This is a genomic window from Flavobacteriales bacterium, from assembly GCA_021296215.1.
Taxonomy (GTDB): Bacteria; Bacteroidota; Bacteroidia; order Flavobacteriales; family ECT2AJA-044; genus ECT2AJA-044.
The window spans coordinates 1-49,072 of record JAGWBA010000009.1; the positions used below are offsets into that span (position 1 = coordinate 1).

General features: G+C 50.0%; 42 protein-coding genes and 3 pseudogenes. 23 read left to right on the top strand and 22 right to left on the bottom strand.

Annotation, left to right across the window (positions count from 1 at the left end; all coding sequences use genetic code 11):
- Positions 1-92: 92 nt before the first annotated feature.
- On the bottom strand, positions 93-323 hold the full coding sequence (locus J4F31_02760; protein MCE2495491.1) for a hypothetical protein: 231 nt from the start codon (positions 321-323) through the stop codon (positions 93-95).
- Between the two features lie 113 nt (positions 324-436).
- On the opposite strand from J4F31_02760, the gene J4F31_02765 reads away from it, so the two are divergent.
- Together J4F31_02765 and J4F31_02770 are read left to right on the top strand one after the other, a co-directional pair.
- A complete protein-coding gene (locus J4F31_02765; protein ID MCE2495492.1) occupies positions 437-940 on the top strand; it encodes a DUF4870 domain-containing protein in 504 nt (167 codons plus the stop codon).
- Entirely contained in the window at positions 937-1,692 is a 756-nt protein-coding gene (locus J4F31_02770; protein MCE2495493.1) for a M48 family metallopeptidase, read from the top strand. Before J4F31_02765 ends, J4F31_02770 begins: the two co-directional genes overlap by 4 nt.
- 26 nt (positions 1,693-1,718) lie before the next feature.
- Here J4F31_02770 and J4F31_02775 read toward each other — a convergent pair whose 3' ends face one another.
- The 4 genes from J4F31_02775 to J4F31_02790 form a co-directional block, all read right to left on the bottom strand.
- On the bottom strand, positions 1,719-2,471 hold the full coding sequence (locus tag J4F31_02775) for a T9SS type A sorting domain-containing protein (GenBank protein ID MCE2495494.1): 753 nt from the start codon (positions 2,469-2,471) through the stop codon (positions 1,719-1,721).
- A 54-nt stretch (positions 2,472-2,525) separates the two neighbouring features.
- Positions 2,526-2,816 carry a hypothetical protein gene (locus J4F31_02780; protein MCE2495495.1) on the bottom strand — a complete coding sequence of 97 codons (291 nt, stop codon included), beginning with the start codon at positions 2,814-2,816 and terminating at the stop codon, positions 2,526-2,528.
- A gap of 75 nt (positions 2,817-2,891) precedes the next feature.
- Positions 2,892-4,763 carry a hypothetical protein gene (locus J4F31_02785; GenBank protein MCE2495496.1) on the bottom strand — a complete coding sequence of 624 codons (1,872 nt, stop codon included), beginning with the start codon at positions 4,761-4,763 and terminating at the stop codon, positions 2,892-2,894.
- A 141-nt stretch (positions 4,764-4,904) separates the two neighbouring features.
- Positions 4,905-5,426, bottom strand: a complete 522-nt coding sequence (locus tag J4F31_02790; GenBank protein ID MCE2495497.1) for a hypothetical protein — start codon at positions 5,424-5,426, stop codon at positions 4,905-4,907.
- A gap of 153 nt (positions 5,427-5,579) precedes the next feature.
- On the opposite strand from J4F31_02790, the gene J4F31_02795 reads away from it, so the two are divergent.
- Positions 5,580-7,208, top strand: coding sequence for an endonuclease/exonuclease/phosphatase family protein (locus J4F31_02795; GenBank protein ID MCE2495498.1), 1,629 nt, complete (start codon positions 5,580-5,582; stop codon positions 7,206-7,208).
- On the opposite strand, the gene J4F31_02800 is transcribed toward J4F31_02795, so the two are convergent.
- On the bottom strand, positions 7,198-7,791 hold the full coding sequence (locus J4F31_02800; GenBank protein MCE2495499.1) for a CPBP family intramembrane metalloprotease: 594 nt from the start codon (positions 7,789-7,791) through the stop codon (positions 7,198-7,200). The two genes, J4F31_02795 and J4F31_02800, sit on opposite strands and share 11 nt — an antisense overlap.
- 40 nt (positions 7,792-7,831) lie before the next feature.
- Entirely contained in the window at positions 7,832-8,044 is a 213-nt protein-coding gene (locus J4F31_02805; protein ID MCE2495500.1) for a hypothetical protein, read from the bottom strand.
- Between the two features lie 90 nt (positions 8,045-8,134).
- On the opposite strand from J4F31_02805, the gene J4F31_02810 reads away from it, so the two are divergent.
- On the top strand, positions 8,135-9,775 hold the full coding sequence (locus J4F31_02810; GenBank protein ID MCE2495501.1) for a gliding motility-associated C-terminal domain-containing protein: 1,641 nt from the start codon (positions 8,135-8,137) through the stop codon (positions 9,773-9,775).
- Here the strand turns inward: J4F31_02810 and J4F31_02815 are convergent.
- Positions 9,747-10,976: pseudogene (locus J4F31_02815) on the bottom strand (sodium:proton antiporter). The gene J4F31_02810 and the pseudogene J4F31_02815 overlap by 29 nt on opposite strands.
- Positions 10,955-11,326 (bottom strand): Rieske (2Fe-2S) protein, encoded by a 372-nt coding sequence (locus tag J4F31_02820; protein MCE2495502.1) that lies wholly within the window; start codon positions 11,324-11,326, stop codon positions 10,955-10,957. Before J4F31_02820 ends, J4F31_02815 begins: the two are co-directional and overlap by 22 nt.
- 27 nt (positions 11,327-11,353) lie before the next feature.
- Here J4F31_02820 and J4F31_02825 point away from each other — a divergent pair.
- The 4 genes and pseudogenes from J4F31_02825 to infB all read left to right on the top strand — a co-directional run bounded on the left by J4F31_02825 (position 11,354) and on the right by infB (position 16,691).
- Positions 11,354-11,916: pseudogene (locus tag J4F31_02825) on the top strand (NAD-dependent deacylase).
- Between the two features lie 231 nt (positions 11,917-12,147).
- Positions 12,148-12,612, top strand: coding sequence for a ribosome assembly cofactor RimP (rimP, locus tag J4F31_02830; protein ID MCE2495503.1), 465 nt, complete (start codon positions 12,148-12,150; stop codon positions 12,610-12,612).
- Between the two features lie 11 nt (positions 12,613-12,623).
- The gene (gene nusA, locus J4F31_02835; GenBank protein ID MCE2495504.1) at positions 12,624-13,856 is read left to right on the top strand and encodes a transcription termination/antitermination protein NusA; all 1,233 of its coding nucleotides are present in this window, start codon (positions 12,624-12,626) and stop codon (positions 13,854-13,856) included.
- Positions 13,857-13,877: 21 nt separating this feature from the next.
- Positions 13,878-16,691 carry a translation initiation factor IF-2 gene (infB, locus tag J4F31_02840; GenBank protein ID MCE2495505.1) on the top strand — a complete coding sequence of 938 codons (2,814 nt, stop codon included), beginning with the start codon at positions 13,878-13,880 and terminating at the stop codon, positions 16,689-16,691.
- Here the strand turns inward: infB and J4F31_02845 are convergent.
- Positions 16,645-17,124, bottom strand: coding sequence for an SPOR domain-containing protein (locus J4F31_02845; GenBank protein MCE2495506.1), 480 nt, complete (start codon positions 17,122-17,124; stop codon positions 16,645-16,647). The genes infB and J4F31_02845 overlap by 47 nt on opposite strands.
- Positions 17,125-17,301: 177 nt before the next feature.
- Here J4F31_02845 and J4F31_02850 point away from each other — a divergent pair, with 177 nt between their 5' ends.
- The 10 genes from J4F31_02850 to queG all read left to right on the top strand — a co-directional run bounded on the left by J4F31_02850 (position 17,302) and on the right by queG (position 30,679).
- Positions 17,302-18,600, top strand: a complete 1,299-nt coding sequence (locus J4F31_02850; protein MCE2495507.1) for a c-type cytochrome — start codon at positions 17,302-17,304, stop codon at positions 18,598-18,600.
- A gap of 22 nt (positions 18,601-18,622) precedes the next feature.
- Positions 18,623-21,697, top strand: coding sequence for a TAT-variant-translocated molybdopterin oxidoreductase (locus J4F31_02855; GenBank protein ID MCE2495508.1), 3,075 nt, complete (start codon positions 18,623-18,625; stop codon positions 21,695-21,697).
- Between the two features lie 25 nt (positions 21,698-21,722).
- Positions 21,723-23,099 carry a polysulfide reductase NrfD gene (gene nrfD, locus J4F31_02860; protein ID MCE2495509.1) on the top strand — a complete coding sequence of 459 codons (1,377 nt, stop codon included), beginning with the start codon at positions 21,723-21,725 and terminating at the stop codon, positions 23,097-23,099.
- Positions 23,092-23,613 (top strand): DUF3341 domain-containing protein, encoded by a 522-nt coding sequence (locus J4F31_02865; protein MCE2495510.1) that lies wholly within the window; start codon positions 23,092-23,094, stop codon positions 23,611-23,613. Before nrfD ends, J4F31_02865 begins: the two co-directional genes overlap by 8 nt.
- 108 nt (positions 23,614-23,721) lie before the next feature.
- A complete protein-coding gene (locus J4F31_02870) occupies positions 23,722-24,210 on the top strand; it encodes a cytochrome c (protein MCE2495511.1) in 489 nt (162 codons plus the stop codon).
- Between the two features lie 8 nt (positions 24,211-24,218).
- Positions 24,219-25,634 (top strand): quinol:cytochrome C oxidoreductase, encoded by a 1,416-nt coding sequence (locus J4F31_02875; protein ID MCE2495512.1) that lies wholly within the window; start codon positions 24,219-24,221, stop codon positions 25,632-25,634.
- Between the two features lie 15 nt (positions 25,635-25,649).
- Positions 25,650-26,618 (top strand): cytochrome c oxidase subunit II, encoded by a 969-nt coding sequence (locus J4F31_02880; GenBank protein ID MCE2495513.1) that lies wholly within the window; start codon positions 25,650-25,652, stop codon positions 26,616-26,618.
- A 16-nt stretch (positions 26,619-26,634) separates the two neighbouring features.
- The gene (locus J4F31_02885) at positions 26,635-28,392 is read left to right on the top strand and encodes a cbb3-type cytochrome c oxidase subunit I (protein ID MCE2495514.1); all 1,758 of its coding nucleotides are present in this window, start codon (positions 26,635-26,637) and stop codon (positions 28,390-28,392) included.
- 317 nt (positions 28,393-28,709) lie between these two features.
- Complete coding sequence (gene ruvB, locus J4F31_02890; GenBank protein ID MCE2495515.1) at positions 28,710-29,732, top strand: Holliday junction branch migration DNA helicase RuvB; 1,023 nt, start codon at positions 28,710-28,712, stop codon at positions 29,730-29,732.
- Positions 29,732-30,679: a tRNA epoxyqueuosine(34) reductase QueG gene (gene queG / locus J4F31_02895; protein ID MCE2495516.1), complete on the top strand. Its 948-nt coding sequence runs from the start codon at positions 29,732-29,734 to the stop codon at positions 30,677-30,679. Before ruvB ends, queG begins: the two co-directional genes overlap by 1 nt.
- On the opposite strand, the gene J4F31_02900 is transcribed toward queG, so the two are convergent.
- From J4F31_02900 to J4F31_02940, 9 genes are all read right to left on the bottom strand, one after another.
- Positions 30,653-31,492 carry a glycerophosphodiester phosphodiesterase gene (locus J4F31_02900; GenBank protein ID MCE2495517.1) on the bottom strand — a complete coding sequence of 280 codons (840 nt, stop codon included), beginning with the start codon at positions 31,490-31,492 and terminating at the stop codon, positions 30,653-30,655. The genes queG and J4F31_02900 overlap by 27 nt on opposite strands.
- Positions 31,493-31,527: 35 nt before the next feature.
- Complete coding sequence (locus J4F31_02905; GenBank protein ID MCE2495518.1) at positions 31,528-32,316, bottom strand: DUF4412 domain-containing protein; 789 nt, start codon at positions 32,314-32,316, stop codon at positions 31,528-31,530.
- A gap of 2 nt (positions 32,317-32,318) precedes the next feature.
- Positions 32,319-33,557, bottom strand: coding sequence for an aspartyl protease family protein (locus J4F31_02910; GenBank protein MCE2495519.1), 1,239 nt, complete (start codon positions 33,555-33,557; stop codon positions 32,319-32,321).
- On the bottom strand, positions 33,554-34,495 hold the full coding sequence (locus J4F31_02915) for a DUF2141 domain-containing protein (protein ID MCE2495520.1): 942 nt from the start codon (positions 34,493-34,495) through the stop codon (positions 33,554-33,556). The genes J4F31_02910 and J4F31_02915 overlap by 4 nt, the downstream gene beginning before the upstream one ends.
- 141 nt (positions 34,496-34,636) lie before the next feature.
- The gene (locus J4F31_02920; protein ID MCE2495521.1) at positions 34,637-35,503 is read right to left on the bottom strand and encodes a LytTR family transcriptional regulator DNA-binding domain-containing protein; all 867 of its coding nucleotides are present in this window, start codon (positions 35,501-35,503) and stop codon (positions 34,637-34,639) included.
- An 18-nt stretch (positions 35,504-35,521) separates the two neighbouring features.
- Positions 35,522-37,702 carry a T9SS type A sorting domain-containing protein gene (locus J4F31_02925; protein ID MCE2495522.1) on the bottom strand — a complete coding sequence of 727 codons (2,181 nt, stop codon included), beginning with the start codon at positions 37,700-37,702 and terminating at the stop codon, positions 35,522-35,524.
- Positions 37,692-40,574, bottom strand: coding sequence for a TonB-dependent receptor (locus J4F31_02930; protein ID MCE2495523.1), 2,883 nt, complete (start codon positions 40,572-40,574; stop codon positions 37,692-37,694). Before J4F31_02930 ends, J4F31_02925 begins: the two co-directional genes overlap by 11 nt.
- Positions 40,575-40,640: 66 nt before the next feature.
- Complete coding sequence (locus J4F31_02935; GenBank protein ID MCE2495524.1) at positions 40,641-41,570, bottom strand: lamin tail domain-containing protein; 930 nt, start codon at positions 41,568-41,570, stop codon at positions 40,641-40,643.
- An 80-nt stretch (positions 41,571-41,650) separates the two neighbouring features.
- The gene (locus J4F31_02940; protein ID MCE2495525.1) at positions 41,651-42,754 is read right to left on the bottom strand and encodes a hypothetical protein; all 1,104 of its coding nucleotides are present in this window, start codon (positions 42,752-42,754) and stop codon (positions 41,651-41,653) included.
- A gap of 165 nt (positions 42,755-42,919) precedes the next feature.
- On the opposite strand from J4F31_02940, the gene J4F31_02945 reads away from it, so the two are divergent.
- The 3 genes from J4F31_02945 to J4F31_02955 are packed head-to-tail and all read left to right on the top strand — an operon-like array spanning position 42,920 to position 45,376.
- Complete coding sequence (locus tag J4F31_02945) at positions 42,920-43,657, top strand: polyprenol monophosphomannose synthase (GenBank protein ID MCE2495526.1); 738 nt, start codon at positions 42,920-42,922, stop codon at positions 43,655-43,657.
- Positions 43,658-43,659: 2 nt separating this feature from the next.
- Positions 43,660-45,000, top strand: coding sequence for a dihydroorotase (locus tag J4F31_02950; protein MCE2495527.1), 1,341 nt, complete (start codon positions 43,660-43,662; stop codon positions 44,998-45,000).
- Positions 44,993-45,376, top strand: a complete 384-nt coding sequence (locus J4F31_02955) for a DUF4296 domain-containing protein (protein MCE2495528.1) — start codon at positions 44,993-44,995, stop codon at positions 45,374-45,376. The genes J4F31_02950 and J4F31_02955 overlap by 8 nt, the downstream gene beginning before the upstream one ends.
- A 3-nt stretch (positions 45,377-45,379) precedes the next feature.
- Here J4F31_02955 and J4F31_02960 read toward each other — a convergent pair whose 3' ends face one another.
- Positions 45,380-46,384, bottom strand: a complete 1,005-nt coding sequence (locus J4F31_02960; protein MCE2495529.1) for an NAD-dependent epimerase/dehydratase family protein — start codon at positions 46,382-46,384, stop codon at positions 45,380-45,382.
- Between the two features lie 42 nt (positions 46,385-46,426).
- Between J4F31_02960 and J4F31_02965 the strand changes: the two genes are divergently transcribed.
- Positions 46,427-47,698, top strand: a complete 1,272-nt coding sequence (locus J4F31_02965; GenBank protein MCE2495530.1) for a tyrosine--tRNA ligase — start codon at positions 46,427-46,429, stop codon at positions 47,696-47,698.
- Positions 47,699-47,756: 58 nt separating this feature from the next.
- Positions 47,757-48,043, top strand: a pseudogene (locus tag J4F31_02970) (GNAT family N-acetyltransferase).
- Positions 48,044-48,159: 116 nt separating this feature from the next.
- Here the strand turns inward: J4F31_02970 and J4F31_02975 are convergent.
- Together J4F31_02975 and J4F31_02980 are read right to left on the bottom strand one after the other, a co-directional pair.
- Positions 48,160-48,306, bottom strand: coding sequence for a T9SS type A sorting domain-containing protein (locus J4F31_02975; protein ID MCE2495531.1), 147 nt, complete (start codon positions 48,304-48,306; stop codon positions 48,160-48,162).
- Positions 48,269-49,072 (bottom strand): hypothetical protein (locus J4F31_02980; protein MCE2495532.1); only part of this gene is annotated, 804 nt, incomplete at its 5' end. The genes J4F31_02980 and J4F31_02975, both read right to left, overlap by 38 nt.

A 49,072-nucleotide genomic window follows, 5' to 3' on the forward strand; every position in this document is an offset into this window, starting at 1 on the left:
GATACGAAACTGTTCCTCTATAGACTCCAAAAAGTATTCGCCTGATCCTGCTACTCCCCATAAAAAAGACCTGATCCTGGAAATTCGCTCTCTTACCGGAAGCGGCCGGGAGCGGCCAGAGTAGCGGCCAGAGTGCCGAAGAAGAGTACGAAGAATACGATATACAAGCCTACGCCGATCACCATGAAGATGAGTGAGGCCTTGGCCCAGTTCGCTTTGTTCGGGTTAGCCGTGTCGCCAAAGCCCCAAACGAAGAGCATGACCAGGTTTACGATCGGAACCAACATGACGAGTTGGGTGATGAGCCAATCTTTGGTCGACATGACCGGTGCGGTAGGCTCCGCATTGTGGTTCAATGAAGTTTCGGCGGTCGGGGTTGGGGTGTCTTGGATTTCCATTTTATTGGTTTAGATTTGAAGCAAGATAACTCAAATTTGTGAAATTGAAAGTATTCTTACCCCTTCCACAACCCAGCGAAATCAGCAGTAAAGAGCGAGAGCGAGCCATGGCTTCATACATGACCATGATGGCTTCTTTGGCGGGCGGACTCCCACTTCCGTTCTTGAATTTGTTAGCCATTTACCTGTTTCATAGGTGGGTGCGAAGTACGAGTAGGTTCGTTCATTTTCACTCGCTTCAGTCAATGTGGAGTCAGGCGCCTGTGACCATATTGAACAGCATCTTACTCGTATGGACCATCGTTCGGATTTTTTCGGATGATTTTCGCTTCAGCGCGACGTATCTCGGATTTTTAATACCGCTTATCGTAATCAACGTGGCCTACTTCATAATGAGTGTCGTAGCGGGTATGCGAGCTTACAAAGGCCGGTTTTATTACTTTCCGGTGTTTGGTCGGTGGGCGTACGAGGTTGCTTTCGACGATCTACTTTCGATCGCTATAGAGGGCGATGAAATCGAGAATAAACCCCCTGAAGGATGAAATTAAATCGCAAACAACGCGACCTTATTTGGTTGGTGGGCGGGTTCACCATTTTGTGGGTACTCGGAATTTGGCTGTTCAACTACATGAAGACCTCGGAGTCGATCGACGATTGGGGAGTGGCCCAGCGCGATTCGCTGGCCCTGGGTTTGCACGAGCAAATCATGTACGAATCGGACCTGTGGGAATCCGATACCCAGCGTATTCTCGATGGCTTGATCAAGGAGCGACTCGACCCACAGGACACGCTTGAGATCTATTGGTTGAACGACCCAATCGTGAACGCCTTTACGACGACCAACGGAAAAATCTACATGTATCGAGGATTGTGTGAAGAGCTCGGAGAGCCCGAGATGATAGCGGCGGTCACGGCCCACGAGATCGCCCATCTTCGCGAACGTCACTTTGAAAAATCGGTCCGTCGCCAACTAGGTACAACGGCCCTGTTGGTGATGCTCTCCGGCGGCGATCCGGGATTGTGGCTTCAAGTGAACGGGATCTTGTTTGAGTCGTCTTTTAGTCGTCAGCAAGAAGCAGATGCCGATACACAAGCCATGGAAATGCTGCTTGAACACGACTTGTCGCCGACGCATTTGGGTCGAGCTTTGAGCATTACCGATGAGCGGTCAAGATCCGAGGTGAACTGGACCTTTGCTTCGACCCACCCGAGCTCGATGGACAGGGTGAGTAAGAGTCTCAACTACGAGATTCCCGATGATTTTGAAGAAGTGCCCTTCATTTGGGGCGAATAACTTTGCCGCCCAACGAGAAGATGGAATTAGTCGGAATTTGGTGCATCGGCCCGTAGGGCCAGAAAACATTTTACTGTAGTTTCACCGATGCCTTCGGCCCGCACATGCACTACATACATTCCGGAAGCGACCACCCTACCGCTCTCGTTCAAGAGGTTCCACTCCTGAAAGGTCCTAGGGTTATCCTTTTGGAAGCGTTTGACGAGCGTGCCGTTGGCCGAATAGATCGAAATAACACAACGTTGTGGCAAGTTGGTGATCTTGACGCGGCGCTCGAATGAGGTGTTTTCGTATGCCGAGTAAGCGTAGTAGGGGTTGGGAACCACACGAACGATACTGAGCGCGTTCTCCGCTGTATTTTGATCCGATACAATGGTGGCCATGTCGCTGGTTTCGAATTCGTACATCGGATGAGGGCCGTTGCTGTTGTCGATCTCGAGGTCTTCGTACTCTTTGGAAACACGAAGCTTGATCGTAACATCTGTTTCGAGGAAACTGCGTCCGTTGGCTACGGTCGGAATCATGGTCCAGGTGCAGTTTTGGAAAATTCCGCGCTTGTTGACCGGGGTTGGATTCAGTAGTGCTCCGTAATACGGGTTGTCTTGTGCGTTCGGGCCTTGGTAGGGGGCTGGATCGCCCAGATATTCGGGGCCCATGACATACAGGAAGTGCTTTCCTCCAAAGGTGACTTGACCAAGGTTGTTGATAATGGTCGCGGTTGGATTCCAAATCATGTCGTTTCCGTTTTCACCGGCTTGCCGGCTGTCTTCCGCGAACATCAGGTTGAGGCGTATTCCGCGCTCCAGGTCAATGGCATATCCAGGGAACCAGCCTCATCCTTGTCCGGTTCCGTCGGATTTATCGTCTTTTCCGACCGAGGCCGCAGAGCGCAAGTCCAGCTTTTGAACATCGCCTACTATGGAGTCGATATCGTTTGCCTCAAGCACGGGCACACGAGTCCAGAGATCGGTATTCGATGTGATCACAATATCCACGCTATTCAGGTCTTCGAGGCGGGTAAGTCCACGGAAGTTGCTCCAGGCCGGACCACTTCCGAAAGGTGTATTCGGGCTTACGATGTCTCCACCGGCCAAACGATACGGCACTACCCGGCCCTGCAGCACACCTTCGTAAACTTCTTGATCATCGAGGCCAATGAAGTCAATGAAGCCGCCCGTGCTGTTGGTGCCCGAGCGGATTCAGTTGAAGGGAGAATCTCCATCGACATCCGAGACACCGGTGAGCCATGCTTTGGTGATATCACCGAACAGAATTTCTGCGTTGAGGAATCCGTTTCCTTCCGCGGGTCGGTCGCCCGGATTCTCGGCATCGACCACGCTTAGGCTCAGTCCCCAAAATTCACCGGACTCCGTTACTAGTAGTTGCTCTTTTTCTACAGCGATGCTGTTTTGACTATAGATGGTGTCCTCAGAATTGCCCCCGGGTAGGTGAACGACGTACCAGGTACTAGACGGTGTTGCGCCGTTGAAAACGATGCGGAACCTTCCGTCAGGTACTTGAAGTGGATCAACGACTTTGATCTTCACCGGGCCTGCGCCGTTTTTGTATGTAGGGTAATCGAGGGTGAATTGTTCGGCGATTGCGTGGCTCGATGCTTCGTCCGGATCGAGTATGTTTCCGCCGTTACCCGTTCCTTCAATACGCGTCAATCGGGGTCCGTCACCATATTGGGATTGTTGTACCGTACCCACCAACTCTGGAGATTCGATGTGCGGAATGTCACTGTAAACGGAAGTGTTTAGTCTACTCGGCAGAAAAAGCCGGGTTTGGCCGTCGAGGGCCGTTGGGTCGGTCGGATTATAAGTTTTGTAGTTGTTGTGGGCATAGACCACGGCCATGTAGTAGTAGGGCTTATGGTTTACAAGGGTAGGATCACCTGTAGCGAATTTGTCTTCGGTGATCTGAAACGATTTCTTTATTCCCTCATCGGCCGCCATTATGGTCATGTTGCGTGCAACTGTTACACCGAGGGCGGCGTCCGGCTCATAATTGACCAATGTGGTGACCTCGTTCTTAACGTCGCATTGAGCTACGAGTCGTGCACGATCCGGGTCGTATAACTCGGCCTGAGTGACCTCGGGGTCGCGCAGTTGAAAGATCTGATAACCTTCAAAGCGATAGAGTGAATCGGGATATTGGGTGATGGTTGGGTTGACCTCCGCGTAGGATTCGTTGAAGTTATTCGAAGCTTCATCGTTACCCGGGTAAATTACGAGGGCCTGATCGAGTTCTTGAATGGCCAAGTTTGGAGCATCGGGTCCATCGAGCATTTGAAAACATCTATCGAACAAGGCCTGAACCTGGTCATCGGCCAATCGCATTTTCTCCAGAGAGGCCAATCGACCACCTGATGGATCACGGGCCCAAACAGCCGCCTCTGTAACGGTTTGTACGCCTCCCGGAGGTAGGGTGAAAGGTCGGGCCGACATGATGAATCGTCTATCGGCCGGAGTATTTCCGGCAGTGCTTTCGGTCCGGGTGTAGTCGGGATAATCGGGATGTGAATCGCCAAAAAACATGTAGTTGGTTTCCGGGCCGGGTCCGCCCGTAGCATCGTGACCATTGGTGCCGTTGAATACCACGTGGGTACTATCTCGCCAAATAGCTTGCAGGTAATGGTAAAAGTCCCATTCATTGTTGGGCGGGCCTAAAACTGTGAAATCACCATTGTAATACATGAAACTGCTCATCGAGATGCGCTCCTCTTCCTCGTCGATTTGCCCGTCCCAGTCGTTATCGATGCCGTCGTTAGGATCGGCGAGCGGGCCACCGATGAAATCAATTCCTATTGCGGGTAGACTTTCACCGTACCCGGTAGCCCCATCATCGATGCTATCCCCATTGTACGCGTATCCAATGCCCCGTACAACGTCACAACCTACATAGTCGTCTTGATAATTACCGAGGCCATTATCGACCCATTGGCCGAAGTACATCTGATTGAGGTTGAAAGACCCACGGTTGATCATCCGGTATCGGTAGAACGTGGTATTATTGACATCATCCGCCGTGACAAAGGCGAAAGCCTGTGCCTGAATTTCGAGATTCATGGCCTCACTGTTCGATTCTGTATGTCTATTCCCATTATCATTGAACACATACCAAAGACATTGATCGCCGTATAATGCATTCTTGTCAGTGCAATCCCCGGTTCCGTCATAGAGTAAAGGGTAATCACCATTTTGAGGATCCTACCACCCATCTCCATCGGCGTCGTAAAAGGGGGCCAATTGTTCTATTCCTCCACCTGCATCAGGCCTATTTCCCGGCCAATTCATGATCGATTCCGGAATTTGTGGATTGGGTGATGTAGAATCGTTCAATGCTCGAACGTAGGCTTCGATTTCGTGCCGCTTTATCTCATAAATATCGTCGTAGGTATCGCACCGAGTATCGAAAGTAGTACCGTCTGTGTAGTCCAGTGGGCCCGGCCAAAAGTCATTTCCGTCTTGGCGATAGGTTTGAGCGGCAACCTTCAGCTGCCCTCCGTCGTCGACCGCACCAAGCCAAAGAGCGCCAGCGAGAATGGCGTTCTTCGTAGACCCTTTTGGAACTTCGTACTTGCCTGTATTGAGGTCCCACCATTTATCAGCTCCATTTAGGATCGTCGTTCGCCCGTTATTGATGTCGAGCGTCGCACGACCAACGGGCGGCGTGCACGGGGTTAGTGGGATTTGACTCCAAAGTAGGGTCGGGGCGAATAGTAACGCCATGAGTAGAAGTCTGGTCATAGTAATCGTATCTGTAGCCTTGCATATGTTACAAACGAATATGTTGACTCGCAAACAGACATTTTCCATAAATCACATATTTGGCGACTCCCAACATTTCTGGCTTTAAAGTCGAATCTTGACTAACTTCGTCGCATGAAACAATACATCCACGCATTTGCGACTCTATTGGCCCTTTGGGCCATTGTCCTGCAGAGTTCAGCTCAAGTCACCATTGATGGGGTTTTTAATGACTGGGATGGCGCAGTTGCAACCAGCGACCCGGCCGGAGATCACACGTATTTCGATCTATTGCAGACTCGCGTGTACAGCGATGCGGATTTCGTCAACTTCCAGATCCATGGAGCTCAAGATTGGCAGTTCAACAGCGAATACGGCATTACCTTATGTCTCGATCTCGATGCGGACCCCCAAACGGGTACCCCGTACGAAGGCATGGGGGCCGATCTCATCTGGCGCTTTCACCAGCGTGAAGGCACATGGAACGGACAAACCATAGAACACGGCGACGTGGGCATGTACGCGGGTCCGACCGTGACCTCGGACCGATTCGAAGTCGCCTTTGACCGCAACGGTCCACTTCAATTCGGCGATAGCATCCGCTTCGCTTGGGTGAGCATGGGAGGCGCTGACGATAAACTGCCCGACTCCGGAAGCATTGTCCACACCCTCGATAACAACAGCTTTCCGTACTCGCCGCTCGGCTTGCAACGCCTTGATCCGGCCCACCTGCGCCTGATGACTTATAATGTGGAACACGACGGGCTCGTAGATCCTGTACTCGGCCCCAAAATAGTAACGGTAATTCAAAACGTAGCCCCCGATATCATCACCTTCAATGAACTCTGGGATACTCCGGCCGGCCAAGTGAAACAAATTTTGGACACGGCATTACCCATCGCCGGGGGATGGCACACGGATAAACTTTTTAATGGAAACGTAACGGCGAGTCGCTATCCCATTACCCAGAGTTACCTGCTCGATCCCGAAGACCGCATCTTGGTGAGTCTGATCGGCTTGCCGGCTAGTTATCCGACCGATATCGTGGTCGCCAACCTCCACCTCAAATGCTGCGATGCCGACGATCGCCGCCAAGAGCAGGTCGATGGCCTCGTGGCGCTTTACCGCGACTTGCAGCAAACCGGCGGAAACATCGATGTTCCCTTTGGTACGGCTTTCGTGGTTCAAGGCGATATGAACCTCGTAGGGGACAAGCGACAGCTCGAAACCATTGTTTCGGGCGACGTGCTCGACGAAGTTACCTTCGGAACTGACTTTCTGCCCGACTGGGATGGCTCGCCATTGGCCGATAGCGCGCCGCTGCACCACACTCAGCGTCAATCGTACACCTGGCCCGGCACCGGTTCAAGCTATTATCCGGGCCGCCTCGATTACATTTTTTTTAGTGATTATGCCCTGCGGGCCGAAAAAGCCCTCGTCGTCTCCGACTCTTCTTCTTTCGCTGCTTCCGATCACCTTCCTGTGGTCGTCGATTTCAGTTGGAATCAAGTGAGCAATCGCCCGGAAGTGAGTAAACCCCAAGTCGACATCGTTCCCAATCCGGCCGCTGAGGCCGTCACCGTTAAATGGGAGAAAGGCCAAGTGCACCGGATAGAACTGCGCGATGCCCAGGGCCGTTCGCTCGGCCAATACCGGATATCGAAAAGGCAAAAAGAAATTGAATTCGACCTGCGCAAATACTCCATCGGGAGCTATTACATTTTAGTGAATGACCGATACGGATACCCTTTGATCAAGAACTAAAAGGCTTTATGTCTTTTTGGATTCGGGATTTTCTATAAAACCAAAGTACGGCGGCAAAACCAAGGATAATGCCGACCGGCAGAACGACTTGGAGTGGACCTTGCTGCACGTCGCCCGTGAGTTGAATGATATCCGAACTCTCGGGACCCAAATACCTCAGGAGGTAGACAAAACTGAAGTGAAAGCCGATTCCCGTCCAAATACTGCCCGAATGGTATCGGAGGAACTGTTGGAACACGGCGAAGAAAAACATGGTGATGAGGTACCCCCCGGTAACTTGGCTGTGGCCTCCAACATATACGGAGTCAAAAAGCAGCCCTTGGATAGGTGCCGTCGCTACGGGCAACGCCACAAAAAGTAAAATGGATAGCGCTGAGGCTTTGAAGGCGTTCATTTTCTGCAAGCCCTTTCCGTACAGGTAGCCCCGAAAGGCAAACTCTTCCGGAATGGCTTCAAAGAACAACACGATCGCAGCGCTGATCCAAAAGGACTGTGACCCCGGTATGTCTATGTTCCAAAGCACGTCGCTCCAACCGAGCAAATTGGCGACAGCTCCTGTGATCGCCAAGGGAGCTGCGATCATAAGTACTCCGGTCCCGAATTGTTTGAGCGCTCTTCTAGGTTTAACGAGGCTTAAATCGGTTCGTTTCTTGGAGATAACGCACGCCGAAAATGGCACCGATTACGACGGAGGTCATGAAGCCTGCTTTGGCGAGCTGACTCCACACCACAGAAATACCTGCATTACTCATAAAATCAGCTGCCCAGGCCCCGCCAATTAACACAACCCCGGTGGCCACCCAAACGATAACTATTCCGACGATCCGGTTTTTCACAGTACTAAAGCTTTGGTTTACAGAGTTAAGACGAAGAAATCGCCCCGGCATTACACACCCTTTACGAATTGCGTCCGTATATTTAAGCACATGAAACGATTTTTAACCCTTTTGCTCGGACTCGTGACCTGGGCGACATCAGCTACCCACATCATCGGAGGGGAAATACGCTATACCTCTTTAGGAAACGGGTTATACGACCTCGAAATGCTTGTGTATCGCGACCCTAACGGTGGTCCATTATTCGACGATCCGGCGATATTCAGTATCCGGGATGAATTCGGGGCCGAAGTGCTAACCCTCGATTTCTTTCTCGATAGTATGGACTTTGTTCCTTTGTCTGAAGATACTTGCTACGCCAGTGGCTCCGGACTCGAAGTGGTGGTTGAACGCGGCTATTACCGCGACACCGTTTCGCTGCCCGACAGTACCAAGGGCTACGTGCTGATCTACCAGCGCTGCTGCCGTAACGCGACCATCCTGAATATTCCGAACCCGCTGACTTGGGGCGCAACGTATGCAACTCGCATTCCGGCGCGAGACGAACACATCAACAGCAATCCGCATTTTCCATCTCCTCCGCCCATCGTAGTATGTGTGAATCAGGCCTTTTACTACGATCACAGCGGTGTAGATGCCGACGGCGACTCCCTCAGCTACGCCTTCGGTCAACCGTTCACGGGAGGTAGTCAAGCCAATCCGGCCCCAGTACCCCCACCGCCTCCCTTTACGCCAATTCCTTGGGCACCGGGTTATAGCACCAACGACTGGATCGATGCCAACCCGAATTTTGCCATTAATCCGATCACCGGTGTGATCACCGGAACACCGACCACGATAGGCCAGTACGTGACCCAAGTGAGGGTGACCGAATGGCGAAATGGCGAGAACATCAACGTTACTTGGCGCGATTTTCAGGTCAATGTGGTTCAGTGCCTTCCGTATCCGACCGCGGTCATCCTCGAGCAAAACGACTCGTGCAGCGGGCTCAATGGCACCTATATCGCGGCCGGAAACTATTTCGATGAGATCAACTGGATCCTCACGCTGCCCGATGGTACTCAAGAACCTCTTGGGTCCGACTCGATTCTTACGCTTTCAAGACCTGACACCGGTGCGTACATTCTCACCCTGCAGGTTTCGAACGGAATATGCGGCGATACAGTGGAGTCGGAGCTCTGGTTGTACGAACCCGATATCGGGCTGGCTATTTTAGGGCCGGATTCCGTCTGTTTCCCTCAAGACCAACCCGAATGGAACATCGTGCCCAATGTGCCTGCCGAAGGATCGAGCGCGTGGTACGTCAATGGGGTCGAGCAATCTGGTTCCGTTCCGGAGCCTTCCGCCTTCTCGGCGGGATACAATCAAATCTCGTTCACCAAGAACTACAGGGGATGTTCGTGGTCCGACACCGCCGATGTTTACTGGGCCATCTGCGTGGATATTAAATCGCCAAACGTATTCACGCCGAACGGCGATGGTGAGAACGACAATTGGTATCCGTTTTGGGAGTACGAACCCGAGCGTATCGAGATCGTGATCTTCGATCGCTGGGGCGTCAAGGTATTTGAGGGCGCTTCCGACACTCCAGATCTTTGGAAAGGGTGGAACGGTGTCAATTACTCCTCCAAGCAAGACTGCTCAGAGGGAACGTACTATTGGGTGGTTCGAGGATTTGCCCTTGGCGAGATCTTTTCTGAAACTACCGGCTTTCTGACGCTTTTGCGGTAAAGTGCTTGACCACCTTACCCACGCTCAGTCCCTGAACGATTATACTGAAGGTCACCACTACATAGGTCATCGTTAAAAAGAGGTCGCGCTCCATCTCGGCCGTTAAACTCAAGGCCAGCGCAATCCGCCCCGGGTCATTATGAGGTCCGTCCCATTCATCAGGGCCGGCCGATCCGAAAAGATGCGGATCGGTCCGTAAAGCGCAATATAGCGGGCGAGTAGACCAACATGAATAACGGCAGCTCCCAGCCACAGGTGAGTCCATTCTAGATCGAGTATCAAGAACTCCAGCCCGATCAACACGAACAAAATGGCGTTCAAGAACACATCGAGCAGTTCCCGGAATTTGTCGAGATTCAATTCGGTTTCGTCGGACCAAGCTCCATGACGGGCCTTGTTTCCGATGAATAGACCGGCGACCACTATCGCGAGCGGACCACTGAAATGAAGCATCCGAGCCAATAGGTATCCGCCCATGACCAAGGCAAGCGAAAGCATCACCTCCGTTTCGTAGTGATCGACCGAATGCATGATCCGAAATCCAATGTAGCCGAGCAACAGCCCCAATCCCATTCCGCCTCCGACTTCTTCGAGGAACAGCAGGCCTATTTCGGAAGCCGATATATGACCGCTACCTGCCGCGATGCCAAAGATCGAAACAAAGACCACCACACCGATACCGTCGTTAAAAAGCGATTCGCCCACGATCATCGACTCCAGTTTTTTGGGAGCTCCCACCTGCCGTAAAATGCCGAGTACGGCGATAGGGTCGGTCGTACTTATGAGTGCGCCGAAAAGCAGGCAGTAAATGAATGCGACATCGAGCCCCACGAGGTTCAGAACCGAATACCAGCGCACCGACCACGAAGGTCGATATAAGCACCCCGACGGTAGCGAAACCAATAATGGGTCCGCGAAACTTTTCGAGTTGATCGAGTTTCGTGTGCAGCGCACCGGCGAAAAGCAAAAAGCTGAGCATCACGTCGAGCAGTAGATGTTCAAAATCGATTGCGGTGATCGCGGCCTCCGCTTTTTCCGGGATTCCGGGCGAAAACTGACCGATGATCAGAATGGCCAGGGTCGAGGCCAGCGCCAATGCCAGTAATCCGATCGTGCTCGGCCACTTCAAGAATCGCACGTTGATATACCCAAAGATCGCCGCAACTACGGTCAGCGCGGTCAAAATTTCAAATAACTCCATATCGATCGCTTTACTCCGATTTCGTATTGCTCGTTGCGCCGGCGCAACGGAAAAGTTTGCACGGCCGAACACGTCCCCGATGGCTCTCGTCCGTCGGCCACCCCGAAGGTGAATTTGTGATACGGACACTCGACCCGCCCCTCGGGAGTCACCCTTCCGCCCGCTAGGGCGAAACCCTGATGCGGACAGCGATCGCGCAAGGCGAACCAGTCTCCGTTGTGGTAGGCGAGCACGATATTGCCGGCTTTTTTTTGCCTCGCGGCAAGAAGTGCTCCTTCCGCGGTCTGCCGGGCCATTTCGGCCTGCAGTTCGGGGGTGAGGGGAATCCAGTCGAGGTCATCGTGCTTCATCGGACGGAAATTAAGAAATTAGAGGCGATGGCCGATAAAGAACATATTGTGGTGCTCTCCGGTGCCGGAATGAGCGCCGAGAGTGGGCTCAAGACCTTTCGCGATTCGGGTGGGCTTTGGGAAGAATACGACGTTTATGAGGTGGCTACCCCTGAAGCTTGGGCTGCGGACCCTAAAAGGTGCTTCATTTCTACAATTTAAGGCGTCGGCAATTGCCGGCTTCGGAACCGAATGCCGCGCACAAAGCCTTGGTGCAGCTCGAATCGGCAGCTGAGGTCAGCATCATTACTCAGAATATTGACGATCTACAAGAACGAGCCGGGAGCTCAAGGGTGCTTCATTTGCACGGTGAGTTGCGCAAAGCGCGGAGTGTGCAAGATCCAGAGGTGGTCGTCGATGTCGAGGGGGGTGATTTGGATTGGGGTGAACCGGGTCCGGATGGGGCCCAACTGAGACCCCACGTGGTGTGGTTTGGTGAAATGGTGCCCATGATGGAACCGTCGGCGGAGTTGGTTCGGAGCGCGGATCGGCTCCTGGTGATCGGTACCAGCCTGAATGTTTATCCGGCCGCGAGCTTGGTACACGTCGTATACCCCGGCACGCCGGTACATGTTTTTGATCCGGGTTCCAATGGATCACGCTCCCGTGCGCGATGCAGAACATATTCGCGAACCCGCCGGGGTGGGCTTGCCTATTTGGGTAAAGGATTTCTTAGCAAACAGTTAGGCCATTGTGCGGAAAATAGAATTATTGTATCTTTGCGCAAGCTTAAGGGACGGATTGATGAGGGGACCACAAAGTCCCCTCTTTTTGTACTGCATATGATTGACATCGAAAAAGTAAGAGAATGGGCTAGCGAGCGATGCGTCGAAAAGGAGCTTTTCCTGGTCGAATTGAGCATTACTTCGTCGAACCAGATCAAGGTGTTGGTCGACGCCATGGGGCCGGTTTCCATCGATTCATGTGTATCCGTTTCGCGAGCGATAGAAAGTCAATTGGATCGCGATGCTGAGGACTTTGAGCTGACCGTTTCGAGTGCCGGAGTGGGTAATCCTTTGAAGGTTTGGCCACAGTACGTAAAGAATGTGGGGAGAGAGGTCAAAGTGCGGTTTCACGATGGCACAGAGATCAAAGGGATGCTGGAGAAAGCTGAAGACGACACCCTGTTCTTGCGTTGGACAAAGAAAGAAAAGGTCGAAGGGAAAAAGAAAAAACAGTCCGTGGAGTACACGGGTGAATACAAATTGGATAAAGTGGCGGAGATCAAGTTGGTGCTCCCATTTTAAAGAGGTGGACAATGGAAAATTTGGCGCTGATCGAATCATTTACAGAGTTCAAGGACGATAAGAATATCGACCGTGTAACTCTGATGAGTATTTTGGAAGAAGTGTTTCGCGCGACCCTCACCAAGCATTACGGGTCTGACGAGAACTTCGACATTATCGTAAACCCCGACAAGGGTGACTTGGAGATTTGGAGAAATCGCGAAGTAGTGCCCGATGGAGAGGTGGAAGATGAGAACTCGCAGATCTCCTTATCCGATGCGCGCAAGATCGAGGAAGATTTTGAGGTCGGAGAGGAAGTTTCTGAAGAGGTGCAATTGTTCCAGTTCGGCCGTCGTGCGATCTTGGCCCTGCGTCAGAACTTGATCGCTCGAATTCATGAACACGACAATGGTAACTTGTTCAAGCGTTATGAGGACCTAATCGGCGAGATCATCAGTGGAGAGGTTCATCATATTCGCCACCGCGAGATCATTGTTTACGACGATGAGCAGAACGAATTGATATTGTCGAAAGATCAGCAGATCCCAAGCGATTTTTGGCGCAAGGGCGATACAGTTCGCGCAGTGGTTCACGAAGTGGAATTCCGCGGTACAAAACCGTTCATCAAGTTGAGCCGTACTTCACCTAAATTCCTCGAGAAGCTCTTTGAACAAGAGATTCCTGAGGTATTCGACGGACTCATTACCGTGAAGCGCTGTGTTCGTGTTCCTGGTGAAAAAGCGAAGGTCGCCGTAGAGTCTTATGACGACCGTATTGATCCGGTTGGCGCCTGTGTAGGTATGAAAGGATCTCGTATTCACGGAATCGTCCGCGAGTTGGGTAACGAAAATATTGACGTGATCAACTTCACGAACAATACTCAGTTGTTCATTACCCGGGCGTTGAGTCCGGCGAAGATCACCAGCATCACCATCGACGAAGACAATAAACGCGCCGAGGTGTTCTTGAAACCGGATCAGGTTTCATTGGCCATCGGTAAAGGAGGGTTCAATATTCGCCTGGCGGGTCAGTTGACGGGTTATGAGATCGACGTGTATCGCGATATCGACGAAGAGGAGGATGTTGAATTGGCAGAATTCCGCGACGAGCTTGAAGGTTGGGTCATTGAAGAGCTGAAGAATATCGGTTGCGATACAGCTCGCAGCGTACTCGAGCTTACGGTCGACGAGATCGTGAAACGAACCGAGTTGGAAGAAGAAACCGCGAAAGAGGTGCAACGCATCCTGCGCGAAGAATTTGAATAAGAGAAACAGTAGGCAAGCTATATGGCTGAAGTGAAGAGTGTCCGGTTGAATAAGGTCATCAAGGAGTTAAATATTTCCCTTGATCGCGCGGCCACGTTTTTGGCAGAGCACGGTGTTGAGATCGATGCAAGGCCGAATACGAAGATCGAAGGCGACATCTATACGATGCTCGTCGACGAATTCGATCAGGACAAGAGTAAGAAACTGAAAGCAGAGGCGATCTCCATACAGAATCAGAAGGAGAAAGAAGCCCTGCGCGCCGAGCAGGAAAAGGCTGAGGAAGAGAAGGAGAAGGAAGAGTCCGAGGAGGTCATTCGCGTCAAGGCGAGTAGGTCCGGACCTAAGACCATCGGTAAGATCGATCTCGACGGCGGCAATAAAGAAGAGACGAAAGAGGCTGAAGCGAAGGCTGAGGAGCCGGAGGATGAGGCGGCTGAAGGAGTCGTTGAGCCGAAGAAAGAAGTTAAAGCTGAAGAGCCGGTAGCTGAAGAGTCCGAGAAAGAAGAGGCCGTAGAGAAGAAAGAAGAGAAAGCGGTCGAACCGGAAGTCGCGAAAGAACAAGAGGCTCCTGAAGTCGCTGAGGAAGCTCCGGAAGAGAAGAAAGAAGCACCGGCTGCGAAAGAAGAAAAAGAGGAAAAAGCCGAGGAGGCTGAAGCCCCAGCACAGGATAAACCGGAAACAAAAGCCTCAGAAGAAGCGACGGATTCCGGAAGCATTAAAACGCAGTATCAGAAGCTCGACGGACCGAAGTTCGTCGGGAAAAGGATCGACCTCGAGCAGTTTAAGCCGAAGAAGAAAAAAGTGGCTAGCTCGAGCGGCCCTAAAGACGATGACGGAGGCAAGAAGCGTCGACGTAAGCGTATTTCGAGCGACAATGCCGGTAAAGGACGCGTTCAGCGTCGAGGCGGCAAAAACGTTCCCAAAGCGGAGCCTACGGAGGAGGAAATCCAAAAGCAAATTAAGGAAACGCTCGATAAACTGACCAATCGAGGGAAATCCAAGTCTTCCAAGAATCGCCGCGACAAGCGCGAAGAGCACCGTGAGCGTGAGCAAATGGAAGAAGTGAAACGCGCCGAGGAGGGTTCTAAGCTGAAAGTGACGGAATTCGTTACCGTGGCGGAGCTCGCTAAGATGATGAACGTACCTACGACCAAGGTCATTGCCTCGTGTATGGAGCTCGGTATCATGGTAACCATGAACCAGCGTCTCGATGCCGAAACCTTGAGCATCGTCGCTGAGGAATTCGGATATGAAGTTGAGTTCGTATCGGCCGATGTTCAGGAAGCTGTTCAGGAAGTGGAGGATGACCCGTCTGAATTGGAGTATCGCGCTCCGATCGTTACGGTCATGGGGCACGTTGACCACGGTAAAACATCTTTGCTCGACTACGTTCGCGACGCCAACGTTATTGCGGGTGAGTCGGGTGGAATTACACAGCATATCGGTGCCTACTCTGTTGAGTTGGAAGGTGGACAACGAATCGCCTTTATCGATACTCCGGGTCACGAGGCCTTTACGGCCATGCGTGCTCGTGGAGCTCAAGTAACGGATATCGCCATTATCGTGATCGCGGCCGATGATGCCGTGATGCCTCAAACTAAAGAGGCCATCAGTCACGCCCAAGCAGCGGGAGTGCCTATCGTATTTGCGCTGAACAAGGTGGACCGCGAAGCGGCGAACCCCGAAAAGATCAAAGAACAATTGGCCGGAATGAACCTGGTGGTTGAGGATTGGGGTGGAAAATACCAAAGCCAGGAAGTATCAGCCAAGACGGGATTAAACGTGAAGGAACTCCTTGAAAAGGTGTTGCTCGAAGCGGAGATCCTCGATCTTAAAGCCAATCCAAAGCGATTGGCGAGTGGATCGGTCGTTGAGGCAACGCTCGATAAAGGACGCGGGTATACGACCACTATCTTGGTTCAGAACGGAACATTGCGCATTGGTGATTACTTGTTGGCCGGACAATACTCCGGTAAGGTGAAGGCGATGTTCGACGAAAGACAACACCCGGTAAAAGAGGCAGGACCTTCAACTCCGGTTTCCATTCTCGGGTTGGACGGTGCCCCACAGGCGGGTGACAAGTTCAAGGTCATGACCGATGAGCGTGAAGCGAAGGATATCGCTACGAAGCGACAACAGCTTCAGCGCGAGCAGAGCATGCGTACTCAAAAGCACATTACGCTTGACGAGATTGGCCGTCGTTTGGCCATTGGAGACTTCCAGGAGCTCAATATCATCGTAAAAGGTGACGTGGATGGTTCTATTGAAGCTCTGAGCGATAGCTTGCAGAAGTTGTCGACCGAAGAAATTCAGGTAAACATCATTCACAAGGCCGTTGGTGCCGTTACCGAATCGGATGTTTTGTTGGCATCGGCTTCTGACGCTGTGATTTTAGCCTTCCAGGTTCGACCGAGCATGGGAGCGCGTAAACTGGCCGATACCGAGCAGATCGATATTCGTACGTACTCGATTATCTACGACGCCATCAACGAGATCAAAGACGCCATGGAGGGTATGTTGTCTCCGGAGTTGAAAGAAGAGATCGTTGCCAACCTCGAAATTCGCGAGACATTCAAGATCTCCAAGGTCGGAACCATTGCGGGTTGTATGGTGCTCGATGGAAAGATCCACCGAAACAACGATGTGCGCATTATTCGCGACGGCGTTGTGATCTACACAGGAAAACTCGGATCATTGAAGCGCTTCAAAGACGACGCCAAAGAAGTAGCCAAAGGGTTCGAATGTGGATTGAATATCGAGAACTTCAACGACATTAAAGTCGGTGATATCATCGAGGCGTATCAAGAGGTGGAGGTGAAGAAGACCCTTGAATAGAAGGGAATTCGATATCGTCGCGAACGATGAAGCAACCGCTGCAATGCTCACCCATTGCACGCATGTATCGTTCGGCCTCTAACTCGGTGCGAAAATCTCCAATTTTGGTCTTGAAATAGGGCTGTTCATACTCGACGTACACGTGTTCTGTTTGTAACAGATCCTGATAATGCGCCTTTAGTTTCACCGCCTCCTCGCGATTACCATAATATAATTGAATACGAAAGCCATCGGTCTTGTGCCGCTTGGCTTTTATTTTTACATCGCGATCGATGAGATCGATAAGGCTTGACGACATTTTAACCGGATACTGATTATAATAGGTCTGTGAAGCCATGGTATCGACGGGACTCACATAATTAGTATCCTGTGCCTTTAAATAAATAGGAACAAGTAGAATCGCGCTAAACACGATGAGCTTGCTGAGGTTCATTATCTTGCGTTTTTGCCGCAACAAATGTAGAAGAATACTTGTTGGGATTTCAGTTGTGATACTCATGCGACTCTCTATTTAGAACGGTTATAAATTAGTGTAAAAATGAAACGCCTCTACATTAATGAAGCTAGAGTCCTTATTTTTGCGCCGAACGGAAATTCGGTGATGATTGCTATGAAAAACGCCCTTCTCCCGAGGTTTGGAGCGGTATTCGCGCTCTTGATCTTAACTGCATTCACACTAATTTCTTCCACGACCATGGCCCAGGATTCGACTGCTACTGGGGCAGAGGGGGGCGATCCGGCCGTAGGGGAGAAATTGTGGAAAGCCAATTGTGCAGCATGTCACAAAGTAGATGCCAAACTCATTGGTCCGGCACTCGGACAAGTTACTGAGAAGTACGATGAGGAATGGTTGATCGCATGGATTCGCAATAACCAAGAGTTGCGCGAAAGCGGTGATGCACAAGCTTTGGCCATTTATGAAGAGTACAACGGATTGGCCATGTCGGCCTATCCTCAATTCTCTGACGATGACATTCGTGGCCTACTGGCGTACATCGACCAGGAGTACGCAGCGAAACAAGCTCCGGCCGTAGCCGATACTGGCGGTGGTGCCGGTGCTGCGGGTTCGGGTCAGGGTTCCGGGCCAATGGATTTAACTCCAGTGCTCATTGGACTGGTCGTATTCCTCATCATCATCGTATTCATTCTCGTTCGCATCAAGAATCTCTTGCTCGTCATGAAGGGTGTCGAGCCGCGATCGGCGATCGACCAATTCTTCGATCTACGTGTATATGTTGAGCGTTTCTTCGCCAACAAAAAGCTCGTGGGTTTTGCAGCCGTGATCGTATTGATCTTCGTCTTTAACGGCCTTTGGGGTTTCCTCAAAGGAATCGGAGTTGATCAGAATTATCAGCCAACACAGCCTATTGCATTCTCCCATGAGATCCATGCCGGACAAAACGAAGTGGATTGTAATTACTGTCACAGCAGTGCCCGTCACTCCAAGTCGGCAGGGGTTCCCTCGGCCAACGTTTGTATGAACTGTCACATGTACGTGGCTGAAGGCCAGTCTGAGCAAGGAACCAAAGAGATCGAGAAGATCTATGCGGCGATCGGTTGGGACAAAAACACGCGTACCTACATAGAGGACTACGAAGAAAAGCCGATCGAATGGGTGCGTATCCACAATCTTCCAGACCTCGCATATTTCAACCACAGCCAGCACGTAGTTGCCGGGCAAGTTGAATGTCAGACTTGTCACGGACCGATCGAAGAAATGAAAGAAGTATACCAGTACTCTGAATTGACGATGGGCTGGTGTATCAATTGTCACCGTGAAACGGAAGTCAAAATGGAGGACAATCCGTATTACGACAAGCTTCACGAGCAGCTCGCCGAGGAGTATAAAGGCGAAAAGATCACGGTAGATAAAATCGGTGGATTGGAATGTGGCAAGTGCCACTATTAATCCGAGTAATCTCAATCTCAGTATGGCAACAACGAAGAAATACTGGAAAGGAATTGAAGAGTTGCAGAATGATGCAGCAGTTCAAGAACTAGCCAAGAACGAATTTCCCGAAGAGGTAGCGACGGCCGATTTTTTAGGTGACGAGAAAGTAAGCGACACCAAAACTACGCGACGTGACTTCTTAAAATTTATGGGTTTCTCAACGGCTGCGGCTACCTTGGCCGCGTGTGAAACGCCGGTTCAAAAAGTAATCCCGTACGTAGTCAAACCTGAGGAAGTTACCCCCGGAGTAGCGAATTACTACGCAACAACGTATAGCGACGGTGAAGATTTTGCCAGTGTGCTGGTAAAAACTCGGGAGGGTCGTCCGATCAAGATTGAAACGAACAACGACGCTCCAATGAATGGAGCAATGACATCGCGTGTTCAGGCCAGCGTCTTGAACCTTTACGATACAGCACGTTCGAAGGCTCCTATGAAAGACGGCGCAGAGATCACTTGGGCAACTGTTGACGCTGACATAAAGAAGGCCATTGCTGATGCGGAAGCCGCGGGTAAAAAAGTGATTTTCTTGACCAACTCGATCACGAGTCCATCGATTAACGCCGTTGGAGCGGAGTTCATGACCATGCATCCGGGAGCGAGTCACGTTTCGTATGACGCCGTTTCGTATAGCGGAATCTTGGACGCACATTCAGAAGTATTTGGAAAGCGCGCATTACCATCGTACCATTTCGATAAAGCCGAAGTAGTGGTTGGCGTGGGAGCTGATTTTCTGGGAGAGCATTTGAACTTTGGAAACTCTCGCGACTACATCAAAATGCGTGACCCACGTCATGGCAAGATGTCCCGGCACTGGCAGTTCGAAAGCAATATGTCGATCACTGGAGCGAATGCCGATAAGCGCGTAATGGTGAAGCCGAGTGAGCAAGGAAAGGTCATCCTCTCTCTATACAACGCCTTGGCAGCAAAGAACGGGAATCCTGCCGTAGGCAGTACAAAAACCGCTTATGACGCCGATGTCAATGCCGTAGCTAATAAGCTTTGGGCTGCTCGTGGTAAGTCTTTGGTAGTGGCCGGATCGAATGACGCGGACGTTCAAAAGGTGACGATCGCGATCAATCAGATCTTGGGGAACTACGGAGCTACTTTGGATATTGATCGAGCGAATAAAACCAAGCAAGGAAATGATGCTGAGGTAGCGACATTGCTTGCTGATATGAAGGCAGGTCAGGTAGGAGTGCTCGTAATGATGGGCGTGAACCCCGTTTACAGCCACGCAATGGGTGCTGAATTTGCCGAGGCCATGAAGAAGGTCGACACGACCGCGGTCATGGATGATCGTATGACGGAGACGGCTATTTCTGCGAATTATTTGCTGCCGACGAACCACTACCTGGAAAGTTGGGATGATGCAATGCCGGTTGAAGGTTACTATACCTTAGCGCAGCCTACCATACAAAAGCTTTACGACACTAGAAGTCCTTTGGAGAACATGTTGGCTTGGACCGGAAAGGGTGCGGCCTATGATTTCATCAAGAATCATTGGGGACAGAATATCTTGGTAGCCGGGGCCGGTTCATGGAATCGGGCCGTGCACGATGGTTTCTACGTGCAACCCCAATCGGCCGGAGAGAATACCGAGTCGAAAGAAGCCCCTGTTTTGGTTGACGTTTCGGGAGCGGCCCGCGCGATCGCTCAGCAAAAAGGTTCGGATTTAGAGCTTGAGCTCTATACGAAATCCGGATTGGGATCAGGAGCATCTGCCAACAATCCTTGGCTTCAGGAATTCCCTGATCCGATCACCCGTACGAGCTGGGATAACTACCTCACCGTTTCTCGCACGGATGTAGAAGCGATGGGATTGGTGAATGAGAATACCTCGAATGGAGCTTTGAACGGAAGCTTAGTGAACGTAACGGTGAATGGAACTACTGTCGAGAATGTACCGGTAATGATTCAGCCCGGACAAGCACCGGGATCTGTAGGTCTCGCGCTTGGTTACGGACGTACGGCAGCCGGAATCGTAGGTAACGGAGTAGGGGTGAACGCATTCCCTCTTTACCTCAATGGAAGTACAACACAAACAGGAGTGACCATCGAAAAGGTCGACGGAATGCACGAGTTTGCGTGTATCCAGTTGGCTCACACAATGATGGGACGCCACATTGTGAAAGAAACAACGCTTGAAGAATTCATTGCCAATCCAAGCGCCGGTAATGACGAACCTACATTTGAAACTCATGAAGGCGTAAAGCCGGCTTCTGAGGTGAACTTGTGGGAAGAGTTCGACAAGACTACCGGCCACTGGTGGAACCTATCGATCGATTTGAATAACTGTATCGGGTGTGGTGCATGTGTGGTTGCTTGTCAAGCAGAAAACAACGTACCGGTCGTTGGTAAGGACGAGATACGCCGCTCACGCGATATGCATTGGTTGCGTATCGATCGCTATTACAGCAGTGAGATGACCAAGGATCGTGCAGAAGAGGAAGGATTAGGAGCCATTGAGATGTATGCAGCCATGGAAGATCCGGCCGATGCACCCGAAGTGGTATTCCAGCCGGTAATGTGCCAGCACTGTAACCACGCTCCTTGTGAAACGGTTTGTCCGGTAGGGGCAACGGCTCACAGCTCTGAAGGATTGAACCACATGGCCTATAACCGTTGTATCGGTACGCGCTATTGTGCGAACAACTGTCCTTACAAAGTGCGTCGATTCAACTGGTTTAACTACCCTACCTATTCTAAGTTCAATGATGTAAACCCGGCTCAGGACGAATGGGGTAAAATGGTGTTGAATCCGGATGTAACTGTACGTGCACGTGGGGTCATGGAGAAGTGTACTATGTGCTTGCAGCGCATTCAATTGGGTAAATTGGAAGCTAAACGTGAAGGTCGTCCGGTTGCGGACGGAGACTTCACGGTTGCTTGTGCAGGAGCTTGTGATACGGGAGCAATCACCTTTGGTGATGTAAATGATCCGGAGAGTCGTGTGCACAAGATTCGCGAGGAGCCACGCCGCTACTATCTGTTGGAAGAGATCGGAACAAAACCTTCCGTATTCTACCAGACTAAAGTGAGAAACAAAGCCTAAACCTATTTAGATAAAGGAGAATCTTATGCATTACGAATCGCCCATACGCGAGCCACTAATTACCGGTAAGAAGTCGTACCACGACATTACCGAAGAAGTGGCTAGGCCGATCGAAACTTCTGCCGGACGTTCCTGGTGGATCGTTTTCGGGATATCAGCTGCCATGTTCCTCTGGGGAATGGGTTGCTTAGCCTATACTGTCGGTACCGGAATCGGGGTTTGGGGTCTAAACCGAACTATTGGTTGGGCCTGGGACATCACCAACTTCGTTTGGTGGGTAGGTATTGGTCACGCCGGAACATTGATCTCGGCAGTATTGCTGCTTTTCCGCCAGAAATGGCGTATGTCGATCAACCGATCTGCGGAAGCCATGACGATCTTCGCCGTTGTACAGGCAGGTCTATTCCCCTTGTTCCACATGGGTCGTGTTTGGAATGCTTACTGGGTATTTCCTATCCCAAACAACTTTGGAAGCCTTTGGTTGAACTTCAATTCACCGCTTCTTTGGGACGTTTTCGCGATCTCGACCTACTTGTCGATTTCGTTGGTTTTCTGGTATATGGGGTTGATTCCTGATTTTGCTATGATTCGTGACCGTGCAGTGAAACCTTTCCAAAAGAAGATCTACACGGTTTTGAGTTTTGGATGGGGAGGAAAAGCGAAACACTGGCAGCGATTCGAGGAATTGTCTTTGGTGTTGGCTGGTTTGGCTACTCCGCTGGTACTTTCGGTTCACACGATCGTATCGTTTGACTTTGCCACGTCGGTGATCCCTGGATGGCACACCACTATTTTCCCTCCGTACTTCGTTGCCGGAGCTATCTTCTCAGGGTTTGCTATGGTGCAAACCCTGCTTATCATTATGAGGAAGGTGGTCAAGATGGAGCAGTACATCACCATCCAACACATCGAGTTGATGAACATCGTGATCATGCTCACGGGATCAATCGTGGGTATTGCCTATATCACCGAGCTCTTCATGGCATGGTATTCCGGAGTTGAGTACGAGCAATACGCCTTCTTGAACAGGGCTACAGGGCCTTATTGGTGGGCTTACTGGTCCATGATGATCTGTAACGTGATCTCACCGCAGTTGATGTGGTTTAAAAAACTTAGAACGAGTATCGTCTTTACGTTCTTCTTATCGATCATCGTAAACATCGGTATGTGGTTTGAGCGCTTCGTGATTATCGTGACCCCTCTACACCGCGATTACCTGCCCTCGAGCTGGACTATGTTCTCTCCAACTTTTGTGGACATTGGAATTTTCATCGGTACTATCGGATTCTTCTTTGTACTCTTCCTGCTGTATGCGCGCACCTTCCCGGTTATCGCACAGGCTGAGTTGAAGATGATCTTGAAATCTTCCGGAGAGGAGCAAAAAAAGCATCACCATGAGTAAGAAGTTGATTCACGGTCTATACAATGACGACGATGTATTGCTTTCGGGAGTGAAGGCGCTTCGTGAAAAAGGAATTCGAATAAAAGAGGTTTATACACCATTTCCGGTACACGGACTAGATCACGCAATGGGACTGGCGCCAACGCGCTTGTCCATTGCGGGATTCATCTACGGACTCATTGGATTGACGTTTGCCATTTCGATGATGTACTATATGATGATCGCGGATTGGCCGCAGAATATCGGGGGTAAGCCAAGCTTTACCTACCTCGCTAACATGCCTGCCTTCGTTCCTATTATGTTCGAATGTACCGTATTATTTGCCGGTCACTTGATGGTGATCACTTTTTTGGTGCGTAATGGAATGTTTCCGGGAAGCCCAAGACAAAATCCTGATGTACGAACTACTGATGATATGTTTCTCGTGGAGATCGAGTCGGGCGGTAATGTCGACGAGATTTCAGACGCGCTAAAGTCAACAGGAGCCGTCGAGGTTAATCAAAAAGACGCTTAAGAAATGAAGTATTTGAAAACTAGTCTTTTGGGACTTGGAGCACTGGCGATCTTCTCCGTGGCGAGTACTTCATGTCAAAAGGACAACAAAACTCCGGGCATTGAATACATGCCCGACATGTATCGGGCTGAGTCCATAGATACTTACGAGGAAAGTGATCTGTTCGCCGATGGCGTAAGCGCTTTGAAACCTGTGGAAGGAACGATTCCTCGCGGGTTCGTTCCTTACGAGTATCCTAACTCCGAAGCGGGGTACGACTCTGCAAAGACAACCCTATCCAATCCTTACGCTATGGCCATCGCAGGTCACGAAGACGAATGGTTGGCCGAGGGCAAGGAGTTGTACGACATCTTCTGCGATCATTGCCACGGGCCTAAAGGAATGGGTCAAGGTAAATTGGTTCAAAATGAGAAGATCCTCGGTGTTCCATCGTATGATGATGCCGGACGAGCTATTACTGAAGGAAGTATTTACCACGTGATCACCTACGGTCGCAACATCATGGGTGCACATGCTTCACAAATTACTCCGGAGGAGCGCTGGAAGATCACCAGCTATGTATTGAAGTTGAAATCAGATCTCGAATCCGGTAAATAAGAGGGGCTATGTTTGAAGTACCAGCTAAACTGAAAAGACTTGCATATATCCTGATCGGGGTCGGAGTTTTGGCCTTCGCTTATGGATTTATTGCCGACGCACATCGCGCTTGGCCTGCATTATTGGTGAATAATACTTTCTTCTTGGGAATCGCCTTGATCGGCACCTTCTTCCTGGGAATTCAATACATCGCACAAGCGGGTTGGTCGGTTCAATTGAACCGATTGATGCAAGCTATGGGATCGTACTTGCCGATCGCGGGTGGATTCATGGTCGTGATTATCGTGGCCGGTGGAATGCACTTGCACCACATGTACCACTGGATGGACACATTTATCACGACTGAGGAAGTAACCGTCGCTGAATTGCGTGATTACGAAGCCGGAATGTCTCATGGTGACGATCATTCCGCTGAAGCACATGCCGACGATCACGGAGATATACACGGCCAAGAAGCTCACGGCGATGACCACAGTTCTGACCACGCTCCACATGATGCGCATGGAGAGGTCGGGGAAGATCATAGTGGTGGGCACCATATGTACGCAGCAGACTATGAGGGCATGGACGGTGAAGAAGTCATCGAAAATCCACATTGCGATTCTATCATTGCGGGAAAAACACCGTTCTTGAATTTTGGATTTTTTATTCTTCGAGCGATCATTTACCTTCTCGGTTGGATCTGGGCTACGCGTATATTGCGCAAACTCAGCCTTCGCGAAGACGAAGTGGGTGGAATCGATAACTACCGTAAGAGCGTTAAAGTATCAGCAATATTTACTGTATTCTTTGCCGTTACAAGCTCAACTATGGCTTGGGATTGGATTATGTCGATCGACACACACTGGTTCAGTACTCTGTTCGGATGGTATGTTTTTGCATCTATGTTCGTCAGCGGATTAACTGTACTTACCATGATGGCCGTTTACTTGAAGAAGCTGGGTTACATGGATAGCCTAAACGAGAACCACATTCACGACTTAGGAAAGTTCATGTTCGCGTTCAGTGTTTTCTGGACTTATTTATGGTTCAGTCAGTTCATGCTCATCTGGTACGCTAACATTCCGGAAGAGGTAACTTACTTCATGGCTCGATTCGACAATTATAAATTGCCGTTCTTTACCGCATTGGTATTGAATTTCATTATGCCACTTCTCGTACTTATGAGTCGGGATTCGAAACGAAACTTCGGTTTCTTGATCGCCGCAGGTATCATGATCTTGTTTGGACATTGGTTGGATTTCTTCTGCATGATCACTCCGGGAACCATGGGAGAGCACTGGCATTTTGGAATCGTTGAATTGGGCGGATTTGCCGGATTTGCCGGATTGTTCATGTTGGTGGTCTTCAATACGCTTTCAAAAGTGCCATTGATTCAAAAGAATCACCCAATGCTCAAGGAAAGCGAGTTACACCATATTTAATAGGATACTAGGGATATGAATCAATTATTGATAGCCTTAACAGTTGTATTGGTCGTAGCCGCCGTTGTACAGGTGATACGTATTCTCGAATTGTCTGCGGAGTTGCGCGGCGGGAATACCAACAAGGTTAACGACAAAGACAACCGCAACCAAGGAGCTTTAATGCTTCTGTTCATGATCGCTATGGTCGTGTCGTTCTTCTGGATGTGGTTTAAGTGGGAACCACTTATGTTGCCGGGAGCCTCTTCAGAGCATGGAGTGCAGATCGACAATTTGATGGCGATCACTATGGGAATCATCATCGTAGTTTTCTTGATTACCCAGCCTTTGTTGTTCTTCTTCGCTTATCGCTATCGCGGAAAGAAAGAGAACAAGGCATCCTACGTTTCACACAATAACCGTCTGGAACTCATTTGGACCGCTATTCCAGCGATCGTACTGACCGTTTTGATCGTTTATGGTCTCAAAACCTGGTCGGGAATCGTCAATAAGGATACAAGTGATGCTCAAGTGGTAGAATTCTATGCACGCCAGTTCGACTGGACGGCTCGATTCACCGGACAGGATGGTATGCTTGGAGAAGCAAATGTTCGCAACATCCAAGGTGCGAACATCGTAGGTATCGATATGGAAGATGAATTTGGCCAAGATGATGTTCTCGGTCGAGGGGAGATCTACCTACCGGTAGGCCAGCCCATGTTGTTCAAATTCCGTAGCCAAGACGTACTTCACTCGGCTTACTTCCCTCATTTCCGAATGCAAATGAACTGCGTACCGGGTATGAATACGCAGTTTGCGTTTACCCCGACCAAGACCACGGATCAAATGCGACAAGAAACGGGTAATCCGGAGTTCGATTATATCCTGCTTTGTAACAAGATTTGTGGTGCAGCCCACTACAGCATGCAAATGACCATCAAGGTGGTCTCCCAAGAAGAATATGACCGCTGGATGAGCGAACAAACGCCACTGGCCAATAGTTAAAATACCGTCACTGATTATGGCTCACAATCACGCACATCACGAAGAGACGTTCCTCACGAAATACGTCTTTTCGATGGACCACAAAATGATTGCAAAGCAATTCCTGATCACGGGAATGCTCATGGGGCTCATCGGATTTGTTATGTCCGTTTTCTTCCGTTTGCAATTGGCCTGGCCAGGTGAAAGCTTCCCTATCCTCGAAACATTTTTAGGTAAATGGGCACCTGACGGGGTAATGGATCCCAATATCTACCTCGCTCTCGTCACCATTCACGGTACCATCATGGTATTTTTCGTGCTGACCGCCGGGCTTTCAGGGACATTCTCGAACCTCCTCATTCCATTGCAGATCGGAGCCCGAGACATGGCTAGTGGATTCATTAACATGCTTTCGTACTGGTTCTTCTTCGTAAGTTCAGTGGTGATGGTCATTTCTCTGTTCGTAACGGGCGGACCCGCATCCGCAGGATGGACGATAAACCCACCTCTTTCAGCACTTCCCCAAGCGATCCCAGGATCGGGTGCCGGTATGACTTTGTGGCTCGTGAGTATGACCTTGTTCATCGCTAGCTCACTGCTCGGTGCCTTGAACTACGTAGTAACAGTGCTCAACTTGCGTACCAAAGGGATGTCCATGACGCGTCTTCCATTGACCATTTGGGCGTTCTTCGTAACCGCTATCATTGGTATTTTGAGCTTCCCGGTTCTTTTATCGGCAGCACTCTTGTTGCTTTTCGACCGCTCCATGGGAACGAGCTTCTACCTCAGCGACATCATGATCCAGGGAGAAGTGTTGACCAACAATGGAGGTTCTCCGGTACTCTTCCAGCACCTTTTTTGGTTCCTCGGTCACCCCGAGGTATATATTGTGCTTCTTCCGGCACTCGGAATTACCTCTGAGATCATTTCAACGAATTCGCGAAAACCGATCTTCGGTTACCGCGCTATGGTGGGCTCGATCTTGGCCATCGCTTTCCTTTCGTTCATCGTTTGGGGACACCATATGTTTGTAACGGGTATGAACCCATTCCTCGGATCCGTATTTACCTTTACGACCTTGTTGATCGCCATTCCATCTGCGGTGAAAGCGTTTAACTACATCACAACGTTATGGAAAGGAAATATCCGTTTTACACCTGCGATGCTGTTCTCGATCGGATTGGTATCTACCTTCATCTCAGGAGGTCTTACGGGATTGATCCTCGGTGACAGCGCCCTCGACATCAACGTTCACGATACCTATTTCGTTGTGGCTCACTTCCATATCGTAATGGGGCTTTCGGCCATCTTCGGGATGTTCGCCGGGGTATATCACTGGTTCCCGAAACTGTTCGGAAAAATGATGAACAAACAATTGGGATATTGGCATTTCTGGCTCACCTTCATCGGTGCTTACGGGGTGTTCTTCCCGATGCACTTCCTAGGACTTGCCGGCGTGCCACGTCGCTACTACAGCAACACCGCATTCCCGATGTTCGATAACCTTACCGACATCAATGTGCTGGTAACTATGTTCGCCATCCTATCAGCAGTTGGACAAGCATTCTTCTTGTTCAACTTCTTATACAGCATCTTCCGCGGTAAAAAAGCCGAACAAAATCCTTGGAAATCGAATACCCTGGAATGGACTACCCCGGTAGAGCATATTCACGGTAACTGGCCAGGCGATATCCCTGAGGTTCACCGCTGGGCATACGACTACAGCAAGCCCGGTATGGATGATGATTTTGTTCCTCAAACCGTGCCTTTACAAGAGGGTGAAGAGGTTCATTAAGTTCACATTGTGACTAACGAATTAGCTCGAGTCCCGTCAATTGGCGGGACTCGTTGTATTTTACCAATTCGAATATGTGACTTTTGAATAATCTCGGTTTGTGGGGTTAGATAGGTGAACCTACATTTGGTTCAAAGGTTAGGGGATTGTGTTTTTCTTTGTCTCCATCAGTTCTTTCCACTAACCGCCAGTCTAAGGATTAGTTTGGATTAATAGATCATTCGATTGGTTGCTTCCCCTCCCACCCGGAGGGGAAGTTTTTTTTATGCCCTGCGCTTCGCACCGCGAGGCGCGAATTTGCCTTACCTTAGATGCCTATGAACGAGCATTTGGACCCGACCGGAGAGGAGTGGGGCCCCGAGGAACAGGAACTCGATCGGGCACTGAGGCCAAAGGGATTTGGTGAATTCGCTGGTCAACGACAAGTAGTGGACAATTTAGAGGTATTCGTCGAGGCGTCGAACCGCCGGGGCGATGCTCTAGACCATGTGCTATTGCACGGACCTCCCGGTCTCGGAAAAACGACCTTGGCCCATATCATCGCAAACGAACTCGGAGTCAATATCAAAGTTGCCAGCGGACCCGTATTGGATAAGCCGGGCGACCTCGCCGGACTCCTAACCAACCTCGAAAACCGCGATGTGCTCTTCATTGATGAAGTACACCGCATGTCCTCCGTTATTGAAGAATACCTGTATTCGGCCATGGAGGATTTTAAGATCGATATCATGATCGACAGTGGGCCCAATGCCCGTACGGTACAAATCAACCTGAACCCATTCACCCTAATCGGTGCCACCACGCGAAGCGGCTTATTAACCTCTCCGCTACGGGCTCGTTTTGGGATAAACAGTCGCCTACAATACTACGATGTGGAATTATTGACCCACATCGTTCACCGTTCGGCCGATATCCTAGATGTGCCGATCACAGATGAGGCGGCTATTGAGATCGCCGTACGAAGCCGAGGAACGCCCCGTATAGCGAATGCCCTGCTTCGCCGAGTGCGCGACTTTGCGGAGGTCAAAGGAAATGGCTCCATCGACATGGCCATAGCCAAACACGGACTCGGAGCCTTACACGTCGATCAACACGGACTCGACGAAATGGACAATCGAATTCTGTCGACGGTCATCGAGAAATTTAAAGGTGGACCGGTCGGACTCAGCACCATAGCAACGGCAGTGGGTGAAAATGCGGGCACCCTCGAAGAAGTGTACGAACCCTTCCTCATTCAGCAAGGATACCTCATGCGGACCCCCCGTGGACGACAGGTAACCGAGCTCGCGTACAAACACCTCGGCGTTAAACCCTCAGGAGATCAAAACTCGCTGTTCTGATGAGCCTCCCCGATACTTCGCATCGGGCCGAGTTCATCAAGCATCAAGCCGTGAGGCTTGGATTCTTGGGCTGCGGTATATCCAGGGCGGACATTCTGGAAGAAGAGGCTCCACGGCTCGAAAAATGGCTTCAAAGCGGCATGCACGGTTCTATGTCGTACATGGAAAACCACTTCGATAAGCGACTCGACCCGCGGAAGCTGGTTCCAGGCGCCGGATCTGTGATTTCACTGACCTTCAATTACTACACCGATCAACGGCAACACGACCCCGATGCACCGAAGATCTCGCAATATGCCTACGGAACCGATTACCACTTTGTAATAAAGGATAAACTGAAGGAGCTATTGCACGAAATGCGGACGGAATTCGGCGATGTCGATGGGCGCATTTTCGTCGATTCGGCTCCCGTGCTCGACAAAGCCTGGGCAATGCGCTCTGGACTCGGCTGGATGGGTAAGAACACCAACGTCATTCACCCGAAGGAAGGTTCCTTCTTTTTTATCGCTGAGATTATTTGTGATCTCGATCTTCAGGCCGATACGCCGATGTCGGACTATTGCGGTACGTGCACTCGGTGCATAGACGCCTGTCCGACCAACGCCATCATAGAACCCTACGTGGTCGATGGTAGCAAGTGTATTTCGCACTTCACCATTGAATTGAAGGGCGCCCTCCCGGGCGGATACGCCGACCAGTTCGATAATTGGATGTTTGGTTGTGACGTTTGTCAGGACGTGTGCCCGTGGAACAGGTTTTCAAAACCGCACAACGAACCGGCGTTTGACCCGCACCCCAGCCTCTTGAGTATGGGAAAATCGGAGTGGCAAGAACTCACTCGAGAAACATTCAATGAAATTTTTAAGAAATCGGCGGTAAAACGCACGAAGTACGAAGGCCTTAAACGAAATATCGCCTACCTATTCGATTCCGAGCGCCTCGATTGATATACGGTCGGGATAATCGGTGATGATGCCGTCGACCCCCATCTCCAACATGACCTCAGCATCGGGGAGGTAGTTAACGGTCCACGGGATAACGCGGATACTCCTTTCGTGTAGGTATTTTACCGTCTCTTTGTCGAGCAATTCAAAGTTCGGGCTGTACACATCCGGCTTAAAGCTCAACATCTTCAAGGCCTTTTCGGGATTGCGTTCCTTTTCGATCAACAGCACGAGCTTCCACGAAGGATGCTCTTTGTGCGCTACTTCGAGGCTTCGCGGATCAAATGATTGCAGGAACATCTTATTTTCGAAAGGCGTCCCGTTCACGACCGAAGCGATGGCTTCGACCAAAACTTCCGGCTGAGGATGGTAAACACCATCACCTTGGGGCGTGATCTTGGTTTCGATATTCAAATAGGGAAGTGCCGGCTCATTGGATCGGCAATAAGCAATTACGGTATCCAGTACCTCCTCCAGGCTTGGCTTGTATACTGACAACTTCTTTTGCTCCGGAAATCGATCGTATTCCGAGCTCCCACAGTCGAATGACCGCACTTCGTCGCAGGTCAAGCGGAAAATGGAGTAGTTTTCTCTATCGTCACTTAATTCCTTTCCCGCAGCATCGCGACAAATATCGGGGTTCATCCATGGCTCGTGACTTAGGATCACCACGTTGTCGGCGGTCATAACCACGTCCATTTCCAAGGTCGAAACCCCGAGTTCTAGAGCGTGAATCATGGCCGGAATAGTATTCTCGGGCATTAGACCTCTACAGCCTCGATGCCCTTGGAGATCAAACTGTGCGTGGGCGTTCATAAAAAGAATGATCGCACTTATGATCAGACCTCCTTTCATCGGGGGCCCTGGTCAATTGATTGTTCTGTATATCCACCGGGAATCGAGAAGAATTGCTCCGTAGGCGTATAGGTTTCTATGTCCACGATATTGTCTTGTCCGGCGGGATTTCCGTAGTCGTAATCTATGGAGCGAACGGGTAGCCCCTGAATTTCCTTTTGATATAAGAAGTTGCTGTCGCCGAGGTTCGATCCCATTGATTCGGCGAACGATCCCATTAGTTCGCTGAATTCTTCGAGGCAAACAACTTCTTTTTTGCCTATTCCCAAGTCGCCGTAGCTGGCTACCCACATCTTTTTTTTCAACTCACCGTCTTCGCTCATGAGATATTCAGAGCAATCGTAGCCGTTGATGTCGCTTTCTTCACCTGTAGCTTCAATTCCGTAATCCGCTTCGATGTTGCCCATTTGTTGTTCCATCATTTTGCGGGCCATCTCTTGCTGTTCGGGCGGCATTTGAGCAATGCGCTCCTCGGCCATTTTCTTCATCTGCTCAATGCGGCCTTTCAATTCTGCGGCCACTTCCCGATCGAGTACAAAGTACTTCTTGGCGGTGTGGTCGACCATGTACACCGTTTCAGCTTTGCGGTCGTAGATCACACTTTGTTTTGCGGACTCGCCAACACGGGTGTCCATTCTCAAGTGCTCGGAGTGAAAATAGAAGTCGGTCTTTCGCTCCACTGTAGCTCCTTTTGCGTCGGATTGCTCCATGTGAATGACGTGAAACTGCGCGTGTGTCGATAGAATGGCCCCAATGAACATCAGGGTCAACAAGATTTTTTTCATGATCAATTCGATTCAGATGTCCTCAATGGGTAAAGCCCTTTTTGAAGTTCTATTACTCCTTTTCCTCGAATGTCCAGGGTAAGGATTTCGTGTTGGTCCGATGTTTCCCGAAGGTAGTCATACAGGTCGCAAATACGGCCTTTGAACTCGCCGGCGGGAATCTTACCCAAGCGCTCGACCATATCGCCCAACTCAATACCTGCAAGCTGTGCCGGCCCACCTTCCGTTAAGCTCCTCACCTCGATACCGCGAGCGGTCCACATCATGCCCACACCAAATCCGGGCTCCAAGGGGTTTACTGAAATGGTATCGCGCTTGACCCACTGAAGTTCTTTGTCCGGGAAATAGAAGTACATGTTGTAATGGCGAAAGAGGTCGTTCCCTAGTTTTGCACCCGACCCACCCTGAACCTCCATAAGGTAATTCCAACTCGAACCATCGGCCAGAGTGAGGGTGTGGTTCGGGCTAAAATATAGGGTGTCGTTCTTTACACCGTACAGTCCAAAGGTGGTTCCGTCGAATTTTCTGAAATAGGTCCATTCGCCGGTTGTAGAATCGCGCAAGGCCTTCACCACCGATGGTGACGCTTCCATGAAACCGTTGTACCCGGTATCCATGAGCACATGTGAAACCTCGAATCCGTTGAGGTCGATATCGATATGTGGCCGACCACCCGACAATTGAAATTCCTGAATACCTTCGTCGGACTCGGGCGGTGGAAGCCCATCTCGACTCGATGAGAAGAAGATCATCTTGCGATCGTAATCGATCATCCAGTGACATTTCTTCATCAAATTGGCACCGAGGATCCCGTCGGCTGCGATGCATCTCAAAATACTGTTTTCGTCGTATGGTACACTTACAGCGGCGTGATTGGTGAACAGGGTGTTCCCGATCAATACAGAATCGAGCATCATTATTGGAGTCGACTGCCGGTTCCCGTGGGTGTCGCCAACGCTAACGGTGGCGACTTTCTCAATGCGATCGAGCTGTGTATTGGTTTGATTCAGAACACTGTACGATGCCCCTGTATCGAAGATCATATCCCACTTGCGACCTGTTCCGGGCACCTCGATTTGAACCACGATGCTGCTGTACTTCCAAACGAAGGGGATGCTGTCACGAAAAGCCTCGGTGGGTGCTTTTGTTGCATCGCAGAGGCGAACGGTCTTGGAAGCCCCGCATCCGCCCGCAAGGGCGAAAACAATAAAAGCGACAAGCAGTAGGGTGAGGCGTTTCATTTAACCTCAAAGGTATTGGATTCGTTGCTTTGAAGGTCAAAGAGTTGATCGTCGAATGAAGGCGGTCCAAATTGGCCGCGGGCATTGTTGGAGAACCCGTAGGGTTCGACCGGCATGCCGAACATGTTGGCGTTCATTTCTCCGTCGTCGTTCAGGTCTTGGAAAGCCGCCGCTGCGTACTGTCCGGGAGTTAGCCCCTCGAATTGGCAAACGGCCTTTCCGTCGACTACTTTGGCGACGCATTCATCGACCTTTTCGTTCTTTTCGTTCATGAGCCTCAGGTACACGGTGCCGTCGTTCTTGTTCGAAGTCACGGTGATGGTTAGGCTGAGCTTTTTAGCCTGCGCCGGAATGGCAAAAACAGAAGAAGCGATACCGTAAGGCTGTGCGGCTTGCAGGGTCGTGGGCAGCAAGATCAAGGCACTCAGTACCGTGGCGAGCGAGAGTTTGAATACCCTGCGTTGATGCCGGGCGATCACCGGGGTAAAAAGCACGGTGGGCCAGAGCCACTGAACGAGTCCGGGTAAAAAGTCCGGGCTCGTTGCCGAGAATGCCGTTACTGCGGCGATGTACCCGCTCAGCATACCCGAAATATGAAAGCGCATCCAAGTAGCGCGGTCGTGGGGCTTTCTGATCATTCTAAAGTTCTTAGTAATTCCAAACATACCTAAAGCTCCAAAGACCAACGACAATACCCACACGAAATTTTGAGGGGAGGTCGCGTAACCGTAAATGCCGTACCCAAACAGTGCGGCGGCAAAGAGGATGGCCACGGCGTGTACCGCGTTATCGATGGCGTTGGGTCGCCCGCCCCGGTAAAAGCGAAGGGCGCGTACACCGATGAGCACGTTGTAAAAACTAAATATGCTCAACATCAACAAGAAAGGTATCCAAATGAACAGGCTATTTATAAAGGCCGTTGCCGTTGCGATTCCCATGGTTCAAACGAACACCTTCCCGATGGTCCGGTGCGAACTTTCACCCTTGCGCATGGCGAGGGCAATGGGCGCGGCGAAAAAGGGTGACGAATGACCAATGAATGTGATGAAAGGCAAGCCGATCGTGACGAGCGGCACAGTTTAGGGACGAACGGTATGCTCCAGGAGTTCCTTTATTTCTGGCACCTTGCGGCGCGATACGGGAATCTCGACCCCCGATTCGCCGAAGTGGAGTTGTAGGCCTTGGCTGTTCCCCGTTACGCGATCGACCCGATCCAGATTGGCCACAAAACTGCGGTGAACCTGCTCCAAGGAAGGGTGCTCATTGAGTTGCTCCAGAAGCTCGCGCAACGTGGAGCGGAGCATTTCTTTTTGCAGCGCACCGTCCTTTTCGAAACCGACGATGACATAGTTGCCTTCAGCCTCCAGATACAAGAGGTTTTGAGCTGGGAGTTCGAGTTGTTCGTTATCGTTCTTTCCGGAAATCACTACTGCCGAAACATCGGGCCGGGTGGGTTGCGTCGGATGAATCTGTTCGGCTTGTCCGGAGTAGCGATCGAATAATTGACGTTGCCTGATCGCGATGCCTAAAACCACCGGAAAAAGTCCGATTCCGAGCGTATACATGCAAATCTGGCCGTAGGCCGTCCAAATCAATTTCGTCGTGGTCAATAGGAGCAAATAGGCAAAATTCGCCGTGCCAATGAACCAGATGTGATACAGAACGAAGGCGATTTCTTTTCCTGTGTTCCATTTTCGCTCGTGAAAGAAACTCGGGAGCAACTTGGGCAGAATGCCGTCGTTGAAGAGAGTTGCCAAAAAGGTTACGGCACCAAAACCCCAGAGCACGTAATCGTATTTTCGATCTACGCTATACAGCCCAAAGGGTCTGAAGAATACGAGAAATGCGCCTACCAATAGGCCAAATATAAAGCCTTGCCGCAGTGCTTTTGCCCATCCAACATGTAATGGGTAAGGTCGCTTACAGTATCTGAGCAGGGCGTTCATGAACCCAAATGTAACCCTTTATCGGTGGATAAGGGTTTGGTATGCCGACCACCCGTTTCCGCTCAATTGGAGGATATAGGCTCCCGAGCGCAGGGCGTGATCCACCTCGACTTTTTGGTTGTCACCGGTCCATTGTACGGGCAGCTCCAGTACGAGTCGACCTTCCATGTCGTAAAGAGCCAATTGACCCTTCCCGGCGATCGGAGCGGTCAATTCGATGGCCCACTGATCAGCGATAGGATGTGGGTAAACCGTCATATCGATCACCGCCTCTTCGTCTACTCCGATTAGGCTATTGAGCAAAGCTCTCCATTCCTGGAAATACATGTCGGCCATGGCGTGATCGTATATGATGAGGGTGTTCTCGTCATTCGAATTCTCGGCCGAGCTCGACCAGTTATGTGAGCCTGCGAGGACCTTTGCCGTGGAAGTATTGTCGTAATCGATGATGATGTACTTGTGGTGCATGATACCCGGAAGGGGCCCTGCGTCAACCACCAGTATGCCCGCATCGATGAGGTTCTGATATTCGCCTCCCTGATCGTTTACGTTCTCAATGATTCCCTCGACGTATTTTCCAAACTGGCCATTGACATCGATCAGAGCATCGGCACACTCGTCGCGAGTAAAGGCCATAACGGCAAAGTGTGCGCTGCTGCCCGTGCTTTCGATGGTCTCAACGATCTTGCCCGTGACTCCGTCGGATGGCGAAAAGTAGCTTTCGACCGACTTGCCTCCAATGATGAATTTGTGAGGGGTATTGTCGAGTTTGTCAGCTCCCCATTTCGCGTTTGCTGCATTTGGTGTGGTCGTTGTGCTTCCCCACATTTCTTCAAATTCAATATCGTAGGCTTTAGCCAAGCTTTGATCTTGAATGATGATCAAATCATTGGGGTCGTTAAACAGCTGACCCGGAGTCCAGTTAGTGGCACCGGTGATTACCCCGCTATTACTCGGGCTGTTCTTGTCGATGACGACGAATTTGTTGTGCATGATGCCCGGCACACCGTCGGGACGCTCCAACACAGGAACTGCGGCATCCAAATCGCTCAAGATCATATTGGCGTTTCCTCCTTCGTAAAGAAATCGCACGGCTACACCGCGATTCTGTGCATCGTTAATGGCGTCGGCGATCAACTGGTTGTCGGCGTTGTAAATAGCGATATCACAGGATGCCTGCGCGCGATCGATATAGGCGGCGATGGTATCGTTAAAGAATCCGGGTAAGTGAACGGCGTCATTGCCCTGCGATACGCTGTTGTCAACGGATTGATTAAAATATACCATCATGGATCCAGAGCTGTTCGATTCAGTGGCGTATACACCTACATTACCCCAAGCTGTATCCGAGCCGTTTTCGGAATAAGGCTGAACATAGTAGATCTCACCTGGGCTAAGTCCCGTAAGAGATATGCTGTGGCTGCTCGTGCTTCCACCTTGATTGATGTCCCCCAATTCAAGAGCTTCGGTCAACCCATAACGGATGTTGGTAGATCCATTGGAGTTCGTGGTCCATTCGAGGTCGAATCCACCCGTGCTGATATTATCTTGTTCCACTCCACTGGCGAAGAGGATCGATGAAGAGAAGATGAGGTCGGCCGAATCACGTGGCAGAAGTTGATACCCTCCAAATCCGGTGAAGGTGAATTGACTCACGATTCCGATCAGATCTAGTGCCCCAAGTGGGATTAGCTCACCGTTCAGAGGGTGGCCGGTACGAATGTAAATGACTCCGGTATTCCCGTTTGCATCTGTGAAGTTGTATGTCCCCGTTGAAAAGGTTCCTCCCCCGTTACTGAACGTAATCCCGTTCACGCGAACGAGTTGGGCCTCCAATGGTTCGTCGATTTGTGTTACGGTTGCTAATACCGGCGTTGGAATTTGGTTTCCCGTAGAGTGAACAGTTACGCTTTGTATGGGATCAATTTCCAAAAGTCCATTGTAATCCTTGAGTGGACCGGTTACCGTGATACTGTCACCGGGGTTCACTGAAAAAGCGACAGAACCCGATCCCGGATAAGCTGGAATACCGGCCGTGGCATCCTGAATATACCGGATGATCCCGAGCTCGGCGCCATGCGTGACGATTCCGGAAACGGTTACAACTGTACCAAGAGGTTGCTGACGAGCCGTGGCGATGTCTTGTGCAAAGACCGCAGAGCTAATGAGTAAAGCGAGTAGGAGAATTTTAGAACGCATAAGTCACAGATAAGTTGAATCGGCGTCCTTGTCCAAAAAAGACACCGGCTGAGTTTGCATTAAAGTCACTAGTGATGATGCTCAACACTCTTCCGTTGTTGTTTTGAGCGTCTGAAATGTATCGTTGATCCGGTAAATTGAGTACGGATGCGCGTAAACTCAACGATTGCTCGCCGAAAGTAAAGCGGTAACCTCCGTGCAAATCGAAGATAATGTACCCCGGTACTTGCCATGAATCACGACCCGCATTTCTTCCGTTGAGCGTGAGTGGATCGAATTCGGCATAGTATCGATCGAAGTAAGTTCCGCGAAGTCTAATATACGCACCGCGAGTGGGCTCGTATTCAAGACTGAAGCCCAACTGAGTTTGAGCCGCATCACCTACGTGAACACCTCGAGCATCGAAATAAACCACGAATTCTTCACCGGTATTTGGATGGATAACGGGATTGTTGTTGTCGTCGGTTACTCTAACGCTATCGGTCGATTGCCAGGTCCAATCCCCCAAGCTGATCAACCCTTGGAAGGTCCACTTTGGTAGAAATTCATAAGCGAAATCCAATTCTATCCCCTTGTGCACGGCATCCATACCGTTGATGTTGGTTCTGAATAATTCATCGTCAATGATCACGGACGGTGCTTTTGTAGCAGGGCGGTTGTCCCAGCGTGTGTAGTAGCTGTTCAGGTTTACTGAAAATTGACCCGAGCGATAAGCGTAGCCTACCTCAACGGCTTTCACGATCTCATTTTCGATATTCCGGAACTTCCGGTTGTGAAAGTCGAATACATTCTCGAATCGTGGAGCACGCGATAGATAGCCCAAGTTTCCAAAGACACTCATATGCTCGTTGATGTTGTATTTGGCTCCGGTTTTAAAGGTGAAGCTCGGGATCCACACCCATTCAGTGGTTGCAAAGCGAGCCTCCTCTGAGTTAGTGTGATAGGTTTGACAGTCATAGACCAATGTATCGCGATATCCAATGGCCTCTTGAATGGTGGTATCACTGAGAACTAAATCCTTTTTTCGGAAATAATCGACGCGCTGGTAGCCGCTCATCGAACCCGATATATTGACAAAGGCAGCCCAGAGACCCTCTTTGTACTCGAGTTGATAAAAACCACCTCCCCACCGAACCTTGGCATCGTTGTGAGACATGATGATATCACCTTCACGCTTGACCGGAGAGGCTGCATTGGCACTTTCATTGTCTACGTAGTAGTCACCCCCGAGCAGATCGTACACTTCTCGGTAGTGCTCACCTCGGTACGATCGGAAATCGAGTCCACCGCTATGCTCGAGTTTTTCGTTTTGATTGTAGGTAAATGTACTTACCCATCCCCACCAGAAGTGGTTGTTTATGGAGCTGCGCAGAATATCGCTCGCCTTGTGCTCCGTGTCTGAATAAGTAGAGTCAATACTGAATCGTCCAAATGCATTATCGTCGTAGATTTGCTGAAAATCTATGCGGCCGAGTTCATCACGAGCCGGCGAATCGTCCGACAAACGCGTTCCACCACCATTTCCCAGTGATAAGTACAATACGTTCGACCAGTACATCTTCTTATTTACTCGCCAGAAGTCCTTAAGGCTGAATTGAGGCTTGTGGTAGTAGTTCTTTCTTTCGGTCACCGTCTCTTCTCCATTCCGAATGGTATCACCATCTACTATGTCGTAGCGGTCTAGAACTCCCCAGTGTTGGTTGTATCGGATACTCAGGTCCTGAGCATCGGTCGTATCCACGAAATTGACCAAAGCATCATTGTAACTTTCACGATCCTCGCCGATATCAGCAAGGGCTTGGTTCAAATCTTCGTCGGAAATATCTCCTTGGTTATGTGCCACCATCACATTGTACAACTCGTCGCTTCCTTCGAATAGATTTCGACCGTACTCGGCATCATGATCGCCGATCGACACATTCCAAAACCGCTGCGCGTGCTCCTGAGGCGCGCCGAATCCGGTTAAGCTCAAATTGTGGTTGCCGAGTTGCTTATCCACCTTGAAGTAGTAAAACCAACCTTCGGTCCACCCGTTGTCGATCCACCCATTTCCGCGCTTGTAAGATCCAGCCACCGTGAATCCCCAACCATTATCCAAACCCCCGGAATTGTACCCGGCCGTAGTTCTTAAAAAGCCGTTGTTCCCAACTTCCTGCTTAACCTGAAAGCTCTTCTTTTGATCGATACCTTTGGTCAATATGTTGATGGTACCGCCAACGGACGGAATAGCGAGTTTGGAAGCTCCCAATCCTCTTTGCACCTGCATTTTTTGCGTAATGGCGTCCAATCCGAACCAGTTCGACCAGTAAACCCATCCGTTCTCCATATCATTTACCGGAACTCCGTCGATCATTACGGCTACATTGCGCTGGCTAAAACCTCGAATATTGATTCTTGCGTCACCGTCACCACCACCCAGTTGTGTGGCGTAGATCCCCGGCGTACTGTTGAGGACCATGGGCAAATCTTGTGAAGCCAATTCACGCTGAACTTGTTTTGGGGTGATATTCGAAAAAGCGACTGGCGTTTCACGGGCAATGGCCACGTCGGCCACAACTTCGACCTCGCTCAAAGTGGTTGTTTTGAGCGACACCTTGAGATCGATGGTTTTGCCGGCAACTACGGTAACCTTTCGCTCAAAGGTTTCGTAACCCACGTAACTGAACTGTAAAGTGTATGGACCTGGAGCGAGATCAACGCTAAAGGCCCCGTCGAAGTCGGCAGCCAACCCTTTGCCTTCGGCGTATACGATATTGGCGCCCAACAGGGTTTCTCCCGTCACCGCGTCCGTGACTACTCCTTTGACCGTTCCCGTTTGCGCCCAACCGGTGAAGCTCAATCCAATGAATAAAAAAGCGATCAAATGTTTCATGTACCAAAGACAAAAAAAGCTAGCTGGAGTCAATCCGGCTAGCTTTGAATTAAGAGGTAATCCTCATCATTGAAGAATGAATTTCTTGGTAACCGTTTCACCGTTACTCAATCGAACCTGAACGAAATAAACGCCTGGCTTCCCCTTCAATCCGGTGAGGGTAACGAATTTATCCGGCGAGAAAATTCGACCTGCCGCAATTTGCTGACCCACCAACGAGTAAACCTCATACGATTCCATGCGCTCAGAAGCACTCAAGGTAATTGAGGATCCGGATTTGGCCGGATTTGGATACAAGCTCAAGCCGGCTTTTTGGTATTCCGCCAAACTCACGTAATTAGGGTCACACGTGCAGCCGTGAGCACCAAGATATTCCCAAGTATCTTCGGGAAGTGAGTCGTATTCTACTGCCGGATTAAACAATGATGGATTATTCGTAATACCGTCTTCAACATTGGCCTTACGGATCAAGGTATGGTTTCTCGTCCACCAGCGTCCGCCATTCGCATCTGTAAAGTTGGCGGCAGTATCTGTGGTCCAAGCATCACCCGGATCTTCACCTACTTTTCCGAAAATGTCGATGATGTTCGCACCTTTTTCAATGGTCAAAGCATCGTCTCCATTGAAATAGCAAGGAGCCGGGTAGTCGTTATCGAGAATATCGGCCATGGCCTGAAGTGCGGGGTCAGCGGGCGGTGAAGTTGATCCACCTCCGAGGTCCACTGTGTCGGTTTGTCCATTGACCACAACAACTACATCGTATGGCTGAATCATACCCGACAACTGCAATACGTCCGGATTCGATGTTCCCCCGTTCGAGTAGCGCTTGAGTGTATACTGGCTGAGGTTGATAGGGTTAGCGGTCGGATTATAGATCTCGACTGCTTTGCTGTTTCCGGAACCTTCTACGTATTCCGAAAAGAAAACGTCGCTACACTGCGCCTGAACCGCAGCTACTGAAGCAACAAAAAGGAGAGAGAATAGTGCTTTCTTCATATATCACAACTTTATGTGTGCAAAGATAAGATCGCTAACCACTTATCGGTTCGCGGCTAATATTATGCTAAAGTTAAGTTCTAGCGCTTAATAAAACTAGTGCTCGAGGTCCCATCCTCCGAAACGATCCAATATCTTCCTGATGGTAAATGCGCGATATCCGGTCTCTTTGTGCCTTGCGGCACGATGAACTTCTCCACCATTGCGCCTCTACTGTCGACCATGAGATATACCCCGGGGGCCGTTTCAAGCTCAATTTTATCGGCGGCAGGGTTGGGGAATAGGCTCAAAGGCTCGCGACCTTGCTCCGCGACACCTACAGTGGAGCCGTATCGGTCTTCACCCCATTGACTGTTGTCGATCTCCAATTCCACGAGGTATCCTTCTACGAGCACATTGTACATAATTTGCCCGTTGGTGGCGTCCACCGTGATCAGTCTCGTATTATATGCGGAGTCGACTGCCTGAAAAATAAAGGTCGAGGTGGCCTGATCGTACACCGAGGCGCCTGGGGTTAGTCCTATGATCCCGGGGACTGTATCGAGAATGTTAAAAGTATTCGCCGCTAAATCGTAGTCGACGAACGCGATAAAACCGTTGTTGTTGTCGCGATACAACCCGTATAGCTTGCCGGTGTTGTGATCGTATTCCCACTCGTTGAAAAAGGTTCCCGAGACATTTGGAAGAATAGGGTTCTGAAGTATCGCTCCCGTAAGCACGTCAATGACGTACATGCGGTTCTGATTAGCGGTGTCGATCGCCTGAAAAATGATGTTCGAACTATCCGAGTTATAGGTCGAACCTCCGGCTACTACGTAGTTAATTTGAGGATACTGATACAATTGGGTAACCAGTGCAGAAGTGGTATTCACGGCGAGCAAACGCAATCCGTACTGTGGTGGAACCGTTGTTGAATCGGTGATGTAGCCTCCGAGTCCGAAGAGTTTTTGCTGCTGCAGGTCATATTGATATTCATTTACCGTTTCGGTCAATGCAGGAGTATTGGTCGCAATACCCGACGCGACGTCTACTTTGAATACCCGGGGAGTGTTGCCATTGCTCAAGTCTGGATCCGAAAAAATATACTCGCGGTTCGCTTGGTCAAATGTAGATGACCCCAATACCACGGCGTTTACATTGGCAATGCTGTTGATGTTCAACGGTAGTCCGGTAGTGTGATCCATGCGGGCCAAGGGAATGGTAGTTGTATTGTTCCACGGACCATTGCCGGCTCGGAAAATAGCATAAAGTTGGAGCTATTGTGCCCATCCTGCCGAAAGGCAGAGGAAAACGAAGAGGGGGGAATAAAAATGTTTCATTTACCTATTTTTGTGCGCTAACTCAGAATTTTGACGAATGCTTTAGTTACCATACCGACGTACAATGAGGCGGATAATATTCGCACCATCATTGCAGCTGTTTTTGGACTCGATAAAGGGTATCACATGCTGATCGTAGACGATGGTTCACCGGACGGAACCGGAGATATCGTCGAGGAATTGCAAGATACTTACCCCGATAAGCTACACCTAATACGCAGAACGGGTAAAAATGGTTTGGGAACGGCCTATTTGGCGGCATTTCGATGGGCTTTGGAGCGCGATTACACACATGTCTTTGAGATGGACGCCGATTTTTCACACGATCCCAAGGACCTTCCTCGCCTGCTCGAAGCGTGCACCGATAAAGGTGCAGATGTTGCTATTGGTTCGCGTTATGTAAAAGGGGTGAATGTTGTGAACTGGCCCATGAGTCGCGTATTGCTTTCTTACTTCGCATCGAAATACGTACGCTTCGTTACTGGTTTGCCCGTGGCAGATAGCACGGCCGGATTCAAATGCTACCGGCGGGAAGTCCTAGAGACGGTGAAGCTGAATAAAATTCGATTCGTAGGTTATGCTTTCCAGATCGAAATGAAGTTCACAGCATGGAAATGTGGGTTTGAGATCGCCGAAGTTCCGGTCATATTCACGGAACGTAAATTCGGAGAATCAAAAATGAGCAGTGGAATTTTCACCGAAGCTATCTTCGGTGTAATTTCGATGAAGACCGGGAGTTGGTTTAAAAAGTACCCGCAGAAAAAGTAACTATGAAGATTCTACTCAAGAACGCCCGAATGATCAATGAAGGAGCCATTAAAGAAGGCGATTTGTTGATCAAAGGTGACCGCATAGAACGTATTGACGACAATATCTCTCCGCAGCATGGCGATGTGCGTGTCGTTGATCTCGAGGGTCGATACCTCATGCCCGGAGTGATCGACGACCAAGTGCATTTCAGGGAGCCCGGACTTACTCATAAGGGCGACATCGCATCGGAATCACGAGCTGCTGTGGCCGGGGGCATTACCTCGTACATGGAGCAGCCCAATACCAAGCCGGCGGCTTTGACCCAAGAGCTTCTCGAAGAAAAGTATCAGCGCGCCGCGCAGGTATCGCTCGCGAATTTCAGCTTTAACATGGGAGTGAGCGAGGATAATATCGACGAGGTTCTCAAGACGCACCCCAAAAGGGTCGCCGGAATCAAGGTCTTCATGGGTTCGAGCACCGGAAACATGCTTGTCGAAGATGAAAAGGTGCTCAATCGATTGTTCGCCGAAGCACCTACATTGATCATTGCGCACTGTGAAGATGAGGCGACCATCAAGGCCAATCTCGAAAGGGCCAAGGAAACCTATGGTGAAAAGATCCCCTTTAATCAGCACTCGATAATACGCAGCGAGGAGGCGTGTTATAAATCGAGCAGCTATGCGATCAAGCTCGCTAAGAAGCACGGAACCGGATTGCACGTTTTTCACCTGAGCACGGCAAAAGAAGCAGCTCAGTTCAGCAATAGCATCCCGCTTGCCAAGAAAAAGATTACCTCGGAGGTTTGTATCCACCACTTGTGGTTTTCCGATAAAGACTACGACGAAAATGGTGCTTTCATTAAGTGGAATCCGGCCGTTAAAACGGCCACCGATCGCGAGGGCTTGTGGAAAGCACTTTTGAACGACCGTATCGATGTGGTCGCCACAGATCACGCTCCTCATACCTTGGAGGAAAAGTCGAACTCTTATTTGCAGGCCCCTTCAGGTGGTCCTTTGGTTCAACACGCACTGGTGGCCATGTTGGAGCATCACCACAAGGGGCGCATTTCCTTGGAGAAGATCGTCGAAAAAATGTGTCATAATCCGGCCATTCTCTTCAGAATTCAAGAACGCGGATATCTGCGCGAGGGCTACAAGGCCGATCTGTGTGTGTTCGATCTCTCGAATCCCTGGACGGTCAATCAGGAAAACATTCTGTACAAATGCGGCTGGTCTCCTTTCGAAGGAAATACTTTCCGCGCTCGCGTGATTCACACCTTTGTCAATGGACAGTGGGTATACCGCAACGGCACCATCGATGAATCGGCCCGCGGCGAGCGTCTACTTTTCGACCGTGATTGATCTCAACGGCATAAAGTGCTTTCTCGTTAAACCGATCGCGATTGGTTTTTCAATCGCGCTTATCGCCGCCGCTTGTGCGCGCGAAAAACGTCCAAGCGATGTCTTCGATCAAAAGCGAATGGTCGAGATCATGGTCGATGTGCACTTGGCCGAAGGTGCCGAGAAAACCGATCTGCTCACCACCGATAGCGTGCGCATCTCTGAGAAAGCCCTTTGCAAGCACGTCTTCAAAAAACACGGAATCACGGAAGAGGAGTACAACCGGTCGTTTACCTGGTACAGCGAGCACCTCGAAGAGTTTGACGAAGTATACGTCAAGGTAATCGAAAAGCTCAATCAAATGGAAGCGGCGCGGCAACAGCTGCGTAACCGTTGAGCGCTATTCTATTGGAAAATGCTTTGCCGTTTCTTGAATAGTACGGCCTAGCGGCCGGAAACGGAAGTCAAGCGCTCGCTCCAACTTTTCACTACTGTAATAGACCTTTTGCTGTGCGGTTCGCGCAGTTTCTTTGGTCACCATGGGCGAACCGCCCATGAGTCTGGACCGTAGCCATTCGGCTCGCCAAACAATGCTTCCAAGCCATTTTGGCGTATTTCGATGAGGTGGCTTAACCCCAAGCGCTTCAGCGATCATCGTGAATACCTCGCGGTACGATCTATTCTCGGCCGATACTGCGAATCGCTCGTTCACAATATCGCTGTTAGCGAGTTGTACCAGAGCAGAGGCTACGTCTCGAACGTCTACGAAACCGTTTATTCCTTCCGAGTAAAAAGAGAATCCATTCGCGATACTCGAGAATACCTTTGAAGAGCCCGCTTCCCAAAATCCGGGACCAAGGATGAGGCTCGGGTTCACCATAACGGCCGGTAAGCTCTCCTGTGTGCCCTTCCAAACTTGTTGCTCGGCCGCATACTTAGAAATAGCATACTGCGAGTTGGCCGGGCCCGATTTCCAAACGTTTTTTTCATTGATGGCCGTTTCGTCATCGACTCTTCCTAATGAGGCCACAGAGCTCACATAGGCCAATTTCTTTACACCTGCGCTCAAGGCAGTATGAACGATGTTGGCTGTTCCTTCTTCGTTGATCTTGAATAGGCGGTCGCGGTCACGAGCATCAAAACTGACCAAGGCGGCACAATGGTATACCAGCTCTACATCTTTCATAACATCTTCAAGAATGCCCAAGTCGTGCAAATTGCCCTCTATCCATTCGATCCGTTGAAACAGTTCCTCCGGTTCGTTTGAGTAGAAACCAAAAACTTCCAAAACATGATTTCGGCGTTCCTCGGATCTATATAGCGCACGGATAGGTTGGGACCGTTGAGCCAATTCAAACAATAAGTGACTACCCACCAAACCCGTACCGCCTGTGACGAAAATCATGCGACTAAATTACATTAAATTTGCGCACTAAATAGTCCGGAAATGAGCACCTTTATTGAAGAATTGAAGTGGCGTGGGATGATCCACGACGTTATGCCCGGAACCGACGAAGCCCTTGAAACCATGGGGCGATACGGTTACGTTGGATTTGATCCGACCGCGGAGTCACTCCATATCGGCAACATGGTACCTATTATGCTGCTCACTCATTTTCAGCGGGCCGGACACCGCCCCATCGCCCTGGTGGGAGGTGCCACGGGGATGGTCGGGGACCCTTCCGGTAAAAAAGCGGAGCGCCGGTTACTCAGTGAAGATGTACTTCAGCGCAATATCGCCGGGGTACGGGCTCAGCTCGAGAAATTCCTCGATTTCGAGGGCGAGAACGCGGCTCAAATCGTGAACAACTACCATTGGTTCAAGGATTTCAGTCTTCTAGGATTTTTGAGAGATGTCGGAAAACACCTGACCATCAACTACATGCTGGCCAAGGATTCTGTGAAGTCTCGCCTCGATTCGGGCTTATCGTTCACCGAATTCAGCTATCAGTTGATTCAAGGGTACGACTTCTACCACCTCAAGCGAGAAAAAGATTGTATCCTCCAGATGGGCGGCTCTGATCAGTGGGGTAATATCACGGCTGGTACAGAGCTCATTCGTCGAATGGATGCCGGTGAGGCCTTCGCCTTGACCTGTCCCTTGATCACCAAGGCAGACGAATCCAAATTCGGAAAATCGGAAGGAGGAAATATTTGGCTCGATCCAAAAATGACCTCGCCATACAAGTTTTACCAATACTGGCTCAATGCGGCGGATGAGGACGTTCCCAAATGGATGCGGATCTTCAGCTTGAAGAGCCGTGAGGAGATTGAGAGCTTGGAAGCCGAACATGCCGAGGCTCCTCATTTGAGAGTGCTTCAAGTGGCCTTGGCCGAGGAGTTGACCGCTCGTGTGCATTCTGAAGAGGAACTGGAAAAAGCGAAGTCCGCTTCTCAGATCCTCTTTGGTAAGGCGACCAAGGAAGCACTTGTTGCATTGGACGAAGAAACGTTGCTCAGCGTATTTGAAGGAGTTCCTCAATTCGACATCGATCGCGGTGCACTCAACGACGTGAATATCGTTGATCTGTTAGCTGAAGTTACCGGCGTGTTTGCATCAAAAGGAGAGGCTCGGCGCATGCTTAAGTCGAACGCTGTTTCATTAAACAAGGAAAAGGTCTCAGATACAGTAACCGTAAGTTCTAAGGACCTTTTGAACGACCGCTACTTATTGGTTCAAAAGGGTAAAAAGAACTACTTCTTGTTGGTGGTAAAGTAAAACCCGATGCTTTACTCCAACCTTTAGATCGCCGACCGAGATGAAAGATCCTTACGCTATGTCAATTCGAGAAGCGACCGAAGGTGACATCCGGCGCATTCAATTCATTCGAGGAATTGTAGAGGAGAACATCCTGTCTGACCCAGCTTTGGTTACCGATGAGGATTGTCGGATTTTTTAACCGAACGGGGTAAAGGTTGGGTAGCCATAGTGAACGATGAAATAGTTGGGTTTGCTATCGGGGATCTACGGGAGAACAACATTTGGGCTTTGTTTCTTCATCCCAACTTCGAAAAAAGGGGAATTGGGAAAGAATTGCACGATGTCATGCTGAGTTGGTATTTCGAGCAAGGACTCGAACCAAAGCTCTACACCCCTTGTCAGTACTGGCTTTTACGCTATTTCAAAGACCCTTTGTGTCTGTTTTGTTCCTCTTTTTCAAAGATACGAAATCGTTTGAATCACTCCTTCACGAACCTCTTGGACTCATTTCCAATCCTCAAGATATACGTCCCTGCCAGCAACCCCGACACGTTTATTTCGTCTTCTATGGTGCCTTTAAGGACTAATCTACCAAGTAGGTCCGTATACTTCGTATTTATCTTCATCAATCCCTTCAACACGGAGAACGTCTGCTACGGGGTTTGGAAAGATCTTGATGCCAGCAGAGTTCACGATCTCGCCATTTCCAACGGGCAAAACGGTACTAATAACTATATCATCTATCGAAATCATATTATCCGCATCTGAATTATGAATAAATGCTATATGGATTTGTAGATTTTCGTAAGGGGATAGGTCAACACGGTTTTCTATTTGTTCACCTACCATTTTTGTTGAATCCCGCTGAGGACTAGACGGAAGTCCGGTACCATCAAATCCATGAACGAATCCGTAGCTATACTCAAACCAATTATACTGAGGAATTGGGCTTATTCCCAAACTGTCGGCGCTAAGCCCTATAAATTGACTTGCACGGAAAACAGTATCCGTAAAACTTGATATTTGATTGTCAGTAGTGGAAACCACCACGCAGTAACCGTCAACATTCTTTGGGGTTTGGAATGGTGCAGACTTCCGGGTTAACAATGGAGAATACGGAGTGATGGGCAAATCAATTCTTGGAGAAATAAAGTAATTAAGATTACCGGGCTGGGCAGCGGTGAGCATCGAACTTGAAGCAAATACTAAATTATTGGGATTTGCATTTGAAAACTCTGATGTAATAAACCACTCCTGTGGCCTGCCATTGGCATCGGCCAAACCGTCGGAGTCATAGTTCACCCAATACGGATCATTATTTCCTGAAGGTTGACCTGAAATAATTAACGAGGTATCCGGCCCATTAAAATCCATCAAGAGCAAAGTGTCTTG

What these genes read in the sequence shown, in the direction of transcription:
- J4F31_02820 (MCE2495502.1), bottom strand. Translation starts at nt 11,326, where the DNA reads ATGAAGCACGATGACCTCGACTGGATTCCCCTCACCCCCGAACTGCAG.
- queG (MCE2495516.1), top strand. Translation starts at nt 29,732, where the DNA reads ATGAGCCTCCCCGATACTTCGCATCGGGCCGAGTTCATCAAGCATCAA.
- J4F31_02920 (MCE2495521.1), bottom strand. Translation starts at nt 35,503, where the DNA reads ATGAACGCCCTGCTCAGATACTGTAAGCGACCTTACCCATTACATGTT.
- J4F31_02785 (MCE2495496.1), bottom strand. Translation starts at nt 4,763, where the DNA reads ATGAATCTCGAAATTCAGGCACAGGCTTTCGCCTTTGTCACGGCGGAT.
- J4F31_02810 (MCE2495501.1), top strand. Translation starts at nt 8,135, where the DNA reads ATGAAACGATTTTTAACCCTTTTGCTCGGACTCGTGACCTGGGCGACA.
- J4F31_02875 (MCE2495512.1), top strand. Translation starts at nt 24,219, where the DNA reads ATGTTTGAAGTACCAGCTAAACTGAAAAGACTTGCATATATCCTGATC.
- J4F31_02915 (MCE2495520.1), bottom strand. Translation starts at nt 34,495, where the DNA reads ATGGGAATCGCAACGGCAACGGCCTTTATAAATAGCCTGTTCATTTGG.
- J4F31_02905 (MCE2495518.1), bottom strand. Translation starts at nt 32,316, where the DNA reads ATGAAAAAAATCTTGTTGACCCTGATGTTCATTGGGGCCATTCTATCG.
- J4F31_02965 (MCE2495530.1), top strand. Translation starts at nt 46,427, where the DNA reads ATGAGCACCTTTATTGAAGAATTGAAGTGGCGTGGGATGATCCACGAC.
- infB (MCE2495505.1), top strand. Translation starts at nt 13,878, where the DNA reads ATGGCTGAAGTGAAGAGTGTCCGGTTGAATAAGGTCATCAAGGAGTTA.
- J4F31_02930 (MCE2495523.1), bottom strand. Translation starts at nt 40,574, where the DNA reads ATGAAACATTTGATCGCTTTTTTATTCATTGGATTGAGCTTCACCGGT.
- nusA (MCE2495504.1), top strand. Translation starts at nt 12,624, where the DNA reads ATGGAAAATTTGGCGCTGATCGAATCATTTACAGAGTTCAAGGACGAT.
- ruvB (MCE2495515.1), top strand. Translation starts at nt 28,710, where the DNA reads ATGAACGAGCATTTGGACCCGACCGGAGAGGAGTGGGGCCCCGAGGAA.
- J4F31_02855 (MCE2495508.1), top strand. Translation starts at nt 18,623, where the DNA reads ATGGCAACAACGAAGAAATACTGGAAAGGAATTGAAGAGTTGCAGAAT.
- J4F31_02760 (MCE2495491.1), bottom strand. Translation starts at nt 323, where the DNA reads ATGTCGACCAAAGATTGGCTCATCACCCAACTCGTCATGTTGGTTCCG.
- J4F31_02870 (MCE2495511.1), top strand. Translation starts at nt 23,722, where the DNA reads ATGCCCGACATGTATCGGGCTGAGTCCATAGATACTTACGAGGAAAGT.
- J4F31_02850 (MCE2495507.1), top strand. Translation starts at nt 17,302, where the DNA reads ATGAAAAACGCCCTTCTCCCGAGGTTTGGAGCGGTATTCGCGCTCTTG.
- J4F31_02865 (MCE2495510.1), top strand. Translation starts at nt 23,092, where the DNA reads ATGAGTAAGAAGTTGATTCACGGTCTATACAATGACGACGATGTATTG.
- J4F31_02845 (MCE2495506.1), bottom strand. Translation starts at nt 17,124, where the DNA reads ATGAACCTCAGCAAGCTCATCGTGTTTAGCGCGATTCTACTTGTTCCT.
- J4F31_02925 (MCE2495522.1), bottom strand. Translation starts at nt 37,702, where the DNA reads ATGCGTTCTAAAATTCTCCTACTCGCTTTACTCATTAGCTCTGCGGTC.
- J4F31_02880 (MCE2495513.1), top strand. Translation starts at nt 25,650, where the DNA reads ATGAATCAATTATTGATAGCCTTAACAGTTGTATTGGTCGTAGCCGCC.
- J4F31_02770 (MCE2495493.1), top strand. Translation starts at nt 937, where the DNA reads ATGAAATTAAATCGCAAACAACGCGACCTTATTTGGTTGGTGGGCGGG.
- J4F31_02960 (MCE2495529.1), bottom strand. Translation starts at nt 46,384, where the DNA reads ATGATTTTCGTCACAGGCGGTACGGGTTTGGTGGGTAGTCACTTATTG.
- J4F31_02790 (MCE2495497.1), bottom strand. Translation starts at nt 5,426, where the DNA reads ATGGCGTTACTATTCGCCCCGACCCTACTTTGGAGTCAAATCCCACTA.
- J4F31_02885 (MCE2495514.1), top strand. Translation starts at nt 26,635, where the DNA reads ATGGCTCACAATCACGCACATCACGAAGAGACGTTCCTCACGAAATAC.
- J4F31_02910 (MCE2495519.1), bottom strand. Translation starts at nt 33,557, where the DNA reads ATGAAACGCCTCACCCTACTGCTTGTCGCTTTTATTGTTTTCGCCCTT.
- rimP (MCE2495503.1), top strand. Translation starts at nt 12,148, where the DNA reads ATGATTGACATCGAAAAAGTAAGAGAATGGGCTAGCGAGCGATGCGTC.
- J4F31_02900 (MCE2495517.1), bottom strand. Translation starts at nt 31,492, where the DNA reads ATGAACGCCCACGCACAGTTTGATCTCCAAGGGCATCGAGGCTGTAGA.
- J4F31_02975 (MCE2495531.1), bottom strand. Translation starts at nt 48,306, where the DNA reads ATGAAGATAAATACGAAGTATACGGACCTACTTGGTAGATTAGTCCTT.
- J4F31_02775 (MCE2495494.1), bottom strand. Translation starts at nt 2,471, where the DNA reads ATGTTCGCGGAAGACAGCCGGCAAGCCGGTGAAAACGGAAACGACATG.
- nrfD (MCE2495509.1), top strand. Translation starts at nt 21,723, where the DNA reads ATGCATTACGAATCGCCCATACGCGAGCCACTAATTACCGGTAAGAAG.
- J4F31_02800 (MCE2495499.1), bottom strand. Translation starts at nt 7,791, where the DNA reads ATGATCGCAGCTCCCTTGGCGATCACAGGAGCTGTCGCCAATTTGCTC.
- J4F31_02935 (MCE2495524.1), bottom strand. Translation starts at nt 41,570, where the DNA reads ATGAAGAAAGCACTATTCTCTCTCCTTTTTGTTGCTTCAGTAGCTGCG.
- J4F31_02940 (MCE2495525.1), bottom strand. Translation starts at nt 42,754, where the DNA reads ATGGATCACACTACCGGACTACCGTTGAACATCAACAGCATTGCCAAT.
- J4F31_02795 (MCE2495498.1), top strand. Translation starts at nt 5,580, where the DNA reads ATGAAACAATACATCCACGCATTTGCGACTCTATTGGCCCTTTGGGCC.
- J4F31_02950 (MCE2495527.1), top strand. Translation starts at nt 43,660, where the DNA reads ATGAAGATTCTACTCAAGAACGCCCGAATGATCAATGAAGGAGCCATT.